The organism is Modestobacter sp. VKM Ac-2979 (assembly GCF_026967995.1).
In the GTDB taxonomy this organism is placed as follows: Bacteria; Actinomycetota; Actinomycetes; order Mycobacteriales; family Geodermatophilaceae; genus Modestobacter.
On the sequence record NZ_JAPVBO010000008.1, the window covers coordinates 1 to 56,768 of the forward strand.

Genomic DNA, 56,768 nt, shown 5'->3' on the forward strand with positions numbered 1-56,768 from the left:
ACCGCGCTGAACGACGGCACGATCCCCCGCACGGTGAAGGTCAAGGCGGGCGACGTGGAGTTCGACGCGCGCGTCCGGATCGACACCCCCGGCGAGGCGAACTACTACCGCAACGGCGGGATCATGCAGTACGTGCTGCGCTCGCTCCGCGGCACCGTCTCCGCCTGATGGACCTGGGCCTGGGCGGCCGCGGGCTCCTGCTCACCGGCGCCAGCCGGGGGCTGGGGTTCGCGACCGCCCGGGCCCTCGTCGACGACGGGGCCCGGGTGCTGATCAGCTCCCGCGCCGAGGACGGCGTCGGCTCGGCCGTCGAGTCGGTCGGGCGGCCGCGCTGCTGCGTAGGGTGGCCGCGGAACGGCGCCGCCGGACGCGCGAGTGCCCCGTCCGGTCCTTGACGAGCTGACCGCGCTACTTGGCACCGGCCAGGTCGAGCAGGTGGCACGCAACTGGCGACGTTCGATCTCTCGGCGTTCCTGGAGGACGGCGCACGGTTGTCCGGCGGAGGCTCGTGTTGGCAAAGGCCGGTAGCGTGTATCCGTGCCCGAGGACGTTGATCCGAACGAGGCGATCTGGAAGGCCGAATGCGGCGTCTCCCTGTAGATGTCCACGGCTGAGGACCGCGAACGGCGTCGCAGTGAGCAGCGCCGCCTCGTTGCGGAGTTGCTGCCGTTCCGCCACAACGATGAGCTCACGTTCTTCGACCTGAGCGCCGGCACGGGAGTGGCGGCTCGTGCGGTGCTGGACCGCTACCCCGGAGCGATGGCGGTCTTGGCGGACTACTCGCCGCAGATGATGGCGGAGGGCGACCGCGCTCTCGGCGCATACGGCGGCCGCTATACCTATGTGGAGATCGATCTCGCCAACGGTCCGTTGCCGCCCGAGATCCCCGGCGAGCTGGGCGCCGTCATCACCTCGATATGCCTCCACCACTTTCCCGACGAACGCAAGGAACGGCTGTTCGAGGAAGTTCTGGCACGACTGATCGCTGGCGGCTGGTTCCTGAACTTCGATCCCGTGACAGCCGATGACCCGGTGGTGCGAGCCGCGTGGCAGCGGGCCAACGCCCGACTGGATCCGGCAGCCGCGGCCAGGAACGCACCCCGGAGCCCCGAGGAGCAGCTGCAACTCGAGAACCATGTGCGCTACATGAATTCCTCTCAGCCAGCTGGAAGCACTGCAGCGGATCGGCTTCGAGGCGATCGACACGTGCTGGAAGCAGCTGGACGTTGTTGTCTACGGCGGTCGCCGCCCGCCGTCGTCACCCTCTCCGTGATGGACGAGCACATGGTTCCGGCGGGCGTGGCCTGGCGGGCGCACCGGCCGCTGATGTGCAGCCACGGGTTCTCGGTCGCACGGCTGGGGCCGGGGTGGCATCCGCTGATCGCCATCCCGCTCGGGTGGCGGTAGGCGTTCGGGGCCTCCGCCATCCTCGCGATGCTCGTCGCAGCAACCGTCCCAAGGGGCAACCCGGCGCAGGCCGATCCGGCAGCCTGCGCTCGGAGGCCGCGGGACCGTTCCCGACCCGCTGGCTGCCGGTCGTCGCGGCTGAGCCGGCGTGGGCAGCGCCGAATACGCGCTGCTCGGCACCGACAGCGGACCGCTCATCGGCGTTGGGCGCTCGTTGCCACCTGCTCCGGATGGGCATGGGCCGGCCTGGCGACCCACGCGCTCGCTCGGATGCATCCCGGTATGGCCGCGAAGGCCACGTCGATCACCCAGGGCGGAATGAGCCTGGGCACCACCCTCGGGCCGTTGTCCTTTGGCGCCACGGTTGCCGCGACGTCGTACACGGTCGCCTGGTCTGCCGCCGCAGCCATGGCGCTCGCGTCCGCGGTGGCCTGCCTCATCGCCCGCCGGATGATGCTGCGGGAACGGCCCGCGCTCGTGGCCGCATAGCGACAGCCGCACACCTCCGCTCAATGCTCCCGGTAGCTAACCCGAGCCAACAAGGAGGAGATCAAGCTGATCACGGCGGCGGTGAGGAGGGCGGCCTGCACGTTAACGGCATCCGCGATCAGCCCGTCGAGCAGTGCGGCGGCCGGCCGAGATCCGAGGAAGGCCAGTCCCCACAGCGCCATCACCCGCCCGCGCAGTTCGTCCGGGACGCGGCGCTGGATGCGCGTCGTGAGGGCGACGGTGGCCAGGATGAAGCCCGTGCCGGCCACCGCGAAACCGGCGCTCGCCGGGATGACGGCGGGGCTGAGGGCGACCCCAACCAGGCCCGCGGCCAGCACCCAGAAGCCGTAGACGCCGAGCAGGCGGAGTGTCACCACCTTCCGGAGCGGTCGGAGCGCGACGACAGCGATCACGGCACCGACCCCGAAGGCGCTAGCGAACAGTCCCACCGTCTCGTCGTCGCCTCCCAGGCCGGCCGCGAGCGCAGGTGTCAGCGTCATCACCGGGTCGGCGCCGAACGACACCGCGGCGCCGCCCAGCACGAGCATCGCCGCCTTGTGATCGTCCCGTAGGTACCTGAACCCGCCCAGAATGCGGACCCGGGCTCCGGACCTTGCCTCCGCACGTGGTCGGATGACCACCAGGACGGCGGCAAACGCCAGATGTGCTGGGCCCGCGATCGCGAACGCCAGCGCGGGCCCCCCCAGCAGCAGAAGGCCGGCACCGAGGGCAGGACCGACCGTGCGGCCCAGGCTCGGAGCCACGGCGTTCAGCGCCAAGGCCTGTTCGAGATCACGAGCTGGGACAAGGGCAGGCACCATGGCCTGCATCGGCGGCATGCTCACCGCCCAACCCGTGCCAGCGAGGAATACGGCCGCCAGGAGCGCGGCCTCACCGCCGAACTCTTCCGGCCCCAGAACGAAGAGCAACGTGGCCAGCACCACCACCGTAACGCCGGATAGCACCAGCCCGGCGATGAGCAGCCGACGTCGGTCGATCCGGTCGGTCAGCGCACCGGCCCAGAGGGAGAACAGCAGCATGGGCACGAACTGCGCGGTGCTGACGGCACCGACCATCAGGTTCGACTCAGTGAGCTCGTACATCAGCACGGCCGCGGCGATGTTCTGCACCCACATGCCGCAGGTAGAGACGACCTTGCCGCCGAGGAAACCTCCGAACATCGGGTCTCGCAGGAGCGCCAGCGCCCCCCTGGGTGTTCCCGGGTCCGTCATGGCCCGCCAGCCACGCCGCGCCGCCTTCCGGACAGATGCCGCTCGTCTCGGACGGTGAACGTACTGCGACGGCTCCGACGACGCGTCGGGAGCGGTCGCGACGCTCCGTGGCTGCGCCGGGAGCGGTTGCGACCGATCGGCGTAGACGGGAGCGACGAGGTCTGGCCGCCCGGTCGCGTGAATCCGGATGCGCCAACCCAGCTCCTCGGGCACGAGGCCAGGACACGGATCCACTGCTCGGGAGCACCGACGCCGAACAGCACGGACTCGGTGCTCGGCCTCACAGCGGTGTGCTCTGACACGAGGACACCTCTCCCACTTGCGCGTCCGCCAGACCGTGAGACGCGGTCCCTGAAGAGCAGGCAACCGGTCCGGTCATGGGCTGGTCACGGGCGTACGCCTATGTATACAGTCAAACTGCCGCTCGACGAAGGAGTGCTGGTGCCCCTGTTCGACGTTCTAGGGCGCCCGCGCCGCCCAGGCCCTGGCGTTGGACGCGACAGGCCTGAGCGAGTCCAGTGGTGAGACTCCGGCAGGTCAGGGTTCGGGCGATGAGGGGAGACGGGACGGGCGGCGAACCCCGCTCCCGACGCGTCGACCGCGACACACTGGCGATGTCCACTCTGGCCGTGCTGTTCGCCTCGGCACTCGGTCTCTCGAGTGTCGCTCTTCCACTGCGTGCTCTCGACGCCGGGCGTGGCGCCGGGGTGATCGGGCTCCTGGTGGCGCTGTCCGCCCTCGTCCAGATCGTCACGCGGTCGCGGTTGGGCGTCGTGATGCGCCGGGTCTCGGACAGTTGGCTGCTCGGGCTCGCGCCCGTGGCTCTGGCCGGCACCTTCGTGGTCGTACTGGCGTCCCCGTCCGTCGCTGCGCTGGCCGTGGGGTGGGTGCTCCTCGCCCTGGCCCGCGCCTGTTTCTGGACGGCGGGGCAGACCCACTCGGTACGTGGCAGGCGAAGCTCGCTGAGGGGTCTGGCCACGCTGAACTTCTTCGGCAGTCTGGGGGCCCTGGTCGGTCCGCTCCTCGCCGGCGTGCTCGCCGAGTCGGGGATCGAGACGGCGCTCGTCACCGGTATCGCACTGTCGGCGGCCGGGGTTATTCCCGCGCTGGTGCTCGAACGGTTCCCGCCGTTCGCCCGGTCGCAGGGGCACGGCAAGGGGGCGATGTGGCGGCGCCCGGGTGTCGACGCCGCGTGCTGGTCCGGTACGACCGCAGGCGCCTGGCGTGGACTGATGGACGGCTACGTCCCGGTCGTCCTCGAGGCGGCGCGGCACTCCTCTACGATGATCGGTGCGCTGGTGTCGGTGGCCAACGCGACGTCCGTCGTCGGCACGGTCATCATCGGCAAGCTGCGATCGGGCTGGACCGCACCGACCTACGTCGTCTCGGTACTCGCCGCAGGGATCGGTCTCTCTGTGCTGGGGTATGTGTCGGGATCGGTGCCAATCGCCGCACTCGCGCTGGGCCTGTCGGGCCTGGGCGCCGGGGTGATCCAGACCCTGGGCCCGAACCTGGCAGCGACTTCGGTGGGGGAGCAGGAGAAGGGCGACGCCATAGCTGCCTACGGCACGGTGCGGACGTCTGCGATGTTCCTCGCGCCGCTGGCTGTCGCAGGTGGAATCGTGGTCCTCCCCCTCTCGCTCGCGCTGCTGATCGTCGGTGCCGGACTGGCATTGCCATCGTTCGCCGTACGTTCGCTGAAGCGGATGCCCACCGCGGAACCCGTCGCGCCTTGACGCCCTCAATGCGGTATGCAAGCGTATACGGACCGGAGGGCATCCGTCGGTCGACGTCCGAAGTGCCGGTGACTGCCCTCGATCACGTGGACGTCACACGACGTCCCCTTTGTCCGCGTCTAGGGAGAACCTGTGACAGACAACCAGTATGACCTCGTCGTGCGTTCCACCGAGATCTATACGCCGGCCGGCCGGGTCGACGGCCAGATCGCGGTCCGTGACGAAAAGATCGTCGCGATCCTCGGCCCGGAGGAGCAAGCTCAGGCGCGCAAGACGATCGACGCGGGCACCAGCCCGGTGATCCCCGGCCTGATCGACACCCACTGCCACTTCCGCGACCCGGGCTACACGCACAAGGAGGACTACTACAACGGCACGCTCGCCGCGGCCGCCGGTGGCGTGACGACGGTGTTCGACATGCCAAATGTCGACCCGCCGACTACGACGGTCGACCGGCTGAAGGCGCACCTAGAGAACGCGCAGTCCAAAGCAGTCGTCGACTTCGGGCACAATGCGTCCGGCGTCGTCCCCGAGAACATTAAGGGCCTGGCCGAGGCCGGCGCCACGGCGTTCAAGGTGTGGATGATGCAGGACATCGGCCGCGACTACCCGCATCCCCCGGGCACCTCGCTGACCAACCACGGGATGCTGTACCGGGTGTTCGAGGAGGTCGCCGACACCGGGTTGCCCCTCTACATCCACCCCCACGACCACAACCTCTACGAGCTGTTCGTCGAGCGGTCGCAGAAGCAGTGGGGCATGGACTTTCGTTCCTACGCCCGCGCTCTGCGCGGCGGGGACGGCGTCATCCTGAACACCGCTATCGCGACCATCCTCGAGTTCCAGCGGTCGGTGGGCACCAAGCTGCATGTTCTGCACTTGTCCACCCGTGAGGGTGTCCGCATGATCCGGGAGGCCAAGGCACTGGGCCGGCCGATCACGGCCGAGGCTAATCCCTTCGCGATGTTCGTGACCAACGACTGGGCGAACATCGAGAAGAAGGGCCCGTACGCCCTCGGCTTCTGGGTGCCGGAGGAGGACAACCCCGCGATGTGGGGCGCCATCGTCGACGGCACGATCGACGTCATCGGCAGCGACCACGGCCCGCACACCAAGGAGGAAAAGGAGGTCGGCTGGACCGACATGTACACCGCCCCCGGTGGCAGTCCCATGATCGAGCAGTACCTCCGCCTCATGCTGACCGAGGTCAACAAGGGGCGCCTCTCGATGGAACGGGTCGTGGAGATGACCTCGTCGAACCCGGCCAAGCTGACCGGGTTCTACGGCAAAAAGGGCGCTATCCAGGTCGGCGCGGACGCCGACCTCGTCGTCCTCGACATGAACCACGAGGAGACCCTCCACGCCGAGCACAGCCACTACCTGTGCGGCTGGATGCCCAGCGAGGACTTCGAGACCAAGGGCCGTCCGGTCAAGACCATCCTACGTGGCCGCCTGATCATGGAGGACGGCAACGTTACCGCCGAGAAGGGGTCCGGCCAGCTGCTGCGTCCCCGGCTGTAGCAACCCCGTAGCGCCCAGCGTGGGCCGGTCGACCATCGGATGTGGTCGACCGGCCCACGCGACGACACACGTTTGCTGTCCCAGCACACGTCACACGACCGACGACATGGTGGTGGACATGGCAGCAAGCGACTCGGGACTCCCCGTCGTGCGTGCCGGAAGGTCCCGTGGGTAGCTGGCCGCAACCCGACCTGTTGGTAGTGGCCAAGAGCGTCGAGATTTACCCCGCCGGCGTCCGCACGTCGCTGCCCCGGGGATGATCGTCGGGGCAGGCCGGATTCTCGAGCTCGTTGATCCCGACAGCAGCGCCGCACGCCGGAAGTTGACCGGTTGTGGAGTCCTCGACCTGTTCCCGGGTTCATCGGCGCGCACAACCATCAGCCGACCCCGGCGGGAGACGTGGGCGACATGACTGCACACGTCCGCAGCCTCGGAGAGCTCCGTCACGAGCTAGTGCCGGGTCAGGCAACCTTCGCCCTCTTGATGGTTTCAGCTCGGCGGATGACCTTGCGGAGGTTGGGATCGGTGACGTGCCGGTTCCGCCAGGCGATGTAGCGGCGGATCATGCTGGCCTGCTCGCGGTGGCTGTCGTGGTCGGTGCCGTCGAGGGTGAAGTAGCGCAGGGCGGTGAACTGGGCCTCGATCCGGTCGAGCCAGGAGCCGTAGAACGGCGTGTAGGCCAACTCGGCGTTGTTCGCTGCGGCCCACTCACCGACCCGCCGGTCGGTCTTGCTGGTCAGGTGCGGACTGAAGTTGTCCAGCACGATGGCGATCCGCACCCCGGCCGGGTGCAGTGAGCGCAGGTAGCGGCAGAACGCCAGGAACTGAGTGCGGCCCTTGCGCTTAACGATGTGGCCGTAGACCTTGTCGCGGGACAGGTCGTAGCCGGCCATCAGATGCAGCACTCCGTGCGGGCGGGTGTAGGTCGCCCGCCGGCGGCGGCGCCGCGGCGCGTCCTGCTCACCCTTTTCGGCCGCGACCGGCGCCCACTGCCTGCCCAGGTGGGGTTGTAGGTTCAGCGGCCCGAACTCGTCCATGCAGAACACCACCGTCGAGTCACCGGGGCCGGGGGCGGCCGTGCCATCGGCGATGGCGTAGAGCTCCAGCACCCGGTTCTTCTTGGCCTCGTAGTCAGGGTCGGTGCTGGTTTTCCAGGTCTTCACGGCTTGAAAGCTGACGCCTTCCTCGCGGAGCAGGAGGCGTACTCCCTCGCGGGAGATGTCGTCGACCACCCCCTCGGCGACCAGGAAGTCCGCCAGCTTTGACAGGCTCCAGGTCGAGAAGGGCAGATCGTGATCGACCGGCCGGCTCAACGCGACCTTCTTGATCTACTGCCGCTGAGGCAGGCCGAACTTCGGTGGCCGCCCGCCTGGTACTTCGGTTTCAGTGAGTCGAAGCCGTCAGCGTTGAAGTCGTGCAGCACGTCCCGCACCCGGTCCGGGCTGGTGAAGGTGACCTTCGCGATCTCCGGGACGCCCATGCCCTGGGCCGAGAGCAGCACCATCTGCGCTCTTCGCCAGGTCACCACCGACCCCGAGCTGCGGCGGACGATGCGCAACAACCTGTTGCGCTCATCGTTGTCGATGGCCCGGACCTGCACGCGATGCACCATCTCGCATCTCCTGCGGGGAAGACAGGATCAGATGGTGAACCCCTTGACCTCTGCGTCCAGCTGTATACATAGTGGGCGTCGTTCCAGCTGGTTTTGGGGCGACTAGAACCCCGCCCAAGATCATCCCTGCCGATACCCCAGGCGCCGGCCGCCGGCGCGAGAAAGTGAGGTCCGCGAATGGCATCCGAACAGTTCGCCCGTGAACTCGTCGTGGCCTCCGCACCGGAACGCTGCTGGGCGGTGCTCACCGACGTGGCAGAGGTCGCCTCCTGGGTGACCATCGCCTATGACGTCAAGGAGATCGAGAGGTTGGCCGCCTACACAGCGGTCCTGCAGGACAAGCTCGGACCGTTCAAGCTCAGGGCCCTCCTGCACATCAGCGTCGAGGTCCTGGACGATGGCCGTCAGGTCCGCATGCGCGCGTCCGGCAAGGACGTCCAGATCAACTCGCAGATCACCGTGGACGCCACTCTGTCACTCCGCCGCACCGACGAGGGCGGGACTGTGGTCGCGACCGAGGGTACGTATCAGGTGGTCGGCCGCGTCGCGACGATGGGCGCCGGCACCATCCGGAAGAAGGCAGACAAGATCCTGGAGGAGTTCTTCAGTAACGCGGCGAGGGAACTCCAGGCTCGCGTGTAAGGGGCGGCAGTGGAGACAGTCCTAGCGGGCGCTGTCCGCTTCCGTGTACGCTCGTATACAGAGCCACCAGGTAAGTCGTCAGGAGAAACCCATGAATCCGTCGTACGACGTGATCGTCGTCGGTGCTGGCAATGCCGCCCTCTGCGCCGCCCTCGCGGCACGCGAGACGGGCAGCTCGGTGCTCGTTCTCGAGCGGGCACCGTACGAAGAGCGCGGCGGGAACAGCACGTACACCGCCGGGGCCATGCGGGTGGCCTACCGCGACGTCGAGGACATCAAGGAGCTCTCGCCCGACCTCACGGACGAAGAGCTGGCGACGACGGACTTCGGCACCTACACCGAGCAGCAGTTCTTTGATGACATGGCCCGGGTCACTGAGAACCGCACCGATCCCGACCTCACCGACATCATCGTCACGCGCAGCTTCAACACTCTCCGCTGGATGCGCAGTAAGGGCGTCAAGTTCCTGCCGATATACGGACGCCAGGCGTTCAAGGTGGATGGCAAGTTCAAGTTCTGGGGTGGCCTGACGCTCGAGACATGGGGCGGCGGCCAGGGTCTGGTCGATGCGCTCACCAAGGCTGCGCTGGATGCAGGCATCGAGATCCGCTACGAAACCAAGGCGACCGGTCTGCTGACCGAGGACGCCCGGGTCGTCGGAGTCCGAGTGAAGCACCACGGCGTCGCCGAGGAGATCTCGGCCGGCGCGGTGGTCCTGGCGTGCGGCGGTTTCCAGTCCAACTCGGAGTGGCGGACGCGGTACCTGGGTCCAGGATGGGACCTGGCCAAGGTTCGTGGGTCGCGCTTCAACATGGGGGACGGCATCAAGATGGCCCTGGAGATCGGCGCGATGCCCTGGGGCCACTGGTCCGGGGCTCACGCCGTCGGGTGGGAACTCAACGCCCCGCCCTTCGGGGACCTGGCGGTCGGCGACGGGTTCCAGAAGCACAGCTATCCGTTCAGCATCATGGTCAACGCCGGCGGCGAGCGTTTCGTCGACGAGGGCGCCGACTTCCGCAACTACACCTATGCCAAGTACGGGCGTGAGATCCTGGCGCAGCCGGGTCACTTCGCGTGGCAGGTATTTGACCAGAAGACTATCCACCTGCAGCGCGATGAATACCGGATCCGCGAGGTCACCAAGGTGACCGGCAAGACGCTCGAAGAGCTCGTCGCCAAGATGGACGGCGTCGACGCGGAGGCGTTCCTGCGCACGGTCGCGGAGTACAACGCGGCGGTGCAGCAAGACGTCCCGTTCAACCCGAACGTCAAGGACGGCCGTGGTACGACCGGTCTGGCGCTCCCCAAGTCGAATTGGGCAAACACGATCGACGAGGGCCCGTTCGAGGCCTACGCGGTGACCTGCGGGATCACCTTCACCTTCGGTGGCCTGCGCATCACCGAGGACGCCCAGGTGATCAACGCCGATCAGGAGGTCATCCCCGGTCTCTACGCCTGCGGTGAACTCGTCGGCGGGATCTTCTACCACAACTATCCCGGTGGTTCGGGGCTCACGAACGGCTCGGTATTCGGCCGCATCGCGGGTACGAGCGCCGGCACGGTGGCGTGCACGTCCTCCTGAATGAAGCGGGGTCGGCGGTGCACCGCCCGGGGGACCTCGACAGTCGACGATCGAAGGAGGGCGACGTGACGCCGGACGGGATTTTGATGCCCGACGACAGGGCGGGGGAGTGGTATCTCCCGTGATGGCTAACTTCGAGCTCCGCCGTCCCGCGTCAGTTGCGGAGGCCCTGGAGGACCTCGCCGTAGGGGGTGTGCCGTACTGCGGCGGCACCGAGCTGGTTCCGATCATGCAGATGGGCCTGATGGCCCCCGAGATCCTCGTCGACCTCAAACGGGTTCGGTCACTGGGCGGGATACGCGAGGACGGGGACGAGATCGTGCTCGGGGCCCGGGTGACCCACGACGAGGCCGAAGGTTCTCCACTCGTTCGCCGGCACGCGAGTGTCCTGGCCGAGGCAACGTCCCGCCTCGGCAACGCCAGGGTCCGGGCCACCGGCACCCTGGCGGGCAACATCTGCTTCGCCGAGCCGCGGTCCGACGTCCTGACGGCTCTCCTGGCGCTGGAGGCGCGGGTCGACCTCCGGTCGGCGACGGGCAGCCGGATGGTTGACGTCGCAGACTTCGTCGAAGGCGCATTCACCACGGTGCGTGAGGAGGAGGAGTTGCTCGCGGCGATCCGCATCCCGGCCCAAATCTCGCGCAGCGCCTACGTCCGCTTCCAGCCCGGGGAATACCCCACCGTGGCCGTCGCCGTCGTGCAGGGTTCCGCGAGTTGCCGCGTCGTGGTCGGCGCCGTCGGGGAGATCCCCGGTGTCTTCACCTTCCCGAGGGTCGAGGACGTGGATGCCGCACAGATCGCCGCGGAGGTGGACGTGACTGAGGACCTGGGTGGCCGTGAGGACTACAAACGCCACGTGACCGGGGTGTTCGTCCGCAGGGCAGTGGCCCGGCTAGCAGAGGGGAGCCTCGCGTGAGCGAGATACTGGTTCGGACGACGGTCAACGGACGGCCGGTCGAGGCCCGCATCCCCACCAGAATGCTGTTGGTCGATTTCCTGCGTGACCGGCTGGGTCTCACCGGCACCAAGGTCAGCTGCGGGATGCAGGTCTGCGGCGCCTGCACGGTGTTCGTAGACGAGCGTCCGGTCAGCGCCTGCGGTTTCCTCGCCTGCGATATCGACGGCGTCGACGTCGTCACGGTGGAGGGACTCGCGACCGACGACGGCCTCACGCCGGTGCAGAAGGCGTTCGTCGACTGCTCCGCGCTCCAGTGCGGCTTCTGCACGCCCGGCTTCGTGATGATGTCCACAGCGCTGCTCCGGAAGACGCCGAATCCGACAGAGGAGGAAGTGGGCCACTACCTCGAGGGCAACCTGTGCCGGTGCACCGGTTACCAGCCGATCGTCGAGGCGGTTTTGCACGCCGCCGAGGGAGCCTCCGCTGCCGAGTCAGGCGCCAGCCATGAGTGAGCGGCGCATCGTCGGTAGGTCGGTTCCGCGCACCGACGCAGTCGCGAAAGTCACCGGGGCGGCCGTCTATGCCGTCGACGTCGCGATGCCCGACATGCTGCACGCCAAGGTCGTGCGGTCCGACCAGGCCCATGCACGGATCCTGGGCGTGGACAAGCAGGCGGCCCTCGCCGTCCCCGGGGTCGTTGCGGTGGTGGCGGGAAGTGATCTCACCGGCCTCTTCCCGCGGTTCGGGCACATCGTGGCCGACCACGCGATCCTGGCGGTCGACAAGGTGCGGTACTACGGCGAGCCGGTGGCGCTCGTCATCGCCACCGACCCGATGATCGCTCGCGACGCCGTGCCGCTGGTCGAAGTCCACTACGACGAATTACCAGCGCTGATGGACGTCGCCGCGGCGCTCGCGCCGGACGCGCCGCCGCTCCACGAGGACGACTACACCGACATCCCGGACGTCGACGCGCCCCCCGGCGGGAACATGAGCCGCACCCCCGTCAAGGTCACGTCGTCGCAGAAGAACGTGGCGCACGAATCCCAGAAGAGCTGGGGCGACGTGGAGGCAGCGTTCCGAGAGGCCCACCGGATCGTCGAGACAACGGTCCATCATCCGATGCTCTACGCGTACGCGATGGAGCCGTACAACGCAGTTGCTCGCTTCGTCGAGGGAACGCTGGAGGTCGTCTCGACGGCCCAGCACCCGTTCATGGTGGCCAGCGACCTCGCGCGGGTCTTCTCCCTGCCGCTGAGCCACGTCCGAGTCACTGTGCCCTACGTCGGCGGTGGCTACGGGTCGAAGTCCTACACGAAGGTGGAGCCGCTGACGGCCGTCGGTGCCTGGGCGGTCGGCCGGCCGGTGAAGCTCGTCCTCGACGTGGAGGAGTCCATCTACACGACCCGTGCCGACAGCGCCGACATCGTCGTGCGCAGTGCATTCGCCGCCGACGGCACGATCCTCGCCCGCGACTTCGAGATCGTGCTGGACACCGGCGCCTATGCGGACAACAGCCCGCTCGTGCTGGACAAGGCTGTCAACCGCTGCTTCGGGCCATACCGGATACCGAACTTACGGGTCCGCGGCCAGGCGGTCTACACCAGTACGTCACCGGCGTCCTCCTACCGGGGGTTCGGTGCGTTCCAGGGCAACCTCGCGGGCGAGACGAACATCGATCAGGCTGCCGAGCAGCTAGGCATCGATCCCGCGGAGATCCGGCGCCGGAATCTGGTGCACCGCGGCGAGCGCCTGATCCCCGGCAACCGGGCGATGGACGCCGACCTCGTCGATGACCTCGATCTGCTGGTGGCGGAGTTGGATGCATCGCCAAGTGACGAGCGCCGGCTGCGCGGTGTGGGCTTCGGGTGCGCCGCCACCGATGCCGGTGCGGTGCCGAGCTCGACCGCACTGGTGAAGCTGCTGAGTGACGGCTCGGTCCTGGTCCTCACCGGGTCCTCTGAGTTGGGTCAGGGCAGTCGCACCGTGCTCGCCCAGATCGCGGCAGAGGAACTCGGGGTCGACCTGGATCGGGTCCGGGTCCTCCAGTCGGATACCGCGACGACGCCGTTCGAACGCACGACCGGCGCCAGCCGGACCACCACGCTGGCAGGCCTTGCCGTGCAGCGGGCCTGCCAGGATGTCGTCGAGCGCGTATGCCTGGCCGCCCGCGAGGTGTGGACCGATACCGGCGGGCCGATCGAGGTCCGCGACGGTGTCGTGCACGGAACCGACGAACGGTCGATGACCCTCGCCGAGGCCGTGCAGAGCTGGTTCGGTCCCGGTGGCGGGGAGATCCTCGGGCAGGGGGTTGTGCGCCGGACCGGCGAGCTGGCGGAGCTCCCCCCGTTCTGGGAGATCGGCATGGTGGGTGTCAGCCTCGAGATCGACCCGGAGACGGGGGTAATCCAGGTGGACCAGCTGGTTACTGTCGCTGATGTGGGCTGCGCCATCAACCCCGCGCTGGTAGAGGGGCAGGATCTCGGCGCCGCCACGCAGGGACTGGGCGGCACGATCTCCGAGCACCTTGTCTATGACGGCATCCAAATCGTCAACGCCAACATGGTGGAATACCGCGTTCCGCGGATCACCGACCGGCCCCGACGGTTCCGCTCCCTGATCGTCGAGCGTGCCGACGGCGTGGGCCCGTACGGCGCGAAGGGTGTGGGGGAGGGGGCCCGCAATCCCGTCCCCGGCGCGGTCGCTGCAGCCGTCGCTCGCGCCACCGGCATGTGGCCGGACACGCTCCCACTCAACCCGGAACGGGTCTGGCGTCTCCTCCAGAGGGCGGAAGCGCTGTCCGGGGCGGGGCCGGCGGCCGGCGCGGACGACCATGACCGGCCGACGACGTGACTGAATCGCCGTCCGGCCGCAGCCCCGCGCCACAGCAGCTCCAACCCGGGGCCGACGGGCCGAGCACCACCTTCGCCCTCTCGGGCGTAGCCGAAGAATTCGCCACGAGGAGGACACATGAGTGAGGCACTGAACAGTGCAGAGGTGATGGCCGAGTCACTGGTGGCAGCGGGTGTGACTAGCATCTTTGCCTACCCGGGGGACCCGATCATCGAGTTCATGGAGCAGTCCCGGGCGCGCGGCATCGACGTCGTCCTCGCCCGGCGCGAGGGGACCGCGGCGTTCATGGCCGAGGGGTACGCGATGGCGACCGGGGGGCTCGGCGTCTGCCTCTCCACCCTCGGCCCCGGCTCCACCGCCATGCTCAACGGTGTGGCCGCTGCCCACCTGGACCGGGTGCCCATGCTCGCGATCTCCGGCCAGATCGAGTCGGCGCGCGAGCAGTACTTCACCCACCAGGTCGTTGACCACAAACTGCTCTACAGCCCCGTTACCAAGTGGGCGGGCAAGATCGAGGCGGCCGCGGTCGCCACGACGATGCGCAAGGCGATCAGCCTGGCTACGGCCGAGCGTCCCGGGCCGGTGCACCTGACAATCGGCGGCGACACCAGCAAGCTGCCCGCCAAGGACGCCAACTTCGTCATGCCGCCTACGTCGTCCTCGGTGAGCGCCGTGCGCGTGCACCGGGCCGACGGTGGCAGCGACCCGATGGAGCTCCTTGCGGGCGCCCGCCGCCCAGTCGTGCTGGCCGGCATCGGCGCCGTCCGCAACCGGTCGACCGAGGCGCTCGTCCGGTTCGCCGAGGCCACGTCGGTGCCGGTCGTCGTCGCCCCCATGGCCAAGGGCGTCTTTCCCGAGGACCACCCACTCTTCGCCGGCGTCCTCGACATGGCCTGCAACCAGGTACTGTGGGACGTCCTCGGGGCGGCCGACCTCATCGTCACGGTCGGCTTCGACGCCGTCGAGCTGATCAAGCCCTGGACGGCGAAGGCCGCGGTCCTGCACATCGACATGATGCCCAACACCGACCAGATCTACTCCAGCCAGTGCGAGTGCATCGGCGACATCTCTGGCATCTTGAACTGGCTCACCGACGACTGGTCGGGTGAACCGCGCTGGAGCGAGGGTGAGGTTCGGAAGCACCGCGAGGCGCTGCGCGCGGCCTACTACGAGGGCCGCGTCGAGGGTGCGCTGAACCCGACCGATGTCGTCGATGCCGTCCGCGAGGCCGCGCCCCGCAACGCGTTGGCGACCTGTGACGTCGGCTCGCACAAGCTGCTGGTCGGCCAGGGATGGCAGACCTACGACCCGCGCTCGGTCCTGATGACCAACGGGCTGTCATCGATGGGGTTTGGTGTGCCGGCCGCGATCGCGGCGAAGCTCGCCGACCCGTCCCGGCCGGTCGTGGCCATGATCGGTGACGGGGGCTTCGCGATGACCGCCACCGAGGTGCGGCTCGCCGCGGCCATGGAGCTGCCGGTGGCCTTCGTCGTCTTCGTCGACGGCAGTCTGAACCGGATCGAGCTCAAGCAGATGGTCCAGGGCTACGAGAGCACAGCCACCCGAATCGAGGACATGGATCTCGTGGCGATCGCCGAGGCGATGGACTGCGACGGCATCCGGGCCGACTCGCGGGCCGAGCTCGACAAGGCGCTGAGCGGTATCGGCAACCTCACCCGGCCTCTGGTCGTCGAGGCGCGGGTCGACCCGGCCCAGTACAAGTCCCAGTTCTGATCGGAGCAAACATGGTGCTACGTCGTTTCGCCGAGTTCGCGGTCGCCGAGCGCGACCGTGGGCTCGGCCCCGAGGTGCAGCAGGCGGCCAACCGGGCGGTCGTGGACTGGTTCGCGGCCACAGTGGCCGGATCGGGGATGGACGCCGCCCGGATCATGCGGGCCGCGCTCTTGGAGGGTGGAGGCACCGCCGGACCAGCCCGGCTGGTGCCCGGCGGAGAGGGGACGAGCGCCCGTACGGCGGCGCTGATCAACGCGACGGCATCGCATATCGCCGAGATGGACGACATCTTCCGTGAGGGCATCTACCACCCCGGCTCGCCGACCGTGGGGGCCGTACTGGCGGCGGCCGAGCTGACCGGGGCCAGCGGCGCGGATCTCCTGCGCGCCGTGGCGGTGGGTTACGAGATCGGGGACCGGATCGCCGCGGCGATGCAGCCTGCGCACTACAGCTACTGGCACACCACCGGCACGGTGGGCACGATCGGGGCAGCTGCAGGCGTCGCCGAGCTCCTGCAGCTCGACACCGAGCAGTTCGCGCATGCGCTGGCCACTGCGACCACCATGGCGGCGGGCCTGCAGCAGGCGTTCCGCTCCGATGCGATGAGCAAGCCGTTGCACGCTGGGCACGCTGCCGAGCAGGGTCTGCTCGCCGCGCAGCTCGCTGCCAAGGGCTTCACCGGGGCGCTCGACGTGCTCGACGGCGAGGCCGGCTTCGGTGCCGCGATGGGGAAGAGCCCCGACTGGGACGCCGCGGTCGCCGACCTGGCCTCTCCCTGGGGCGTCACCCAGCCCACGGTGAAGAACCATTCGTGCTGCGGGCACACCTTCGCCGCCGTCGACGCCGCCCTCGAGCTGCGCAGCCAGGGGGTGCGCACCGACGACGTGCGGGAGATCCGGGTCGCCACCTACACGATGGCCACCAAGGTGGCCGGCAATCCGAACCCGAAGACGGCCTTCGAGGCAAAGTTCAGCACGGCCTACTGCGTCGCAGCTGCGCTGGAACTGGGCTCGGTGCGGCTGCGTGCCTTCGAGGAGGAGCGACTGTCCGACCCCCGGCTGCGGGATCTGGTGTCGCGCACGACGGTGGAGGCCGCTCCGGAATACGACGCCGCTTTCCCTGGTCAGCGGGCGGCGCGGGTCACCGTGGTCGACAGGACCGGCACCGAGCACGAATTCGTCCGGACGACCCGCAAGGGGGACCCGGACGACCCGCTCACCGATGCGGAGCTGCGGGAGAAGTTCGACGACCTCACCGTGCCGGTCCTCGGCGAGGCCGGATCGGCGGAGCTCTCCACGGCGCTGTGGGGCCTGCCGGACTTGGCCGACGTCCGTGACATGGCGGGGCGGGGTGCCTGATGGCCCCACGGGTCGGACTGACTGCAGCAGTTCCTCGATCCCGGGGATCGGTGCGGATACGAAGGACATCTACGACAACGGCGTCTGCGCGCCGTGGCACAGGCGAGGAGCCAACGTGGTGAAGAAGGCAAGACTGTTCTTCGGCGGCACCTGGGCCGACGGGGAATCGGTCCTCGAGATGCGGGACAAGTACTCCGGGGAGCCGGTCGCCGAGGTGCACCAGGCGAGCACCGCGCAGGTGGCCCAGGCGCTCGAGGGCGTCGCCAGCGGCCAAGAGAGGCACGTGCTCACGCCGTACGAGCGGTACGAGGTACTGCACCGGACGGCAGGGATCCTCGAGAGCCGGCATGCGGAGTTCGTCGAGACCGTCATCCTCGACGCAGGTTTCACCCTGGCTGACGCGGGCCGCGAGGTGGACCGTGCCGTGCAGACCCTGCTGATCTCGGGCGAGGAGGCCAAGCGGATCCACGGCGAGGTCGTGCCGTGGGGCGCCGCTCCGGGTGCCGCCCAGGACCGCTACGCGTTCACGGTGCGGCGCCCGCTGGGCGTCGTCTGCGCCATCACGCCGTTCAACTCGCCGCTGAACACCCTTGTGCACAAGGTCGCACCTGCCCTGGCGGCCGGCAACAGCGTGATCGTCAAGCCGGCGACGTACACCCCGCTCAGCGCCGGACTCCTGGTGGAGGCGCTGCTCGAGGCCGGACTCCCGGAGGACCTCGTCGCCGTCGTCACCGGTGGCGGTGGCACGGTGGGCCAGGCGCTGCTCGAGAGCCCGGTGCCGGCGTTCTACGCCTTCACCGGCAGCACGGAGGTCGGCGAGCACATCCAACGGACAGTGGGCCTACGCAAGACACAGCTGGAGATGGGCAGCCTCTCCAGCACCCTGGTGTGCGACGACGCCGACATCGCGAAGGCGGCTCGGCTCAGCGTGTACGCGGGGTTCCGGAAGGCCGGCCAGGTCTGCACATCTGTGCAGCGGCTCTACGTCCAGGCGGGGGTGCTGCCCGAGTTCGTCCAGGCCCTGCAGGACGTTCTCGCCACGCAGAGCGCCGGTGACCCCAGGGACGAGAAGACGCTGGTCGGGCCTGTGATCAGCGAGAAGGACGCCGACCGGATCGAGTCCTGGATCGCACGGGCGGTCGAGAGCGGTGCGTCGGTGCTCGCCGGTGGGCAGCGGCATCAGCAAGTCATCGAGCCCACGGTGCTTAGCGACGTCACGCTGGACATGGACGTCCTGTGCAAGGAGATCTTCGGGCCGGTGCTCTCCATCCGGCCGTTCAGCGACCTGGACGAGGCGATCGTCGAGATCAACGACACCCCGTACGGGCTCTCGGCGGGCATCTTCACGAGCAACATCGGGCGGGCGCTGTCGGCGACGGAGAAGCTGCGCATGGGCTCGGTCCACGTCAACGAGACGTCGAGCAACCGCGTCGACCTGATGCCGTACGGGGGAGTCAAGCGGAGCGGTATGGGGATCGAGGGCCCGAAGTACGCCATCGAAGAGATGACCGAGCACCGCCTCATCACGCTGGCTCGCCCGTGAGCAGCCGGCAGACGAAGGGCTGATCCATGCAGACCGAGAAGATCGAGTACTTCAGTGGCCAGGATAGGATTCGCGCGCTCTGGCGGACGCCGGACGTGGTCGATGGCCCGATCCAGGCGATCATCCAGGGGCCCGGGTGGCTCGGTCTGAAGGACGCCAAGGCCTACGACCGGTACCACCAGGGCTTCACCGACGCGGGCTTCGGCGTACTCTCGATCGACTATCGCGGGTTCGGGGAGTCGGAGGGCAGCGAGCGGGGCATCGTCAACCCGACCCACCAGCTGGAGGACCTGGTCAACGGGGTCACTTACCTGACGACCCGCGACGAGGTGGGGGCGATCGGCGCGTACGCGACCGGTGGGACCGGTGGCGGAAACGTTGTCCTTCTGGCCGCCACCGATCCTCGGGTGCGGGCCGTGATCAGCCAGATGCCCGTGGCCGACGGGCGCGACTGGCTGCACCGAATGCGCACCGAGTACGAGTGGGTTGAGTACCAGGCCCTGCTGCAGCAGGACCGTCGCGAGCGCGTGCTCACCGGCAAGAGCCGCCTTGTGCACCCCCGCAACGAGGTCATGGTCGAGACGCTCGAGCGCAAACAGTCGAACTTCAAGAAGGACGTCGACGTCAAAATCCGCATGGAAGTTCCCTTGAGCATGGTCGACCCGCTGCTGCACTACCGCCCCGGCCAGGCCGCGAACGGGCTGACCACGCCGCTCATGGTGGTCGCGGTCGAGGACGACGCCACCACCCCCACTGACCATGCCGTCGCCATCTACGAGGCGGCGGCAGGACCCAAGGCGCTGATCCTACAGCGCAACACCAGCCACTACGCGGCGTACGCAAAGTACGCCGACGTGGTCATTCCGCAGATGGTCGCGTGGTTCCGCGAACACCTGCACATCCCGGGCGACGTCGTGGTCCGGTCGGAGAAGCCCTCCCGGTCCTAGACCGGACAGTCGAAGGAGATTCCTGTGCGTTTCGGATTGTTGCTGCCCCACTTCGGGGAACACGCAGATGCCGCCAAGATCATTCGCGGTTCCCAGTTGGCGGAGTCCCTCGGCTTTGACTCGGTCTGGGTACGTGACCATCTGCTGTTCGAGCCGCACGGTGAGTTCGAGAGCCCGAATGCGACCTTCTACGACGCATTGACCGTACTCACTGCGGTCGGGGCCGCGACCGACCGCCTGCAGTTGGGCACCGGCGCGCTCATTCCGTTCCGGCACCCACTGCACACCGCGCTCATCACGACCACGATGACGCAGTTCTTCGGGCCCCGGGTCATTCTCGGAATGGGCGCGGGCAACTTCGACCACGAGTTCGACGCAATCGGTCTTTCCGGTGTGCCGCGACCGGAGTTGGTGCAGACCAACATGGAGATCATGAGGCGCATTTGGACCGAGAACGGAGTGTCCTGGGAAGGTGCACCGTTCTCGTTCGAGGACGCGACTATCGAGCCCAAGCCGGCTGGTGGGCCGCCGCCGCTCTGGTACTGCGGTGCCACCCCGAAGTCGGCGCGCATCGCTGCGACGACCGCCGACGGCTGGCTCCCCGGCCGTATCGCGCTGGAGACGCTCAAGGCCCGCGTGCAGACGCTGTCGGAGACCTCCTCTGCGGAGGGACGCGCACGGCCGACGGTCGGCATCATCCCGACCACGTCCATCGCGGACAGTCGTGACGAAGCGATCTCGCGGGTGAACGTCCCCGGCCTGCTCACGTGGGCGAACAACTCGCGCTTCTGGGTCAAGCCGGAATCGGGCAGCTTCGAGACGGTGGAGGATCTCCAGGGCGTCCTCATCCACGGGACGGCGAAGGACGTCATCGAGCAGTGTCGAGTCCTCCAAAACGTGGGGGTGGATCACCTGGTCTTCGACTTCCGTCTGAACTTCCCGATCTGGGAGGATCAGATCCGCCGCATCGGGGAAGAAGTACTTCCTGCGTTGCGAGAAGACTAGGGACCCGAAGGGTCAGCCGCCTCGTGCGGCGGAGAGATCGGTGCAAGCAGTGTCGGGACCGGTGTTGTCGGATGGTAAGCCCTACCGGGTCTTGGGGCGGAAGCCGTCGCCCTACGAGAAACTCACGCAGGCCATCATGTCCGGTGAGCTGGCACCCGGTCAGGCCCTGATCGAGACAGCTCTGGCCGAGTGGTGTGAGGTCAGCCGCACGCCGGTCCGTGAGGCGCTGACGCGCCTCGAACAGGACGGAATGGTTGTCCGGGGGGAACGCGGCCTCATGGTCCGGGAACGGAGTCCGGAAGAGATCCTCGATCTCTACGAGACCCGGATAGTCCTCGAGGCGATGGCTGCGCGGGTCGCGGCCACCCGCAGGTCCTACATGGACCTGATCACGATGCGCCGTATCGGAGAGCGACTGGAGGCGATGGACACCAGCGACGAACACGCGATGGCGGCCGGCAACCGGGAGTTCCACAAGGCGATCCGGCAGGCCAGCCACAACGATTCGTTGAGCGATCTTCTCCAGCGCCTCGACATGCACGTCGCTCGCTATCCCTCCACCACGCTGTCGCAGCCGGGGCGGTGGAGCGAGGGGAACGGCGAACACAGGGAGATCATCACGGCCATCGAAGCGCAGGATGCCAAGCGGGCGCACGATCTGACGGCGGCGCACTTCGCCAAGGCGCGTGAACTGCGGCTGGCGCTCTGGGCGAAGGGACAGGAATGAGCGTCATCGCGGTACTGGGAGGCACCGGCGCGCAGGGCAAGGGGCTCGCGCTCCAGTTCGCCAAGGCGGGCCACGACATCATCCTCGGCTCACGCTCGGCTGAGCGTGCAGTCGAGGTGGCGCTGACCATCAATGAGCGGATCGGCGACGGCCCGGAGGTCGCCGGGCAGGCCAACGCCGAGGCGTGCCGTGGGGCGGAGATCGTCGTTCTCGCCGTGCCCTACGAAGGGCACGGCGAACTCGTCGGCGGTCTTCGGTTCGAGCTGTCGGGCAAGATCCTGGTCTCCCCGGTGAACCCGCTGGGTTTCGACGGCAATGGGCCCTTCGGCCTTGTCGTACCCGACGGGAGCGCCGCCGAGGAGGCTGCTCGCATCGTCCCCGACGCCCGGGTCGTGGGCGCCTTCCACCACGTATCGGCTACGAGCCTGTGGAAGGACGACGGGCTCGAGCACGAGGTCGTGCTCGTCTGCGGCGACGATGCGGAGGCCAAGGCACAGGTGGGGGAGTTGGCCGCTGCCGTCACCGGCCAGCCCGGCGTCGATGCCGGGCCACTGCGCATGGCTCGTCAGCTCGAACCGCTGACAGCCGTGCTGATCAACATCAACAAGCGGTACAAGATCCGGTCGGGTCTGGCGGTGACCGGACTGGCGCGTAACAGTCATTGACCGTATTGCATCCGCCCGCGTACGGTCGCATGCAGTCGAGTTTTCGGACACGTTCCGGCCGTTGCGTACGGCCGTGGGAAGAGGTTGATGGTGGCCCAGCGACTGTATTTGCAGGAGGTGGGCAGCGCGTTGTACAAACTGACGGCGCTGCTCGACCAGCGCCGCACGCTGCCGCGTGTCTGGACGGGCCACACCGACTACGACGAGCTCAGCGAGGGCTACTACGCTTCTGACCCGTCCAAGGAGTCGCGTACCGAGTGGGTGATCAGCCCCGAGGAGGAGCCACTCCGGACCCAGAGCCTGCAGGTGCACTACAAGTGGCTCGCGCCCGGCGGCTCGAACACCGGCCACGGTCACCAGAATGAAGCGGCCTTCTACATAATCAGCGGCAACGGCTACGAGATCCATGACGACAAGCGCTATGACTGGCAGACTGGTGACTTCTGTTTTGTGCACTCCGACTCCGTGCACCGGCACTTCAATGCTGAACTCGACGAGCCAGCCCTCGCGCTGGTGATGAAGGCGAAGAGCACTTGGATGGCCATGGGCCTCTACCAGCAGGGCGGCATCGAGCCGTGGAGCTCCAAGGTCGACGGCTATGGACCGCGAGTGGACTGGAGCCAGCTCTGGACACCGGGCTCCGACGAGATGAGTAAGGTCGTCCGCTCGCCGGAGCTGGAGTACCAGCTGACCGCCGACGGGTACGTCAAGACCATCTGCTCGCCACGGACGCCGAGCGTCCGCAGTTGGGGTCTGGACCTCGACATGCTACGCATTCCGGCCGGGAGTCGTACGGCCCTGCATTGGCACATGGCCGATGAATACCTCTACGTCCTCAAGGGCTCCGGTCGCACCCGCCAGTGGGACGTCGCCATGGAGCTCGACGAGAAGTACTACGCACACGTAGCCGAGGAGCCGGTGGTGGTCGAGTTCTCGCCCGACTCCCACATCTACGTGCCGCCGAACACTCAGCACGTGTTCGAGAACACCGGGGACGAGGACGTCGTCCTCATCTCGGCGCAGAACCGCCTCTTCAAGCACATGGGCTACGACAAGACCGTGGTGCTTGAGGCAGCTCCGGAATACGAAGGCCGGCCCTGACCGTCGGCGAGGCAGGCGATGGCTCCTGTCCTCTGGACAGGAGCCATCGCCTGCCTCCGCCCGCTCCTGGGAGGAGGGGGGTCTGCAGATTAGCTGCGGATGTCGGCGAGGAAGCGGTCTAGGACCGCGCGCTGCGCCGCGGGCGTGTGGGCCTGTTCGAGAGCGGAGGCTGTGTCCACTGAAGTGCGGACCAGGTCGATCTGCCCCCTCACGAAGTCGGACAGTCGAGCGACGAACCCGGTGCCGGCCCCGGTCTTCCGCACGGTGGGGATGATGCGGGCCAGGCTGAGCGTGGTCATGGCGTGCTGCTCCTCTTTCCGGACGGGCCGCTGTGTCGGCCTCCCGTGGTACACAGCTCCGGAACGGCAGACTTCCTTCCGATCTTGAGTGTGATCATGGGCACGCGGGGCCGAGCCAGGCCGGCTGAGGCTTGTCAGTCATCCAGCCCGCCTGGCGTCGACGGCTTTGGCGTCCGCGGTGAACCCACCTTCTCCATGATCATCTCGACGTCGGCCGCGATGCCGGTCTCGGCGATCGCCGCCCGTAGCGAGTCGACCAGAGCTCTGGTGTCCTCCTCCGGCACGGTCCGGATATCCACGTAGATGGCCGCATACGCCGCGGATCGGGTGGGCCGCCACGGCAGCCCACCCCGGACGGCGCCGATCTGTGCCTTGGGGTCCATCGTGCCGCAGGCGGTCTCGTGCGACCGCCTGCTGTACGCCCACGACCCATGCTTCGAAGGTAAATCCATGGGGCGAACTCGGCGACGACCCTGCTCGCAACTATGACACCGACTATGACCACGACGCGGCCGTCGAATGGCATCGACGGCTGACAGCCATCGACCTCTGGTCGCTTGACGACGGCACCCGGGATGAGCCGGCTCGGTTGCACACGTTCATCGACCTGTCGGACGCAGAGCAGGATGACGTGGAGGCGGACCGGCGGGACCTGCGCGCCGAATGCAACGGCGCCATCGCACGGATTGAGGCCATCGTCGCGGCCATCGGCGAGCAGACGCAGGAGTTCTACGCACGGGAACTCAAAGGAGGCCTCACCAGTCCCGTTGCCGCGCGCAAACGTCAGACGAGGAATAGGGCAGCCATCTCTCGTTAGCTCAGCTGCCCAACGTCGCCGGCGCGCCACTCCGGTTCGAACACGTCTACCCGCTCAACCTCCTGTCGCGCGACCTGCTCGCCGAAGAGCCAACCGTCGAGGCGTACGGGCGCATCGTGGCCGACCGGCTCGCCCTCGCTGTCATCACCGCCGAGGAGGACATACGTCTCGGTGCGGCTGGCCTGTCTCGGTCCATGCCAGCCGCATGGGACGGGCGCGACCCATTCGACCGCTACCGTGCGGCTGACCTCGACGTCGAAGCCTTCGCGTTGAGGCTGGTCACTGGGCGGACTCAACCGGTCGTCGCAACACCCCGTGATCTCGGAGGTGTGCGATAGCACGATGTCAGCAGCAGGCGGATCGGGCTCTGCGGCCGGCGATGCGCTCGCCGGGTCGGCCGATGCCGGCCCGCCATGTGGAGCGCGAGTTCTGGCGCCTGATCGCACAAGGCAAGCGCACCGAAGACGCCGCACGGGAGGTTGGCGTGTCCTGGCCGGTCGGGTCGCGCTGGTTTCGACACGCTGGCGGGATGCCGCCGCTGAGCCTGGCCGAGCCCACCGGCCGCTACCTGTCCTTCCATGAGCGTGAGGAACTAGCACTGCTGAAGGTGCAGGGTCTCGGGGTCCGGGTGATCGCACGGGAACTTCAGCGCGATCCGGGCACGATTTCCCGCGTGCGCTCGCTGACCTGAGACCGCGGCAAGGAGCTCTCCGCGCACGCAGAGTTCGAGGTCGGTACCGGTATCGCCGCCTACTTCGCCGCCCACCTTCTCCCTGGCAGCGCGGCACGAACGAGAACACCAACGGGCTGCTGCCCCAGCACTTCCCCAAAGGCACCGACCTCTCCCGCTGGACCCAGGAGGACCTTCTCGCCGTCCAGGCCGCCGCCGTCAACAGCAGACCCCGCAAGGTCCTCAGTTGGAAGACCCCCGCCGAGGTCCTCGACGAGCACTTACGCTTCCGCACCAGGCCGGTGTTGCAACGACCGGTTGAGACGAGTCAATACACGTCCGCCGAGCTTGATGCATTCACCGTCAATAGGAGCATCTGGCGGACCCGAGTGCGGACCGGGGCGTCCTGGGACAAGCCGCTGCAGAGTCGCTCTTCGCGACCTTGAAAAACGAGATGTACCGCCGGCAACCCATCGCCAGCGGGGCGCGGGCATGCTTGGATTTCGCCGAATCCATCGAAGTCTTCTACAGTCGCGACGGCTTAACTCGCCCCTCGGCCGCGTCCCGTTCGAAACGCTCACCGACTACCGGACTGCGGCAACCGCCGCAGCGTGATCAACATGAGGACGTGTTCGAGATCCTTGACACAGCCTAGTCGGAGGCCTCTCGTTGACCGGGGCACGTGCAGCGTATACACTGGTATGCCGATGCCACGCATCGTGACTGGATGGACTGTGCTGGCGCTGATGCTCAGCCGCCAATCGCTGGGATCGACGCGGATTGCGTGTGCGCTCGCTTGTCGGCACCTAGGGACGGAGATGCAATGAGTGACCAGTCGACAACCACAGCCGACTCTTATGACGTCATTGTCGTCGGCGGCGGAAATGCCGGCTTTTCGGCGGCGCATGCGGCTGCATTGCGGGGGCGCCGGGTGCTGCTGCTGGAGAAGGCCGCCATGGGGCTGGCCGGGGGGAACAGCTACTACACAGCGGGGGCCACCCGGATCAGCCACGGCGGCTTGGAAGACATTCTCCAATTCGTCGAACCGGATTCCCGGCACGACCGTACACGCGTCCCGCCCTATTCGGCCGAGGAGTACGCCGCTGATCTAGCCAAGGTGACCGGGGGGCGCAACGACCCGGCGCTTACCCAGATCCTGGTCACCGAGGGGCAGCAGACCGTGCGCTGGCTGCAGTCCTTGGGATTGCGATATCGCCTCATGTACGAGCGGCAGGCCTACGAGCGAGCCGACGGGAGTTACCTGTTCTGGGGCGGGCTGCACGTCGGCAATGTCGACGGGGGTGAAGGGCTCATCCGCGACCATACCCGGGTAGCAGGCGAACTCGGGATCGAGGTCCGGTACCAGGTGGCCGCTACAGGCTTGGTTGTGGAGGGCGGCCGGGTCGCGGGCGTGAAGGTTCGCGTGGACGGCAAGGAGTCGACGCTGTCGGCCGAGTCGATTGTGCTGGCAGCCGGGGGCTTCGAAGCTAACGCGGAGATGCGCCGGCAGCATCTGGGGGAAGGTTGGGAGAACGCGAAGGTCCGTGGTACCCCCTGCAATACCGGTGAGATGATCCAGGCGGCGCTGGCTGTGGGCGCCGCGCGCGGAGGCGACTGGGGGAGCGCGCACAGCGTGCAGTGGGACGCGGAGTGCGTCAACAATGAGAGCAACCGGGAACTGACCAACCGGCTGACTCGGCAGAGCTATCCGCTGGGCATCCTGGTGAACAGGGACGGCGAACGCTTCGTCGATGAAGGGGCGGACTTTCGGAATTACACCTACGCAAAATACGGCAAGGTTATCTTGCAGCAGTCGGGGTCCGTCGCCTATCAGGTGTTCGACGCCAACCTGCGGCCGATGCTCCGCACGGAGGAGTACGACATGCCGGGAATCTCGGTGGTCGCAGCGGACAGGATCGAGGATCTAGCTGCGCGACTCAACGTCCCGGTGGGGGCTTTTCTCCGAACCGTCGAAGAGTTCAATGCGGCCATCGACCACGCTGTCCCCCTCGACCCCACGGTCTTGGATGGCCGACGGGCCGACGTTAGCCCTCCCAAGAGCAACTGGGCGTCTCCGATCGAAACCGGTCCCTTTTACGCATACCCGGTTACCTGCGGCATCACCTTCACCTTTGGTGGTCTCAAGGGCGACACTAACGGTCGGGTTCTCGACGACAACGGCGAGGTCATCCCCGGGTTGTTCGTCTGCGGTGAGATGCTGGGGGGGCTCTTCAGCGACAATTACCCGGGTGGTTCGGGGCTTACGGCGGGGATGGTCTTCGGGCGTCGGGCCGGCGAAGTGGTCTGATTCGCCTAAATTAGGGTCGCGTGGGCGCGACCCACGGCACGTGACCGGTCAGGCCCCCTCCCCGTGGGCCTGCCGAGCGGCTGGCCGGGATGCTTCCTCGCGGAAGCGATCGACGGGCTGCTGGCCGACGCCGAGGCGGCCGGTACCGCGATCGACGACCCCGACGGCCTACTGGCGCGGATGTCCAAGGCCGTGCTCGCGCGGGCCCTGGACGTGGAGATCACCGACCACCTCGGCTACGAGGCCGGGGACCCGGCCGGCAACGGGTCGGGCAACTCCCGCAACGGGCATGGCCGCAAGACGGTGCACACCACCGCCGGCCCGGTCGGGCTGGAGGTTCCGCGGGACCGCAACGGCAGCCTCGCCCCGGTGATCGTGCCCAAGCGGAAGCGGCGACTCCGCAACGTCGAGGACATGATCAGTCGAGGACTGATCATCAGCCTGTACGCCCGCGCATGTCGACCCGGCACATCACCGCTCACCTGGCCGAGGTCTGTGGCGCGCAGGTGAGCGCAGCGACGATCTCCCGGGTGACCGACGTGGTGGCTGATGAGATCGCCGCCTGGCAGAACCGGCCGGTCGACCCGGCGTATCCGGTCTTGTACATCGATGCGATCCAGATCAAGTTGCGTGACGCTGGGGTGGTGGCCAAGAAGGCCGCGCACCTGGTCGTCGAGGTGGATCTGGAGTGTCAACGCCGCTTGAAGACTGACCCCCGGGTGCTGTTTGAAGGTTGACCCCCCGGGGTCGGCTTCAGTAGTTGGTTGGTCGGTGTGCTCGAGTTCGCCAGGAGTCGCCGTCGAGGGTGATGACGGTGGCGTGGTGGACGAGTCGGTCGATGGTGGCGGCGGCGACGACGTCGTCGCCGAGGGTCTGGCCCCAGGCGGAGAACGGCAGGTTGCTGGTGACGATGACCGAGCCGGTCTCGTAGCGGGAGGCGATGAGCTGGAAGAACAGGCTGGCTGCGGCGGCGTTCAGGGGTAGGTAGCCGACTTCGTCGATGATCAGCAGCCGGTAGCGGTGGAGCTTGCGGAGCTCGGTGTCCAGGGTGTTGCGGTCGTGGGCGGCGGCCAGTCGGTGCAGCCAGCCGGTGGTGGAGGCGAACGCGACCGGGTAGCCGGCCTGGCAGGCCTTGTGGCCGATGGCGATGGCCAGGTGGGTCTTGCCCACCCCGGGTGGACCGAGCAGGACGGCGTTCTCCCGGCGGCCGATGAACGTGGTGGTGGCCAGGTGCGCGAGGGTGTCTCGGGTCGCGGCCGGGGGGTGGGTGAAGGTGAAGTCCTCCAAGGTCTTGGTCTGCGGGAAGTGCGCCCCGTTCACCCGTAGCCGGGTGCCATTGGTGGTGCGGGAGGCGACCTGTCGGGCCAGTACCGCGGCCAGGTAGGTCTCGTGCGACCAGGCCTCGGTGTGGGCCTGGTCGGCCAGGGCTGCGAAGGTCGCGGCGATGACCGGGGTCTTCAGTTCCCGGGCCAGCAGCCCGATCTCGGCGTCGACGTCGTGGCCGTTCACGGGCGGACGACGCTGAGTCGGGGCTGGCTGGTCAACCCGAAGACGGTGTCGTAGTCGCTGAGCGCGCGACGGGCCACCACGTCACCGGCTCGGGCAGCCGGTGCGCCGGTGGCGCGCTGGCGGGTCTGGAAGGTCTCCCGCAGGCCGGCGGCGGTGACGACGTGGGCTGGGTCGGTGATGGTCTGGGCCCGAGCCCAGGACCGCGGATGGTCAGCGACCAGCTGCCCGGCTCAGTGGGCGCGCACCCGGTCCAGGTCGCAGCTGATGTCGACCATCCGCCCGATGATGGTGGGGTCGACGCTGTAGTCGTTGCCGGCCACGCGCACGTAGTAGTCCCGGCCCAGCCGCACCTGAGTGCGCCAGGCCACCTGCGGTGGCACCGGCGGCAGCGCGCTCATGCCGACCCGGTCGGTGGCGATCAACGCCGGCTGGGGCGGCGCCGGTGGCGCGCACCAGCCGGGAGTTGGCCCGGGGCAGCCAGCCGGCGAGCTGGGTGCTGAAGTCAGCTGGGTCGGTGAAGGTCCGCCCGGGCAGGAAGGAGGTCTGCAGGTAGCCGTTCGCGCGCTCGACCACGCCCTTGGTCTCGGGGTCCCGCGCCGGTGCCTGCCAGATCCGGGTGCCCAGGGTGCCGGCGAAGGACCGGGCGCCCACGGTGAGGTTGCGGTGCTGGCCGATGCCGGCCTCGTTGTCCCAGACCAGGGTCTTCGGCACCGCGCCCAGCACCAGGATCAGCGCAGTACGTCGACGGCGACGTCATCCATGGCTTCTCCTTCGTCGGGAATCTCTCTCGGTCACGGTCGTCGGCACACGATCACCGGTAGGGGCGAAGCCGCAGGGACATCCAGAGCGTCATGCCAGCCAGCAGGGCGGCGGAGACGGGGAAGGCGAGTCCCAGCCCTAAGGTGCCCGCCAGACCGCCGAAGATCAGCGGTTGCGCCACCTGGCCGGAGCGGTTGGCCACCATGCGTAGTCCCACCGCGAGACCTCGGTCGCGGGCATCGGAATGTTCGGCCAGCAGGCTGACGGTAATCGGCGGGTTCGCGCCCAGGCCGACACCGATCAGCAGCGCACCGATCGTCAGGACCGCGATGTTCGTGCTCAGCGGAATGCTCGCGGCCCCGATGATCGCCAGCCATGTGCTCGCGATGAGGACACGCAAGGTGCCGAACCGCCGCTCAACACCTGGCAGCACGGTCCGGACCGCGAGTGACGATATGCCGATCAAGGACAGCAGGAGGCCAATCTGGGTGATCGCCACGCCGGCCCGCTCGAGGTACACCGGGTAGAAGGAGATCCGCATCGACAGCACGAAGAGGTTGATGAAGCTGGAGATGAGGACGCTGACGAGGATCGGGTTCTCGAACGCCCGGGACAGCGCCGCGCGGATCCCGGCCTCCTCGGCCGGCGTCTCGCCGTCCTTCTCACCTAGCGGGAGGACGTTCGGGGCCCCGAGGGCGGCTGCCCCCCCGAGGAGCGTGACCGCGCCGAGGATCACGCAGAGCCCGGTGAAGTCGAGGTGGTCGTAGAGGACCGCCCCGATTGACGGGCCGGCTGCCAGACCGATGCCCCAGGTGAGGGAGAAAAGGGCCATCTGGTTGCGGCGCCCCTGGCCCTCGCCGGCGCTGCTGATCATGGACTGCAGCAGCATCCACACCCACATGGCGAACAGGCCGTTGATCAGCATCCCGAGAAACAGGAGGAGAACCGACTGGAGCAGGCTGAGCATGGCGGTCGTCAGCGCCAGCCCGACCATTGCTGCGACCAGCAGTCGGCGCTGGGACAACCGGTCGAGCAACCGGCCGCTGGGAATGGCCAGCAGGAGTCCCACCAGCGCATATGCCGCGATGGCCAGGCCAATGACGAGATCGGAGGCGCCGAGCTGCTGCAGGCGGATGGGCAGGAAGGGGCGGACTCCCTGACCGGTGACCCAGTACAGCAGGGTCACTACGGACAGGACTGCCCAGCGTGAGCGGAGGGCACGCCACGCAGGGAACCGGCTGTCGTCCGGGGGAGGAGGAGGGAGGCCCGTCACCGTGCGGCGGCGTAGGTCGGCGGATGGTCTCGGGTGGAGGGCCAGAACAGGTCGGCCGGCTCGATCTGCCGGTCGATCAGCCCCTGCTCATGGCTGTAGCGCAGCGCCGTCCGCAGCTCGGGCATGTTGTCCTGGAGTCCGTAGCGCCAGGGGTCGGCACCCAGGATGTCCCGTTGCTCGTCGAGCGCCTGCTCACCCCAGGCGACCGGCAACCACCGGGGGTTGGCCGTGAGCCGGTAAGCCGCCCGTTTGGCGTCGTCGAAAGCGGTGACCAACTCGTTGGCCAGCCACGGGTGCCGCTTGAGGAGTTCCCTGCGGACGGCCACCAGATGCATGATCGGGAAGAGCCCGGTCCTGTCGGCGTAGGCCCGTTCCGCTGCTGGTGCGTCGGGGAACAGAGGCTGGATGTCGTCGCCCTGCAGGCGTTCTGGATAGATGACGGCCTGCAGCCGGCCGTCGAGCAGCATCGATCGGAGGCTCGCGCCGTCGGGCATCTGCTCGATCCGGTAGCCGCCGGAGGCCGGGGTTCCGGCGCTCTCCTGGTGCTCGGTCACCCACCGCACGCCGCGCAGGTCCACGCCGTGCTCGTCCTGCAGGATGCCGCGCATCCACAGGCCGGCGGTCGTCCCCCAGGTACGCAACCCGACGGTGCTCCCTGCGAGCTCCTCGGGCAAGCGGATGCCCGATCGCACGGAGGTGAAGACGTAGCCGTGGCGGAATCGCCGGTGCGGGAACACCGGGATCGCCGCCCACGTGTCCGGCTCGCGGACGAACACCGTGGCATAGCCCGCGAAGGAGAGCTCGCAGACGTCGAATTCCTGGTGCCGCAGCATCCGCCAATGGCGCTCGGGGGAGGGCATGGCGAAGGTGCGCAGCCGGACCCCGCGTGGCTGCACGGTGCCGTTCAGCAGTCCTTCGGTGATCGCGTAGCGGCCAACGGCGAGGGAGAGGTCGAGGTCGCTCACGTCGGGTCGACCGGCTGAAGGGGGCGGAGCGCGTGGCTTCCCTGTTCGAAGGCGAGGTCCTCGCGCCTGGTGTCATGGCTGTGCACGGGGTTGCGCCCTTCGTCGAGAGGCCGGGGATCAGCCAAAGAGGATGCCGTCCGGCAGGAGGACGTTCAGGAACTCCTGAACGCCGTAGAGGATGCCGCTGAGCACCAGGGCGTAGACGACCAAAACCAGCCACGTCGCGCGGGCCTCGAAGAACAGGTACAGCACCGTGAAGACCAGGATCGAGGGAATGGCGCCCACGAGGAAGAACGCGAGGAAGAACCCCCCGGCCCAGCCCAGAACCCGTAGCCAGTCGGTTCGGGACGCTGTCTCGAAGACGTACTCGAGGGCTTCGTCCGCCTCGTCGTCCTCGTCGGTCAACTCCACTCCGGACACCGTATGAGCGGCGGACCCAGCCGCGGCCGAAGGCGGCCGGAGCGCAAGGGCCATCTTGAGCAAGGTCAGCACCATGCCGACCCCCGACACGATCATGGGGAAGATCTTCGCGTCGAAGGACCAGTTCGTGGCTCCGACGAAGGCAGCCGCGAAGACGCACAGGAGAACCGCCGAGAGGATGAAGTCGGCGCTGACCGCCCGGCTCAGCACGCCGCCCTTCTGCACTGTCTGGCCTCCGTCGACGTTCGCCGGCCGCTGCTTTGCGGTCATCGCTGTCCGTCCTTCTCGTTCGTCTGCTCAGGCCGAGCCCCCTGCTCCGGAGCCGGGGGGGTAGGAGAGGTCGTGATGCCGGTCTGGGAAGTTCCCGTCGCAGCGCGCCGACGAGCCCGCGCGTTCTTGATCAACGGGCGGACAACGGCGGCGACGCTGATGAGAAACAGCACGATCACGATGGGGTCGGCCAGCCATGCCCAGCCCGTCAGGGAGTACGAGAGGAACAGGTACCTCTCGGCGATGGCCCCGAGGATCGCGGCCAGGAGGAATGGCACTCGCGGCCAGTCCCAGCGGATGGCGATCACACCGAGGGCGGACGCCGCCAGCATGACGAAGACGTCGAAGTAGGAGTTGCTGGACGTGTAGGCCCCGATGCCGAGCAGCACCAGCAGGAAGGGCACCAGCAGGGTGCCGCGGATGTAGGTGAGCTTGGCGAGCGGCTTGAGCGCCAGGAAGGCGACCCCGACGGCGATCGCGTTCGCGAGGACCATCACCCAGACCATCGACATTGTCACCGGGAGCTGGGTGGTGAGCATCTCCGGTCCGGGCGTGAGACCGGCGACGAGGAAAGCGCCCAGCAAGACCGCCGTGCCCACGCTGCCCGGGATGCCGAAGGAGATCGTCGGGATGAGTGACCCGCTGTCCTTGGCGTTGTTGTTCGCGCCCGCGGCGATGACCCCCTCGACGTTGCCCTTGCCGAAGGTCTCCGGAGACTTCGAGGCGCTCTGGGCCTGCCCGTAGGCGATGAACTGGGAGATCGACCCCCCCATACCGGGGACCACGCCGAGGCCCACGCCGATCGCGCTGGACCGCACCCAGACAGTCCAGTGACGGAAGGTGTCCTTCACCCCTTCCATCACTCCGGTCACACGGGCGTCGCCGTTCGTCGGCACCTGCGCCACGCTCTTCTTGCTGAGCATGAGCTGCAGCACCTCGGCGCCGCCGAAGAGGCCGACGACGAGGGGTACGAGGCCGATGCCGTCCCAGAGGTCCAACTGACCGAACGTGTATCGGGGAATGCCGGTGGCGGAGTCGATGCCGATCATGCCGACCACGAACCCGAGTAGCGCCATGATGAAGCCGCGGAGGACGTTCTTGCCGGCCAGCGCGATGATGAAGGTGAGGCCGACGAGGGTCAACGCGAAGAAGGCCGGCGGGCCGAGCGACAGGATGACCGGCCGGATGATCGGGATCGACGCGGCGAGCACGAGCGCCCCGAGCAGGGCGCCCATGAAAGAGCTGCTGAGCACCGCACCGAGCGCGCGCCCGGCCTCCCCCTTGCGGCTCATCGGGTACCCGTCGAGGATCGCCGCGGCGGACGTCGACTCCCCGGGGATGCCGAAGAGCACGCTCGTGATGTCACCGGTCGTCGATGTCACCACCCACATTCCCAGGAGGAACGCGAAGACCTGGGCCGGCTCCATGTCGAAGGTGAACGGAATCATCAGGGCGAGAGTGACCGCGCCGCCGAGTCCGGGCAGGATGCCGACGGCGAAGCCGATGACGATGCCGAGCAGCATGAGGGCGATCGTCGAGGGCTCGAGGAGAAGCTCGAGACCGGACCACAGGGCGTCGATCACTGTTCGGTTCCCACTGCTCGACCGTTCGAGCCAGCAACGGCGGTGGCACCCGCGGGTGTGTCGATGCCATGCACCCGCCGGACCCAGGCCGCCAGGGCCTCGACGGCCACATCCGGCGCCTGCCAGAACATGCCGTGCGAGAGCCCGGCCAGCAGGTTCAGAGTCGCTCCCGGGATGTTCGCATGCAGGAACATGGACTGATCGACGTGCGAACCGGTCGGGCCACGGCGCAGGTCTCGGTCACCGACGAGCACGAGTGCGGGCCGGGTGATGCCACCGAGGCGGGCGCTGGCGTCGTGATTCTGCCGGGCGGACACGTGGCGGAGGTAGTCCTGCACCGTCGGCCGGTGCTCCCAGAAGGCGTCGACGAGCCAGTGGACCCGATCGGGGTGGGCGGCCGCGAACTCCGGCGTGAAGAAGGTGGCCTCGATGTGCGTCTCCATGTAGCCGCGGTAGCCCTGCTCGATCATGGCGGTCATTGCTCCGATCGGGAGCCCCACGGGTTGATCCGGATTGCCCATTCCGCCCGACCCGGAAGCGGCGAGCACGAGCGAGCGTACGAGGTCCGGCGCGTCCAGGGCCATCCACTGGGCGACCCGACCGCCCATGGAGTGACCGACGACGTGTGCCGGGCCTAGGTCGAGCGAGCGGAGCAGTGCGCAGGCGTCCGCGGCGAAGGAACGGGTGGTGAAGACCTCGTCAACCCTCGGGGTGTCCCCGGTGCCGCGATGGTCGAAAGTGATCACCGTGTGATGCCGGGCGAGCTCGTCGAGGAACTCCGGCAGGTGCCAGGTCGCGCCCGGATATCCGGTCCCGGCCACCAGGAGGAGCGGCGGTCCCTCTCCCTGGACGGAATGGGCTATCGAGCTACCGGTAGCGACGGTATTCATTGCTGCGTGCATCTCTTCCATGACGAGAGCGGGAGCCGATGGCCGGCCTGGCCTTGTCCTGCGGCACGCGTGGTCGAGGGCGAGTGTGTTGTGCCCTGCGGCAGTCGGCGTGCGATCACCGGTGGCTGTTCCCGTGGGGCGAGGCCCCGCGGGAACAGCCACCGGTGATCGTCAGAGCCCGTAGGCATCCTTCAGGAACTCCACGTAGATGTCCGGCGGCGAGGCGGACTGCTTGGCGAGCTCCTCGGTCTCCTCCCCGGTCAGGTAGCTGACCGGACGCTCCTGCTGCTCGGCGGCTGCCTCGAGCTCCGGGTTCTCAAAGACGCAACGCATGGCTCCCCGCAGGTCGGCCGTGGCGTCCTCGTCCATGCCGGGCGGGCCGATGAGCGGACGACCGATCTCCGACAGTGCCAGGTGCGCCTCGAACAACTCCTGCTTGTCGTCGCTGAGGTCGTAGTCACCGACCGCCGCCACGTCCGGCAACGCCTCGATGGGCTCCGGCTCGATCGCCAGCAGGCCGACGGCGTCGCCGGACTCGATCTGCTTGATGCGGCTGTCGATGTTGCCCGGGAACAGCTGGATGTCGCCGGTGAGCAGACCGAGCTCGGCCTCGCTGGCCGAGTCGTATCCGGCGATGACCTCGCCCTCGAGGTCGAACAGCTCGTTGATGAGGGCCCCGTTGATGTAGGCCTCCGATCCGAGACCGGTGGAGCCGATCTTCGGGGAATCGCCCGCAGCGATGACGTCGTCCCAGTTCTCATACGGCCCGTCGGCAGCGCCCGTGACGACGTAGGGCTCTCGGGCCACGCGGCCGATGTAGGTCAGGTCACCCACCGGGAAGCTGGCGCCCTGCACCTCGGCCAGTACGGAACTGATGTTTCCGGTCGCGTTCATGATCATGAGATTGGTGCCGTCCTTCTCACCCGCGATCATGCTGTTGACCGCACTGAGGCCGCCGGCGCCGGGCTGGTTCTCGACGACGACCTCCGCACCGAGTTCCTCGCCGAGGAGTGGCGCGATCATGCGGGCGTAGGCGTCGTAGCCGCCGCCGGGGTCGGTGCCGACGACGAGGCGGACGTTCTCGCCGCTCAGGACGCTTTCGCCACTGCCGCACTCGAAGTCGGCAGAACTGGCGCCGCCGTTGTCACCCTCTGCCTGGTTGGCGGACCCTGCGTCGTCACCACCGCAGGCGGTGAGCAGGAGCGAGAGCGCCGCCGTGGCCGTGACGGCCTTGGCGTGAACGAGCGATTGCTTCTGCATGAAGCCTCCGTGACTCTAGCCGCGAGCGCGGTGTACAGGTGAATACCGCGGACCATATGAGCACGATCACAGTCGGTCAAGGGGGCGCAGAAGCTCGTAACAAGTCAGCAACACAGGCCGGGTGGGCGAGGGTGCCGACTTTTGATGCGTTCTCGGCCCGCCTTGCGCCGGAGCGGCTCCATCCGAGCGGCGGGGACCACCGCCGTCCATTCTCTCAATTCCGGCTACCCGCTCGGGGATGGTGTGGGCGCGCTCTGGACACAGGCGTATGCAGAGCTCTAGGGTGCAGCGCACCGCTCCCTTCCCGCCTGCCCGACCGCGTGTCCCGAGGCCGGAAGTGGGTCGGGCGGAGACGGGAAACGACGAGGGGTTGCGGTGACTGAGACCTGGGCGGCAGTCGTTCCTTTGCACGGCAGCGCGGCAGGGTTCGGCGCAGGTTCTCCGTCCGGACTAACGATGCTGACACCCGGGCCCGTTGCTCGCAGCCGGACGCCCGTCCGAGTGGTTGGGCTGGGCACTGGGGGGCGAGTTATCGCATGCGCACTGGGCGGCCATCTTCTCAGGCACCGTCCGCCTGCTAAGCCACCGTCCGTGCGCCGCCCGGCACCGGCGCGGGTATTCGCCGGCACCCTCCCCTCCGGTCCCGGTCTGCTGCCGGCGCGTGAGATCGCCGACGGGTGAGACCTCGTCATCGCGCGTGCGCCGGTGGTGGTCTTCCCCGAGATCCCCCCGACGGTCATGACCCAGGCAAGGAGCAAAGCCGCACGTCGTCGACCGAATAGGCGGTCGTTACGGCGTGTCGACCGGAAGGACACACGATGAGCGACATTGCAGTACTGGGCGGTACGGGGCCGCAAGGGAAGGGGTTGGCGCTCCGGTTGGCTGAGGCCGGCCGGACGGTGACGATCGGGTCTCGGTCGGCGGAGCGGGCACAGGAGACGGCCGATGCGATCAACGATCGACTGAGGGTGCCGGCTGTCGAGGGCGCGACGAACACCGACGCCTGCGGGGCGGCTGACATGGTCCTGCTGGCTGTGCCCTACGACGGCCATGCCGAGCTGGTCGAGTCCCTGCGGGCCGAGCTGGCCGGCAAAGTCGTCATCAGCTGCGTCAACCCGCTGGGCTTCGACGCGCACGGTCCCTACGAGCTGGACATCCCCGACCGAAGCGCGGCGGAAGAGGCCGCGCGGCTGGCGCCCGAGGCCCGACTCATCGGGGCTTTCCATCACGTCTCGGCGGTGAACCTCTGGAAGGAGGTCTCGCTTGAGCACGAGGACGTGTTGGTGTGCGGCGACGACGCCGAGGCGAAGAACCAGGTCATGGACCTGGTCCAAGCCGTTTGCGGACACGCCGGGGTCGACGCCGGACCGCTGCGGATGGCCCGCCAGCTGGAGCCGCTGACTGCCGTGCTCATCAACATCAACAAGCGGTACAAGGTGCGGTCGGGGCTTGCGGTCACCGGGTTACCGGCAAACCATTGATTGCTACACGCACCGTCCACGCTCGGATACAAGCTCTCACCCGCGCCCTGCTACTTCTCGGAGGTGACCTCGGCGACGGGCTCGTCGGCGAGGAAGGGCGCGATCATGCGGGCCGTAGGCGTCGCAGCGCCCAACGGACGCAGGCCGCCGAGGACAGGAACCCCAGGATGGCGCTACGGGCGTGGACCCGTGCTGGGAGCGACAGCGCATCCGTTGGCTAAAGCAGGCGAATCCTTTCCGGACCTGGAGGTATGAACGGTGACCCCGACTACTCGAGCAGCGGGAGGTCCGTCGTGAGCGCGCGCGTTGCCGTCCTCGGGCTGGGTGAGGCTGGATCGGAGATCGCGCGTGACCTTGCCGTTGCAGGCGCCGACGTGCGGGGCTATGACCCCAGAGCTATCACGGTCGAGGGGGTGCAGGAGCGCAGCAGCGAGGCAGAGGCTGTGGCTGATGCCGATGTCGTGCTAAGCCTGAATAGCTCCCGTGACGCCATGACGGCACTCGAGAACGCGTTGCCCTCGCTCTCTGGCAGCACACTGTGGGCGGATCTCAACACCGCTAGTCCCGGCCTCAAGAAGGCACTCGCCGACCGGGCGGCCGTACGCAACGTCGCGGTGGTCGACGTGGCACTGATGTCGACCGTGCCGGGTAAGGGTCTTCGCACACCGATGCTGGTGTCGGGAGAAGCCGCCGGTCGCTACGTCGAACTCCTCTCGGGTCTTGGTGCTGAGGTGACGGTGCAGCCAGGCCCGGTGGGTGCGGCCATCTCGCGCAAGTTGCTACGCAGCGTCTTCTATAAGGGTCTGGCCGCCGCCGTCGTGGAGGCACTGCGCGGCGCGGAAGCTGCGGGCTGTGCCGACTGGCTCCGGGACAACATCACGGCCGAGTTGGCGGGCTTCGACACACACACGATCGACCGCCTGGTCGACGGCACGCACGCACACGCCAGGCGTAGGGCCGATGAGATGACCGCCGCCACCGGGCAGCTGGAGGAGTTGGGGGTGCCGTCGCGCGTCGCCGCGGCCGCGCGCGACCTTCTCGTCGAGCTACGCGACCGCCGCGGGTAGCGCTGGCCGGCTCAGGAGGGCTCCACTCGGAGTATCGACCGTCGGGGGAGGTGTTGGTTCAGCCACTTCGGCCGGCCCGGACATCGGCAGGCTCAGGGGCGGGTGTCTTTAGGTGACAATCCTTCGTCGGTTTGCTTCCAGTCAGTCGTCCAGCGGTGGTGCCTGCTTCCGACGCGTCTATGTCACGTGGCTCCCAACGGCGCCGAATCTCGACGCACGGACGTCTGCCCTAGTTCAACTTTCACTAGTGTCAACGACGGCCCAAAGCTGACCCTCTGGTGACGGGCGGGTTCCAGGGCTGAGGGTGAGCTCTACCTCTGCGCGATCAAGGACGTCCACTCCGGCCGGATCGTCGACTACTCCATCGACTCACGAATGAAGGCATCGCTGGCCGTGGCCGCCCTGCACGGCGCGATCGCCCGCCACAGCCCGGTCGGCACGGTGGCGCACTCGGACCGCGGTGCCAGGGCGGACTCAACTGGTCGTCGCAACACCTCACGATCACGGAGGTGTGCGATGGCATGACGCCAGCAGCTGTCGGATCGGGCGCTAGGGCCGGCGATGAGGTCTCCGGGTCGGCCGATGCTGGCACGGCACGTGGAACGGGCGTTCTGGCGCTTGATTGCGCAGGGCAAGCGGGCCGAGGCCGCTGCGCTTGAGGTAGGCGTGTCCTGGCCGGTCGGGTCGTGGTGGTTTCGCCACGCTGGGGGCATGCCGCCGCTGAGCCTGGCCGAGCCCGCCGGCCGGTACTTGTCGTTCGCCGAGCGTGAGGAGCTTGCTCTGCTGCGGCCCAGGGGCTTGGGTGTTCGGGCGATCGCTCGTGAGCTCGAGCGCGATGCCGGCACGATCTCGCGGGAGCTGCGGCGCAACGCCGCGACTCGCGGAGGCAAGATCGAGTACCGGGCGAGCGTGGCGCAGTGAAAGGTGCAAACCGCGGCTCGGCGGCCTAAGCCAGTCAAGCTGGCGACTAAGTCGCGGTTGACCGAGCACCTGCAGACACGGTTGTGTCCCGCACCGGGTCTGGTGGAGGGCTCTCATCAACGGAAGGATGAGAATCATGGCGGCACCGAGGCCGTTATGTTGCTTGCCCAGCGGCCGTTGACATCGGCACATCGGACGTCTGAGAAGCCGTGACGCTGCGGAACTGGCTTGGATAACGACGGGGGTCGCCCGGGCCGCCCCGAGCGTCATAGGCGCGCTCGATGCGCTGCTCCATGCGAGCGACGGTGCCGCTCGCGGACGCCATGGCCAGCACCTCGTCGGGACGCTGACCGCGGAGCTCGCCGATCAAGTCGACGGTGAGGTCCTCGAAGATGTCTGCCGCGGCTTGGTACATGCGAGAGAGCTGCAGCAGCTCCCACGCCTCGATCAGCGGGCTGCGGAACGGCTGGCGGCCGACGACGCGCAGGACGCGGCTGATTTGCGGGTGGGACCACCCCGCAGGGCCGGCGTTGTCGACATCGGACCAGATGACCATGCTGCGGATCTCTGCCATGGTGAGGCCCAGCTGGACGCCGATCGTGTCGTAGGAGCCGATGGTCAGGTAGGCGTCGGCCAGGCGCTGGCCGATCGCGCCGCTGAACCGGTCGACGACATCGCGGATCGAGTTGCGGTGCCGGGGGAGCAGCTGCAGGTGCGCGATGGTGAAGAAGTCCAGTTGGCCGCCCGTGGTCTTGGTGCAGATGTCCACCAGGTGTTCGGGCCACCACCGGAAGCGAGCCGGCCGGTACATCCGCTTGTGCCACATCAGGTCGTCGAGCCAGCGAGCCGCGCGCTCAAGCCGCTCCTGGCCGGCTGGCGTGCCCGCCGGCGTCGGCTGAGGGGAGTCCGGCTGCAACCCGGGGAATCGGGTCTCGATTTCGCGACCCATCTCCTCGCACAGGCGTCGGGTCTGAGCAAGGACGTCAGGAGGCAGCCCGCCGTCAACCCCGCGGGCATCACGGCCGAGCCGGCGATCTGTTGGCATCGTTCCTCCCAGACTCATCGTCGGTGATCAGTCTGGGGCAAGGACCTCGCTGCGGCAGCCAGATGACGCTCCGCGCGCGTCTTCCCACTTGCTCCCCACCCTGCTCCCCACCCCGGTGGGGAGCAAAAAAGCCTCGGTGAGCTGGACTTTCACTTCCTTCCCCATGCTCCCCACCGTAGTTGGCGTAGGTCGTGCGTGGGATGCGCGCGCGGACAGCTTCGATCTTCACGAGCAACCCCAGGCGACTTCCTGTAGTTCCGATGTCACAGCTGCAGGCCGCCCGGTCCCTTCCCTGCGCGTGAAGGGTTCGGGGGGCGCCATGTCGACACGCCCGGCTGTCGCAGGATCCTGATGCAGCATCGCAACGGTGGTAGGACTACGTCATGGCTGCCGCTGCTTCTCGCCGTAAGCCGGGGAACCCAGGCCTCGGAGATCGCAAGGCGATCACCTCGCGCGTGCCTCCACCCCACTGGGCCGTCTACGCGCGCCAAGCGGAAGACGCCGGGATACCTCTGGGCGACTACGTCGCACGGTGTCTTGCGCGCGCTCACGAGCTACCCGAACCGGAGTGGATCGAGGAGCGGCAACGTAAGTCACGCAGCGATCAGGCGGAACTGCCGATCAGCGCGTGAAAAGGCCCTAGAACAGCGAGAAGCCCCCCATAGCTGGCCGGCGGAGGGGGGCGACTCGATCTCAAAGCAATCCTCAAGCAGGAGGACTGGCGCCATCATACCCAGAAATCTGGGCTTCACGAGGCTGCGCCCGCAGCGCTGTGACCCGTGTCGTACGAGCTGGCACCCGTGAGTGAGTCACTCGCGGGCAATGTCGCTCGCGGTCCACGCACCTCCCTTCGCCGCGTCGTCGAGGCACTGGAGGCCCCGCACCTGCGCCCGCTGCGCGGCTACCACGGGCAGGACGTGTTCCAGGCCCCGTGCCCTGTGCACGACGACGCGAGCCCGTCGCTGGCGGTGCGGTGGGTCTCTGGCGGCGGCCGCGGGCAGGTGCTGCTGCGCTGCCACGGCTGCAACGCCGACTTCGACGACCTGGCGGCGGCGCTGGGTCTGTCCCCCTCGGACTTCTTCGACGAGGCCCCCCAGCAGTCCCACGCCGATCGGATCGGTGTTCGCGCTGGCCGCTCCCCGCAGCAGCGCCGCGCCGGCCAGCGCCGAGGCCGGCTGGGGCCCTTGCCCAAGCCGATCGCCAAGCCGGTGCACACCGAGACGCAGACCGATGAGCCGCAACACACCTGGGTCACCGTCGAGACCTACCCGTACACCGACGCCCAGGGGCACCTGGTCCAAGAGGTCATCCGGGAGCAGTGCACGACCTGCCCAACGCCGCACAAGGCGTTCCGGCAGGTCTTCGTCGTGGGCGACCGTCGGGTCAAGCGCAAGCCCGAGGGCTTCACTGCCGTGCTGTACCGGCTGCCGCAGGTCCTGGCCGGCGTCGCGGCCGGAACCCCGGTCTGGCTGCTGGAGGGCGAGAAGGACGTCGCCGCAGCCGAGGGCCTGGGTCTGCTGGCGACCACCAACGCCCAGGGCGGTCGGAGCTTCTCCGCCGAGCTCGCCGAGGCCCTGCGCGGAGCCGACGTGCGGGTGGTGCTCGACCGCGATGACACCGGCTGGGACCGCGGTGTCGCCGCCCATCGTGAGCTGACCGCGGTCGGCGCGTCAGTGGAGCTGCTGCTGCCGGCCCCGACCGCGGCCAAGAGCGACTTCAGCGACCACGTCGACGCCGGGCGGGCCTCCACGATGCCGTCGGTGTACAGGACCACGCGGTCGCCGACGTGCAGCTGGACCTCGCACACGTCCGGCTTCCGCACCTGGAGTCCCAGCGGCGGGTGCGGCTTGCAGGGACCGGGGTGCAGCAGGACGCCGTCGCGCACGATGAGCGGGTCGGGGTGCCCGGCGTTGACCCAGCGCAGCTGACCGGTGTCCAGGTGCAGGCGGGCGATCGCGGCGGTGGCGAAGCGGCTGTCGGTGAACTGGCCGGCGATCACCTCGTTCATCGCGGCGGCGACGTCCGGGAGGTCACGCATGTCCCGGCGGGCATGGCGGTAGGCGCCGACGGCGGCCGAGGCCAGCAGGGCCGCGGGCAACCCGTGACCGACGGCGTCGAGCACCAGCAGGTCGACGGTGGGCCCGTTGACCGCGTAGTCGAAGGTGTCCCCGCCGATGTCGTAGGCGGGCTCCAGGGCTCCGGCGACCACCACCCGATCGGAGGCGAAGGTGAGTGGTGGCAGGAGGTCCCACTGGATCTCGGCGGCCAGGCTCATGGTCTTGCGCCGGCGCAGCTGGGCAAAGATGTCGGTGTAGGCGTCGTTGACCACGATCAGCTCGGCGATCAGCCCGACGTAGGCCAACAGCTGCTCCTGCAGCTCGGGGGTCACCTGGTCGACGACGAACTCAACGACGCCCAGGCGCTCGACCCCGTCGAGCAACGGGACCCACAGGCGGTGCGCCCGGGTGCGCGCCGGCGACGTCAGGACCTCCACGCGGCGGAACGCCCGCCCACCCAGTGAGCCGTCCACGCGGAGCTCCTGACGCACCGGGACACCCTCGCCGCGCAGCGGCTGCAGCAGCAGCTGCTCGTAGTCCGCGAGGTAGACCACCGTCTCCCGGGAACCCAGCCCTCGTCCGTGCGATGCGACGGCGGCGGACAGCTGGTCGGGTGCCAGCAGGTGGATCTCGCGTAGCAGGGACCGGAGGGGGTCCGCGGCCACCGGTCCGTCAGAGGAGGTCACCGGGGAGCACTGCCCAGCAGGAGACGTGCCGACCCCTGCCACACCTGACGAGCATTCAGGCGCGGAGCGTTCGGGGAACGTGTCCGCACGTCGGGCATGCGAGCGGACGGATGACCGGATGTGCGGTGTCGTTGTCCCTCGTCGGGGATCAGCGATGGGAGGCTCCCGAGCGGTCGCCCGGATGGTGACCGGTCGCGACGGGAGCTCGATGGCAATGACGTCCTTGTTCGGAACGGGAGACCTGGCCCAGTGGGACCCCCTCATCGGCGCCGACCTGCGGATCTCCGTCGGCGGCGAGCAGCGTCGGTACATCGACCTCGACGCCGCGGCCACCACGTCGGCCTCGGCGGGCGTCGTCCGAGCCGTGCAGGAGTTCCTGCCGTGGTACTCCAGCGTCCACCGGGGAGCCGGCGCGAAGTCGCAGTACACCAGCGCCCGGTACGCGCAGGCCCGCGAGACCCTCACCCGGTTCGTGGGGGCTGATCGGGCGACGCACGTGGCCCTGTTCCCCCGGAACACCACCGAGGGCCTCAACCAGATCGCCTTCCGGCTGGGGCTGACCCGGGACGACGTCGTCGTCACCACCGCGGTCGAGCACCATGCCAACCTGCTGCCCTGGCAGCGGCATGCGCAGGTGCGGGTCGTCGACGTCGACCGGTCCGGGACCTACGACGTCGCCGCCGTGGTCGCCGCCCTCGACGCGCGGCCCACGCCGCGCGTGCTCGCGGTGTCCGGGGCGTCCAACGTCACCGGCTGGATGCCCGACCTCGCCGCGATCGCCGCGGCGGCCCGGGACCGTGGGGTGCTGGTGGTGGTCGACGGGGCGCAGCTGGTGCCGCACCGACCGGTGGACATGGCCGCGCTGGGCATCGACGTGCTCGCGTGGTCCGGCCACAAGATGTTCGCGCCCTTCGGTGCCAGCGGCCTGGTCGTCGACCGACGGCTGCTCGCCGACGGCGAGCCCTTCCTCGTCGGGGGTGGCGCGGTGAAGGCCGTCTCGCACGGGGAGGTCATCTGGGCCGACACCCCCGACCGGGACGACGCGGGCACGCCCAACGTCGTCGGCGTCGTGGCCCTCGCCGCCGCCGCAGCGGAACTGCTCGCCGCGGCAGGGCGGAACCGGGTCCACGAGGACCTGTTGGTCCGGGCGCTGGACGACGAGCTCGCCACCGTCCCCGGACTGCGCCGCCTGGGGCCCACGGCCGGCGACCGTCTCCCCGTGGCCGCCTTCGTCATCGACGGGATGCCCCACGGGGAGGTCGCGGACCGGTTGTCCCGGGAGCACGGCATCGGGGTCCGCAGCGGGTGCTTCTGCGCCCACCCCTACCTCAGCCGTCTGTTCGGACTCACCCCGAGCGAGGTGCAGCAGTTCCACGACGACGCGCGGGTGAACCGGGCCGACCGGCTGCCGGGCGCGGTGCGCGTGAGCTGCAGCTCGGCCACTCCACTGGCAGACGTCGCCGCGCTGGGCGAGGCCCTGCGCGCCATCACCGCCTCGTCCAGGGGCGAGGTCCGGACCCGCACCGCTGTGACGGTTGGGCAGGGGCGCTGAGAGATCCTGGCGATCCCGGTGGCGGAGAGCCACCGGGACCGCCGTGGAGCGGTCGCGTCAGCCGATGTCGGACTCCTTCGCCTGCCGGATGAGCTCGTAGGCGTCGTAGTAGGTCAGGAAGCCGGCGGCCTGCAGCTCGACGACGTTGTCGGTCACCTGCGTGACGTAGTCGCGGTGGCTGCTGTACAGCTCGTCCAGCCGGGCCTGCTCGAAGGGCACCTCGTACCCGGCGATGTAGCAGAACGAGGCGCCGGTGGCCGTGCCGAACCACGTGCTGGTGGGCACGTCGAGGAACGGTGAGCGCAGCCCGCCCAGGACGTTGCCGAACTCGTCGAGCACCGGCTCGCCGCGCTCGACGACGATCGGGTTGGACCGGGGCGGCGCCACGTCGTCACGGACCCAGCGGTCGAGGTTGTTCAAGGCGGCGTTGAAGAAGATCGAGCTCGGGAACCGGCTCCGCGGCCCCTCGTTGCAGGCCTGCGGGGGCACGTCGCGGCCGGCGGCGACGATGTCCGCCGAGGACGCCGAGTAGTACAGCTCGAAGGGCGTGGCGTGCCCGGCTCCGGCCATCTCGTAGTGGCGGAACTGGTCGGGGGCGACGTCACTGTCGGGGCGCCGCGAGCCGATGCCGCGCAGGTAGTCCGACTGGGACATGACCTGGATGACCGGCACACCGATGCCGTAGAGGTCGCGGCGCGGGTCGTCCACCGGCGGCGCCGGCTCGCACTGGTTCATCGGGTAGGCCCCGGCGAAGCCTCCGCCGGCGACACCGACGAGGTAGGCGTCGTAGGTCGGCGCACCCTGCTCGGCCACCACGAGCGGGTGGACGGCCTTCATGTAGTTGATGAGGTAGCCGCCGGTCTGGGAGTAGCCGAAGCCGTAGGCGCGCTCGACCGCCGTCCCGCCGGTGCCGTAGGTCAGCGGGTTGGAGGTCTCGTCGCTGCGCAACCAGTTGCCGACCTGGGTGTAGATGTCCCAGACGAGCCCGTTCTCGGTGGCCTGGGTGGTGTCGGCCGGGAGGGGCGTCGGTTCGGTGGCCGGGTCGGCGTCGGCGTCGACGACGGAGCAGTTGGCCGGGTCGTCCACCGGGAGTGGGTTGGCGAAGGAGAGGGAGCCGTACCGCTCCGCGTCGAAGGTCTTCAGCGCGTCGACGGCGATCGGCTTGGCGGTGATGCCGACCCAGGCGTCGCCGTTGTCGATGATCTCCTCGCGGGCCAGGGCCCAGCCGATGTTGAGGTCGAACAGGTTCGAGGGGTTGAGCATCTCGACCACGACGTTGCCGCTGAAGTCGTCGGCGTCGGCGGGACGGCGCACCAGCACGCGGGTGGTGTACGGGGCGTCCGCGGTGCGGACCACGGCGGGGGCGTCCTCCGGCCAGCTGTAGACGTTAGAGGTGCCGCTGGCGAGGAACTCCTCCTCGGTGTAGCCGATGGCGCCGAGGTCCTCGGGCACCTCCTGGTAGGCGGCGCCACCGAAGGGGTGCGACTCGTCGCTGGAGGGCAGCGGGCCGGAGACCTGCGGCACGGGCCCCTCGGTGCGTTCCACGCCGCCGTCGGCCGGGGTGCTCACCGGCTCGGGGGTCGGGGCAGCGACCGCGGGGGCGGCGGCGCCCCAGGAGGCGGTGACGAGGCCGGCGACGAGCAGGCCCCGTCCGACGGCCCGGGCGCGCGGTGGGGAGGAGGCGATGCGGTGCATGGCAGCTCGATCCTGTGTCGGTCCGGGGCGTCGTTGCCCCGGGTCTCTCCAAGGGCCCACGGCGGTGTGGGCCCGCCGGCCCGGAGGCGGTGGCGTCCGGGTCGATGCGTTGCGGCTGGGCTCCTTCCCGAACGGCGTGCGGTCCCTCCGGCCGAGTGCCGGGACGGCCCGGGAGCCGGCGTCCACGTCCCGGGCTCGGCATCGGGCGCCCGGGAGCGCCCGTCACCGGGGTGTCGCTCAACGTGCTCCTCATCCCGCCGCCCGGCAAGTCGTCGCGCGGGTGCGAGGCATGGGCCACCCTCGCTCCTCCGCGCCACGGGATGACCGGCACGCCGAGTGCCTAAGGTCTGCTCATGTCCCTGGCCGAGCCACCCAGAGCGAGTCGCGCCGCTGCCGAGGCTGTGCCGGTGCCCAGCCACGGGTACGTCCTGGGACCGGATGAAGGCGTCCCCGGCAGGAGCGCAGACGTCAAGTGCTCGAACGAGTCCACGGGTGGCAGCCTGGCCGTCTACCGGACGGTGCTCGACGGCCAGGGACCTCCGCCGCACCGGCACAGCCACGAGGACGAGACGATCCTCGTGCTGGCGGGCACCGTGGAGGCCGACTGTGGTGACAGCACGTTCTCCGGCGGGCCGGGCAGCACGCTGTTCCTCCCGCGCGGGCTGACCCACACCTTCCGTTCCGTCGGAGGCCCAGTGACCTTCCTCTTCATCGTGACCCCGGGACACCTCGACGAGTTCTTCCGCGCACAGGAGTCGGTGACGAGCCGGGACGAGATGATCGACCTGGCCGGCCGCTTCTTCTGACCCTGAAGGCGCACCGACCAGAGCGGCGTCCACGTGGACCGTCAGCGGTGATTCCGCAGACGCCCGATGGTCCCGGGCATGCTGCTCGGTCACTGATCACGCCTACAGCCGAGTAGCTGTCCGGGACCTGTTGGTCGCGGCGAGTGGACAGCGCGGGCTGACAGCTGACGTCCCTCGAAGCTCAGCGGTGTGTTGGCGTGGCAGATGCGTCCATCGCGTAGGACCGGTCCATCAGATCGGTCATGGACTGCCGGAAGTCGCGGCGCCGCTCGTCACTCCAACCTGCGGCCAGTTGATCGAAGACCTCGTCCTGCCAGGCATGAGCGTGGTCCAGCATCGATCGGCCCGCGGCGGTGAGTGAGGCTCGGCGTTGTCGGCCATCGACCACGGATGCCTTCATGATCAGGTGGCCGGCCGCGGTGGCGCTCTTGATCAGGCGCGAGGCTCCGCTCTGGTCGATCCCGATCTCGTGTGCGACCGCGTTGACGGTCGCAGAGATCCCGCGTTCGGTGAGGCAGTGGACTGCCTCGCAGACGAGGACGAGTCGCCCTTGTTCGGAAGCTCCCGGATCACCAGCTGCCGATCGGCGTGACCAGTGCCGGACGAAGCTGAACAAGACCTGGCCCGACCCTTGGCTGCTCACTCGGATGCCGCCATCTCGCGGCAGATGTAGGCCAGTTCGAGTGCCGACGTGAGGTCAGGGAGCCGCAGCGACGCGGTCACCTTGCCATCAGAAGCGCGGAAGACGGTCGCTACTCGCGTCGGGGTCTCGCTCTCAGGCCAGGTGGCGTCCTCCTCGACCACCATGAGTCGCTCGCTGATCGGGTGCCATGACCGAGGGATCAGCTTGATCCCGGAGCGCTCCACCCACTCCGCGAACTGCTCAGGCGTGATCGGGCCAGCGCCTTTCGGCCCCAGGACGACGATCGGACGACCCACCGCCCTGGCCGACCGCTGCAGATCCCCGTCATTGACACTCGCGTGCCACTCGTTGATGGCTGCTTCGAGGCTCGACTCCATGCCATCAACTGTATGCGTAACGCATATACCCGTGTCGGCCCGGGGTGTCAGCAACTCCTTGCTCCGCAACAGCTAGCGTGCCGAGCGTGCCGGTCTCTGCCCCTGGTCAGCCGGTGCTGTCAGCCTCTGGTGTCTGGTGGCGGTACGAGCGCCGATCGTGGCTGCTGCGGGACGTGACGTTCGACCTGTCCCCGGGCTCGTTGCTGCGGGTCGAGGGAGGGAACGGGAGCGGCAAGTCCTCGCTGCTGCGCTTGCTGGCCGGGTGCACCACGCCGCAGCGGGGGACCATCCGGTCCACCGCTCGGGCTGTGTACCTGCCCCAGCTCGCTCGATCGCTGCCGGCGGTTTCCGCAGGGCAGTTGTTCTCCTCGTTGTCGGGACGCCCTGGCCCGGCTGGTGCGTTCTGGGATCAACATCGGGACTCCAGGGCTGACAGGCTCAGCGGTGGCACCGCCCGTCGGCTGCTGCTGGATGCTGCGCTGAGCCTGCCCAGTGGGCTGCTGGTCCTCGATGAACCCTCCGCTGGCCTGGACGCCGCGGGCTCGCAGCGGCTGGCCGCCGTGTTGCAGGGGCGGATGGAGGACGGCAGCGCAGTCGTACTCGCTGATCACCAACCGCCGGCGCTGCCGGCCGATCAGGTGATCAACCTGGGGGAGACAGCAGTCCCAGCTTCTCCGGACGTCCGGGTCACGCTGGCCGGCACGGGGACGTTCCGTGGCGAGCCCGCCCGCGACGGGACTGTGCAGCTGTCGGTCTCTCTCGCCGAACGCGATGCGGTGCTGCTGGAGGCACTGCGGTCCGGCTGGTCGGTCCTCGCGGTGGAGCCCCCCGCGTGAGTCCGCCACCGCTCATACCCGTGACCCGGGCGGCCCGGCTGAGCCTGGCCACAGCAGGAACCAGCCGGTCGGTCCTGGGAGCTGCCTTCGTCTGGCTGCTCACCTTGGCCGCTGTCTACGCCGCCGACGCCGGGCCGCCCCTGCCGGCCATGGCCGCTACCGCGGCCGTGCTCTACCCGGTCACAGCGTGGGCGACCGCAGCTCAGCTGGCCGTGACCAGCCCGGACCTGCGAGCGATGCTCACGGCCGCCAGCGGCCGCTGGCGCACCTTGCTGGCCGAAGCCGCGCCCGGACTGGTGTGGGTGGTGGTCACCGCGCTGCTGGGCGTCGCGGTCAATCTCATCTTCGACCCGCACCCTGCCCCGGTGTACGAACGGTTGCTCGGACTGGTCCTGCACCTGGTGTGCGGGCTCGCCGGGGTCTCCTTGGCCTTCGCCGCACACGCGCTCGGCCTGACCCGCGGCGCCCAGACACTGACCATCATCGCCATGGCCCTGGCCAGCGCGCTGACACCGATGCTGCCGCCCATCCGACCCGTGCTGCAGGCCTGGAGCGGAAGTCAGCTCCCATCTTCGACCTGGCAAGGCGCCTGGTCACTGGTGGGGCCACTGGTCCTCAGCTCGGCGCTCACCGCAGCCACCCTGGCACTCCGCCGGCGCGGTGTGTGAACGCCCGTGGCCCGTTCCTGCCAGCGTGGTCAGAACCCGATCGCGTTGTGGGGTGGGGGGTCGGTGCGGAACAGCCGGGACAGCAGGTGTGTGCCGTCGGGGGTGTGCGGCCGGATGCGGCCGGCAGAGGTCAGCAGGGCCGCGGAGTTGCCGCCGAGGTAGAGCGCGCCCAGGGCCGCGACGTCGATGGTGAGGTCGGGGTCGCGCTGGACGCGCCGGCAGCTGGGTGTCGGTCCACGGGTGTCCAGCAGCCAGGTGCCCACGTTGCCCGGGCACATCGGGTCGCTGGGGATGGTGAAGGTGAGTTCTGCATCGAGGTCGTAGGCCCGCGCGGTGAGCGCGGCGGGGACGTCGAGCAGGCGGAGCCACAGGTTGTCGGACTGCCTGGTCACGCGAAGCGCCCGGGGGTTGCGCAGCATCCAGCGCAGTGGCTCGTCGGTGGGTCGGCCGGCGGCCACGACCCGCTTGGTCAGGTCGAAGTCGAGCAGCAGTGCCCACATCGACCGGTAGGCGTCGTCCGTCGTCGCCTCGAGCTGTTCGACGACGAGGGTCCCGGTCTCCTCGATGTGGGGTGACCAGGGCAGTCGGTAGTTCGCGATGCCGTCGATGCGGCCGTCCCCGTCGTGGTGGAGCAGGTAGCGCAGTGGCCCGGCGTCCCCGTCGGCGTCGTCGGTGAGGTGCTGCCAGCGGCCCGCCGTCGAGGACACCTCTCCGTTCCTGGTGGCGGCGATCTGCCGGTAGACCACCGGCCACGCCGCTCGCGCCTGCTCCGCGTCGGCGAGGGCGAGACGGCCCGCGGGCTCGGGGTGGGGGAGCAGGCTCGCGTCAGGGCGCTCGATCTCCCACCGGGTGCGGAGAGTCGCTGGGGCGAAGCCGAACCGGCCGTAGATGCCGCCCTCGCTGGCGCTGAGACCCGCGAGCGGCTCGCCCCGGGCCAGGGCGGCATCGAACATCGCCTGCATCATCGCGCGGAGGACGCCGCGGCGTCGGTGCGTCGCCCGCACTCCGGTGGAGGTGACCCCGCCCATGGGGACGGCGTGGAGGCCGGGCACGGTGATCGCCAGGGACAACATGGCCGATGCCCCGACCACCTGGCCTTCCTCGAACGCAGCCTGGGTGTGGACGTCGTCCGCCAGGACCTCGCGCGTCGCTCGCTCCAGCTCGTTCGCCGACGCGGGCCGCCCAGGACGTGGCCACGCGCCGGCGCCACCGTGCCAGGCGGCCGGCGCCGGCTCCCACTGCGGGAGACCGTTGATGAAGGGCAGGACCCTCAGGTAGTCGGCGGCTTCGGACTGGACGATGGGCCGTACCGAGAACGCCGCCACGGGAGCATTCAGCTGCCTCGTCCGGACTCCGGCAAGTCGTTTTCCCCGCACCTGCTCAGCGGCGCTCGGCGACCCGGTCCAGGTACTCGATCATCACCGGGGTCATGCCCCCGCCCGAGTGACCGGCATCGCCGATGACCACCAGCTCGCCGTCCGGCCAGGCCTTCGACAACTGCCAGGCGACGTCCAGCGGCCCGCTGACGTCGTGTCGGCCGTGCACCATGATCCCCGGGATGCCGGCCAGTCGGTGCGCGTCGCGGAGCAGTTGGCCGTCGTCGAGGAAGCAGCCGCGGGCCCAGTAGTGGGTGACCACCCGGGCGATGGCCAGCTGGAACGCCGGGTCCGCCACCGACAGTGACGGCTCGGCGTCCGGGGCGAGGGAGACGTGGGTGTCCTCCCAGTCGCACCAGTCCTGGGCGGCCTTCGCCCGCACCGCTGGATCGGGGGAGTGCAGCAGCCGGCTGTAGGCCGCGGCGAGGTCGCCGTCCCGGTCGGCGGCCGGGACGGCGTCTCGGAACCGCTCCCACTCGCGTGGGAAGACCCGGCCCATGTCGCGGGTGATCCAGTGGGTCAGCCACCGGTCGGGGCTGGTGATCGCGGCCAACGCCAGCTCGCTGACCCGCTCCGGGTGCGCCTGCGCGTACGCGAGGCCGAGCGTCACGCCCCACGAGCCGCCCCAGACCAGCCAGCGGTCGATGCCCAGGTGTTCCCGTAGTCGTTCGATGTCGCGCAGCAGGTGCGAGGTGGTGTTCGTCGACAGGTCGACCTCGGGCTCGCCGGCCCACGGGGTGCTGCGCCCGGCGTTGCGTTGGTCGAACAGCACCACCCGGTAGCGCGCCGGGTCGAACTGCCGGCGCATGCCCGGACGGCAGCCCGATCCCGGGCCGCCGTGCAGCACCACGGCCGGCTTCCCGTCCGGGTTGCCGCACTGCTCCCAGTACAGCGAGTGGCCGTCGCCGACGTCGAGCATCCCCGTCTCGTAGGGCTCGATCGGCGGGTACCGGTGATCGACCACGTGGGCATGGTGCCTCAGTTCCCGGTCGCCCACCGCACCCTCAGGCTCGCAGCGGTGGCGCGGGCCGCGCTGGAGCCCTGAGCCTGCGGCGCCGCCGTCACCGCTTGACCTTGACACTGTGTGAGTGGGTCCAGTGGCGACGTGTTGAGCATCGGGGAGCTGGCGCATCGCACCGGGGCCTCCCGGCGCATGCTGCGTCACTGGGAGGAGATCGGCCTCTTGGTGCCGGCCGAGGTGGATGAGCGGACCGGGTACCGGAAGTACAGCGTGAGCCAGACGGGTCGGGTCCGCGCCATCACGGCACTCCGTGCTGTCGGATTCGGGCTGGAGGCCATCGCGGATCTCCTCAGCTCGGACCTGTCCGAGGCTCGCCTCGAGGCGGTGCTCCGTGCGCGGGAGGTCGACCTGATGGTGGAGATCTCCGAGGCGACGACGCGTCTGCAGGAGGTGCGGAGGCGCCTCGACTCCCTCGACGAAGGACGGCGAACGGTGATGAACTCCCTCGAACTGGGTCCGCTGCCAGGTCTGCGACTGGCGGCGCTGCAGACGTGCGTCGGCGACGAATCAGAGATCGGCATGGCAGTGGACGAGCTGACCCGTGCACTGCGCGCTCAGCTGTCCGAGCTCGGGCGTGACGACGCCGAGGTCGTGCTCGCCTACGACGGGATGGCGGACGAGGAGACGATCTCCGTGACGGCCGGGGTCTCCGCGGGTGATCTGGAGGTGGGGCACGAGCTCGCGCTCGTCGTCGTCCCCTCATCGGAGCGCGGAGTGACGGTCCGGTACGAGAGCGCACCTCGCAGCGTCGGCGACGCCTGGATCACGCTCGATGCCCGGCTCGAGCAGCACCGGTTGCGCACGGAAGGGGTCTACCGGCAGACGCTGACCGCAGAGGGTGGGGTGGTCCTCCAGGCACCTGTGGTCGCCCTGTCCTGAAGCGAGTCCGTGCACCACGATCAGGTCGCCGGGGCGCCCGGAGTTCAGCGGCGCGGGGCAGGTGGTCGTGACATGCGACAGGGAGGACCGATGATCGGTGATCGTTGGGGCGTGAGCGACGAGGACATCGCTCGGCACTACCCATGCGACGGCCTCGTGCCGGCTCCGGTCTGGCAGGCCTGGCGCGGAGTCACGGTGCACGCCGCCCCCAGGGACGTGTGGCGGTGGGTCGCTCAGATCCGACTCGCGCCGTACTCCTACGACTGGATCGACAACCTCGGGCGACGCTCGCCGCAGGAACTGCGAGACCTGGCCGAACCGACCCCCGGCCAGCAGTTCACGACCGCTGGCGGGCGGGCGGCCGGGCGCATCCTGAGCGTCGAGTCCGGGGTGCAGCTCACCGGCCAGATCATGGGTGCGGTCATGTCCTATGTCGTCCTGCCCCCGGGCGGGCCCACCGATGGGCCGACTCGTCTCCTGCTGAAGGTCGTCGGCGCACACAGCCGCTGGATCGCCCTGCCGCTGTCTGTCGGGGACCTCGTCATGGCACGTCGGCAACTGCTGAACCTCAAGCAGCTCGCTGAACGATCGACCACGCGATCCGACACCTGACACGGGACTGTCCGTCTGCCTCCGGTTGCGACGGTGTGCGATCAGGCAGCGCCACTCGCCGCGGGCAGCCGCTTGTGTGTCGCTGGGGGCCCCGCTAGCTTCGACGCGGGCCGTGACTGGCGCATCGCAGGTGGGATCGACCACCGGGGAGCGGCCCCGTCGACTCGACGTCTGCCGCGCGCCTGGGCTCCCGTCGATCGAGGAGAGCCCGTGACCAGCACCGTCACCCGCGAGACCGCCGCCTTCGCCAGCGCCCTGGACGTCATCGCCCAGGTCGAGCCGCGGGTCGCCGCAGCCATCGGCCAGGAGCTCGCCGACCAGCGCGCGAGCCTCAAGCTCATCGCCAGCGAGAACTACGCCTCGCCCGCCGTCCTGCTGGCGATGGGCAACTGGTTCAGCGACAAGTACGCCGAGGGCACCCCGGGACGGCGCTTCTACGCTGCCTGCCAGAACGTCGACACCGTCGAGCGGCTGGCCGCCGAGCACGCCCGCGAGCTGTTCGGCGCCGACCACGCCTACGTCCAGCCGCACTCGGGCATCGACGCGAACCTGGTCGCCTTCTGGTCGATCCTGGCCCACCGGGTGGAGTCCCCGGCCCTGACCGAGGCCGGGGTGAAGAACGTCGACGCGCTGAGCGACGCCGACTGGGCGCAGCTGCGCCGGGCGCTGGGTGACCAGCGGATGCTCGGCATGTCGCTGGACGCCGGCGGCCATCTCACCCACGGCTTCCGGCCGAACATCTCCGGGAAGATGTTCGAGCAGTCCAGCTACGGCACCGACCCGGCGACCGGGCTGATCGACTACGCCGCCCTGCGCGCGCGGGCCCGCGAGTTCCGGCCGCTGATCCTGCTGGCCGGCTACTCCGCCTACCCGCGCCGGGTCGACTTCGCCGCGATGCGGGAGATCGCCGACGAGGTGGGCGCGACGCTGCTCGTGGACATGGCGCACTTCGCCGGGCTGGTCGCCGGGAAGGTGCTCACCGGCGACTTCGACCCGGTGCCGCACGCCGACGTCGTCACCACCACCACGCACAAGTCACTGCGTGGCCCGCGCGGCGGCATGGTGCTGTGCACCGAGGAGTACGCCCCGTCGGTCGACCGGGGCTGCCCGATGGTGCTGGGCGGCCCGCTGCCGCAGGTGATGGCCGCCAAGGCCGTGGCGCTGGCCGAGGCCCGGCGGCCGGAGTTCGCCACTTACGCCGAGCGGGTGGTGGCCAACGCCCGGGCGCTGGCCGACCAGTTGCTGCGCCGCGGCGCCCGGCTGGTCACCGGCGGCACCGACAACCACCTCGTGCTCGTGGACGTCGGTGGGTTCGGGCTGACCGGGCGGCAGGCCGAGGCTGCGCTGCTGGACGCCGGCCTGGTGACCAACCGCAACTCCGTGCCGGCCGACCCGAACGGCCCCTGGTACACCAGCGGCATCCGGCTGGGCACCCCGGCGCTGACCACTCGTGGCCTGGGCGAGGCCGATCTGGCCGAGGTCGGGGACCTGATCGTCGACGTCCTGGCCAGCACGCAGTCCGACGGCGACTCCAAGGTCCGGTACCGGCTGGAGCCGGCGGTCGCCGAGCGGGTGCGGGCCCGCGCGGCGGAGCTGGTCGACGCCCACCCGCTGTACCCCGAGGTGCAGCTGGACCTGGCCGCCCAGGGCTGAACCGCGGCGGACTGGCCGAGTCCAGTCTTCTCGTCCCGACGGCTGACGCCGTCGGCGTGCCTCATCGACTGTGGAAGGACGGACCGTCGTGGTCTCCAGCTCTGCGCTGCTCGGCATCGCTCTGGTCGAGCTGGGCCTGGTCCTCACCCCGGGGCCGAACATGATCTACCTTGTGTCGCGGTCGATCACCCAGGGGCGACGGGCTGGGTTCATCTCGCTGCTGGGGGTGGCGGCCGGCTTCTTCGTCTACCTCGCGGCGGCCGCAGCCGGTCTCGCCGCCGTCTTCGTCGCCGTGCCGGCTGCCTACACGGCGCTGAAGCTGGCAGGGGCGGCCTATCTGCTCTACCTGGCCTGGCAGGCCGTCCGGCCCGGCGGCACGAACGCCTTCGCGCCGCGCGAGCTCCCGATCGACCGGCCCCGCCGGTTGTTCGCGATGGGGCTGTTCACGAACCTGCTGAATCCCAAGATCGCGGTGCTGTACGTGTCCCTGCTGCCACAGTTCATCGACCCCGACGGGGCACCCGTGGCACTGCAGAGCCTCGTCCTGGGCCTCACGCAGATCGCGATCGCGCTCACCGTCAACGGGCTGATCGTCGTCTTCGCCGGGGGGCTCGCCCAGTTCCTGTCCGTTCGGCCGACCTGGATGCGGGTCCAGCGCTACCTCATGGGCGGGGTGCTCGGCGCCCTGGCGGTGAAGCTGGCCACCGACAGGTCGCGTACAGCGGCTGTCTGACGCGCCACGTGGCGATCACCGCCGCGGGGACTCGGCCGCGACGTTCTTGCCGCGGCGTGCTCTCCGGAGCACGGCGGTGAGCGGTGGCTACGAACGCGCGGCGGCGCGGAGCAGCGGGTCGAGGGCGTCGACGAGCGCGGTGAGATCGGTCGGGGTGTCGCCCGGGGCTGCTTCCAACTCGCCGATCTCGACGCCGAGCACCGGTCGGGTGGCCAGGACCTCGGCGGCGGCGTGCAGGTCGGCGAGGGAGAGCCCGCCCGGTACCTGGTAGTCGGTGGGCACGATGCCGGGTTCGAGGACGTCGCAGTCGAGGTGGACGTAGACGGGCCGGTCGGCGAGGGCCTCGTGCAGTCGGGTCGCCAGGTCCGGGCCGGGCGCGATGTGGGTGATGGGCGTGCGCTGGAGCAGTCGCTGCTCGGGTGGGTCGATGTCGCGGGCACCGACCAGGACGATGTCGGCCGGCGACAGCCCGGCACCGAGTCCGGAGTCCCACAACCCTGCTGGGCCGGACAGGGCCAGCCCGCCGAGGTAGCCGGTGCCGGAGGTGGCCGGGGTGTTGAGGTCGGCGTGGGCGTCGAACCAGAC

At 69.0% G+C, this 56,768-nt stretch carries 53 protein-coding genes, 5 pseudogenes and 1 riboswitch (1 of these 59 running past the window's edge); of the genes and pseudogenes, 35 read left to right on the forward strand and 23 right to left on the reverse strand.

Annotated elements, in window-relative coordinates; translation table 11 throughout:
- The first annotated feature begins 167 nt into the window (after positions 1 to 167).
- The 3 genes from O2W15_RS20995 (at position 168) to O2W15_RS21005 (ending at position 1,896) form a co-directional block, all read left to right on the forward strand.
- The gene (locus O2W15_RS20995) at positions 168 to 395 is read left to right on the forward strand and encodes an SDR family NAD(P)-dependent oxidoreductase (protein ID WP_269180831.1); all 228 of its coding nucleotides are present in this window, start codon (positions 168 to 170) and stop codon (positions 393 to 395) included.
- A 205-nt stretch (positions 396 to 600) separates the two neighbouring features.
- Positions 601 to 1,407 carry a class I SAM-dependent methyltransferase gene (locus O2W15_RS21000; RefSeq protein ID WP_269180832.1) on the forward strand — a complete coding sequence of 269 codons (807 nt, stop codon included), beginning with the start codon at positions 601 to 603 and terminating at the stop codon, positions 1,405 to 1,407.
- A gap of 282 nt (positions 1,408 to 1,689) precedes the next feature.
- Positions 1,690 to 1,896 (forward strand): hypothetical protein, encoded by a 207-nt coding sequence (locus tag O2W15_RS21005; protein WP_269180833.1) that lies wholly within the window; start codon positions 1,690 to 1,692, stop codon positions 1,894 to 1,896.
- Positions 1,897 to 1,916: 20 nt separating this feature from the next.
- Here O2W15_RS21005 and O2W15_RS21010 read toward each other — a convergent pair whose 3' ends face one another.
- Complete coding sequence (locus O2W15_RS21010) at positions 1,917 to 3,128, reverse strand: MFS transporter (protein WP_269181057.1); 1,212 nt, start codon at positions 3,126 to 3,128, stop codon at positions 1,917 to 1,919.
- A 614-nt stretch (positions 3,129 to 3,742) separates the two neighbouring features.
- Between O2W15_RS21010 and O2W15_RS21015 the strand changes: the two genes are divergently transcribed.
- Together O2W15_RS21015 and O2W15_RS21020 are read left to right on the forward strand one after the other, a co-directional pair.
- Complete coding sequence (locus tag O2W15_RS21015; RefSeq protein WP_269180834.1) at positions 3,743 to 4,864, forward strand: MFS transporter; 1,122 nt, start codon at positions 3,743 to 3,745, stop codon at positions 4,862 to 4,864.
- Between the two features lie 132 nt (positions 4,865 to 4,996).
- Entirely contained in the window at positions 4,997 to 6,385 is a 1,389-nt protein-coding gene (locus tag O2W15_RS21020; protein ID WP_269180835.1) for a dihydroorotase, read from the forward strand.
- Positions 6,386 to 6,846: 461 nt separating this feature from the next.
- On the opposite strand, the gene O2W15_RS21025 is transcribed toward O2W15_RS21020, so the two are convergent.
- Entirely contained in the window at positions 6,847 to 7,698 is an 852-nt protein-coding gene (locus O2W15_RS21025; protein ID WP_269180836.1) for a transposase, read from the reverse strand.
- Entirely contained in the window at positions 7,695 to 7,997 is a 303-nt protein-coding gene (locus O2W15_RS21030) for a helix-turn-helix domain-containing protein (RefSeq protein ID WP_269180837.1), read from the reverse strand. The genes O2W15_RS21025 and O2W15_RS21030 overlap by 4 nt, the downstream gene beginning before the upstream one ends.
- 177 nt (positions 7,998 to 8,174) lie before the next feature.
- Between O2W15_RS21030 and O2W15_RS21035 the strand changes: the two genes are divergently transcribed.
- The 13 genes from O2W15_RS21035 to O2W15_RS21095 all read left to right on the forward strand — a co-directional run bounded on the left by O2W15_RS21035 (position 8,175) and on the right by O2W15_RS21095 (position 23,052).
- On the forward strand, positions 8,175 to 8,639 hold the full coding sequence (locus O2W15_RS21035; protein WP_269180838.1) for a CoxG family protein: 465 nt from the start codon (positions 8,175 to 8,177) through the stop codon (positions 8,637 to 8,639).
- A 91-nt stretch (positions 8,640 to 8,730) separates the two neighbouring features.
- Positions 8,731 to 10,221, forward strand: coding sequence for an FAD-dependent tricarballylate dehydrogenase TcuA (gene tcuA / locus O2W15_RS21040; RefSeq protein ID WP_269180839.1), 1,491 nt, complete (start codon positions 8,731 to 8,733; stop codon positions 10,219 to 10,221).
- A gap of 124 nt (positions 10,222 to 10,345) precedes the next feature.
- Positions 10,346 to 11,137: an FAD binding domain-containing protein gene (locus O2W15_RS21045; RefSeq protein WP_269180840.1), complete on the forward strand. Its 792-nt coding sequence runs from the start codon at positions 10,346 to 10,348 to the stop codon at positions 11,135 to 11,137.
- Positions 11,134 to 11,631 carry a (2Fe-2S)-binding protein gene (locus tag O2W15_RS21050; protein ID WP_269180841.1) on the forward strand — a complete coding sequence of 166 codons (498 nt, stop codon included), beginning with the start codon at positions 11,134 to 11,136 and terminating at the stop codon, positions 11,629 to 11,631. The genes O2W15_RS21045 and O2W15_RS21050 overlap by 4 nt, the downstream gene beginning before the upstream one ends.
- Positions 11,624 to 13,972: a xanthine dehydrogenase family protein molybdopterin-binding subunit gene (locus O2W15_RS21055; RefSeq protein ID WP_269180842.1), complete on the forward strand. Its 2,349-nt coding sequence runs from the start codon at positions 11,624 to 11,626 to the stop codon at positions 13,970 to 13,972. The genes O2W15_RS21050 and O2W15_RS21055 overlap by 8 nt, the downstream gene beginning before the upstream one ends.
- Positions 13,973 to 14,089: 117 nt before the next feature.
- A complete protein-coding gene (locus O2W15_RS21060; RefSeq protein WP_269180843.1) occupies positions 14,090 to 15,706 on the forward strand; it encodes a thiamine pyrophosphate-binding protein in 1,617 nt (538 codons plus the stop codon).
- An 11-nt stretch (positions 15,707 to 15,717) separates the two neighbouring features.
- Positions 15,718 to 17,064: an MmgE/PrpD family protein gene (locus O2W15_RS21065; RefSeq protein ID WP_269180844.1), complete on the forward strand. Its 1,347-nt coding sequence runs from the start codon at positions 15,718 to 15,720 to the stop codon at positions 17,062 to 17,064.
- Positions 17,065 to 17,182: 118 nt separating this feature from the next.
- Entirely contained in the window at positions 17,183 to 18,607 is a 1,425-nt protein-coding gene (locus tag O2W15_RS21070; protein WP_269180845.1) for an aldehyde dehydrogenase family protein, read from the forward strand.
- Between the two features lie 26 nt (positions 18,608 to 18,633).
- The gene (locus O2W15_RS21075; RefSeq protein ID WP_269180846.1) at positions 18,634 to 19,554 is read left to right on the forward strand and encodes an alpha/beta hydrolase; all 921 of its coding nucleotides are present in this window, start codon (positions 18,634 to 18,636) and stop codon (positions 19,552 to 19,554) included.
- Between the two features lie 24 nt (positions 19,555 to 19,578).
- On the forward strand, positions 19,579 to 20,559 hold the full coding sequence (locus O2W15_RS21080; protein WP_269180847.1) for an LLM class flavin-dependent oxidoreductase: 981 nt from the start codon (positions 19,579 to 19,581) through the stop codon (positions 20,557 to 20,559).
- 40 nt (positions 20,560 to 20,599) lie between these two features.
- Positions 20,600 to 21,286 (forward strand): GntR family transcriptional regulator, encoded by a 687-nt coding sequence (locus O2W15_RS21085; RefSeq protein WP_269180848.1) that lies wholly within the window; start codon positions 20,600 to 20,602, stop codon positions 21,284 to 21,286.
- Complete coding sequence (npdG, locus tag O2W15_RS21090; protein ID WP_269180849.1) at positions 21,283 to 21,951, forward strand: NADPH-dependent F420 reductase; 669 nt, start codon at positions 21,283 to 21,285, stop codon at positions 21,949 to 21,951. The genes O2W15_RS21085 and npdG (O2W15_RS21090) overlap by 4 nt, the downstream gene beginning before the upstream one ends.
- A 90-nt stretch (positions 21,952 to 22,041) precedes the next feature.
- Complete coding sequence (locus tag O2W15_RS21095) at positions 22,042 to 23,052, forward strand: cupin domain-containing protein (protein WP_269180850.1); 1,011 nt, start codon at positions 22,042 to 22,044, stop codon at positions 23,050 to 23,052.
- A gap of 89 nt (positions 23,053 to 23,141) precedes the next feature.
- Here O2W15_RS21095 and O2W15_RS21100 read toward each other — a convergent pair whose 3' ends face one another.
- Together O2W15_RS21100 and O2W15_RS21105 are read right to left on the reverse strand one after the other, a co-directional pair.
- Positions 23,142 to 23,351, reverse strand: coding sequence for a hypothetical protein (locus tag O2W15_RS21100; RefSeq protein ID WP_269180851.1), 210 nt, complete (start codon positions 23,349 to 23,351; stop codon positions 23,142 to 23,144).
- A gap of 134 nt (positions 23,352 to 23,485) precedes the next feature.
- Positions 23,486 to 23,734, reverse strand: coding sequence for a hypothetical protein (locus O2W15_RS21105; RefSeq protein ID WP_269180852.1), 249 nt, complete (start codon positions 23,732 to 23,734; stop codon positions 23,486 to 23,488).
- A gap of 206 nt (positions 23,735 to 23,940) precedes the next feature.
- Between O2W15_RS21105 and O2W15_RS21110 the strand changes: the two genes are divergently transcribed.
- Entirely contained in the window at positions 23,941 to 24,168 is a 228-nt protein-coding gene (locus O2W15_RS21110) for a hypothetical protein (RefSeq protein WP_269180853.1), read from the forward strand.
- Here the strand turns inward: O2W15_RS21110 and O2W15_RS21115 are convergent.
- Positions 24,165 to 24,509, reverse strand: coding sequence for a hypothetical protein (locus O2W15_RS21115; RefSeq protein ID WP_269180854.1), 345 nt, complete (start codon positions 24,507 to 24,509; stop codon positions 24,165 to 24,167). The two genes, O2W15_RS21110 and O2W15_RS21115, sit on opposite strands and share 4 nt — an antisense overlap.
- Between O2W15_RS21115 and O2W15_RS24105 the strand changes: the two are divergent.
- The 4 genes and pseudogenes from O2W15_RS24105 to O2W15_RS21130 all read left to right on the forward strand — a co-directional run.
- Positions 24,503 to 24,841: pseudogene (locus O2W15_RS24105) on the forward strand (helix-turn-helix domain-containing protein); the annotation flags it as partial. The gene O2W15_RS21115 and the pseudogene O2W15_RS24105 overlap by 7 nt on opposite strands.
- 18 nt (positions 24,842 to 24,859) lie before the next feature.
- Positions 24,860 to 25,160, forward strand: a pseudogene (locus O2W15_RS24110) (IS30 family transposase); the annotation flags it as partial.
- 501 nt (positions 25,161 to 25,661) lie between these two features.
- The gene (gene tcuA / locus O2W15_RS21125) at positions 25,662 to 27,146 is read left to right on the forward strand and encodes an FAD-dependent tricarballylate dehydrogenase TcuA (RefSeq protein WP_269180855.1); all 1,485 of its coding nucleotides are present in this window, start codon (positions 25,662 to 25,664) and stop codon (positions 27,144 to 27,146) included.
- A gap of 69 nt (positions 27,147 to 27,215) precedes the next feature.
- Positions 27,216 to 27,835: pseudogene (locus tag O2W15_RS21130) on the forward strand (transposase); the annotation flags it as partial.
- A 64-nt stretch (positions 27,836 to 27,899) separates the two neighbouring features.
- Here the strand turns inward: O2W15_RS21130 and istB are convergent.
- The 8 genes from istB to O2W15_RS21170 form a co-directional block, all read right to left on the reverse strand.
- Complete coding sequence (gene istB / locus O2W15_RS21135; RefSeq protein WP_269180856.1) at positions 27,900 to 28,655, reverse strand: IS21-like element helper ATPase IstB; 756 nt, start codon at positions 28,653 to 28,655, stop codon at positions 27,900 to 27,902.
- 230 nt (positions 28,656 to 28,885) lie between these two features.
- Complete coding sequence (locus tag O2W15_RS21140) at positions 28,886 to 29,053, reverse strand: Mu transposase domain-containing protein (protein ID WP_269180857.1); 168 nt, start codon at positions 29,051 to 29,053, stop codon at positions 28,886 to 28,888.
- A 413-nt stretch (positions 29,054 to 29,466) separates the two neighbouring features.
- Positions 29,467 to 30,687 carry an MFS transporter gene (locus O2W15_RS21145; RefSeq protein WP_269180858.1) on the reverse strand — a complete coding sequence of 407 codons (1,221 nt, stop codon included), beginning with the start codon at positions 30,685 to 30,687 and terminating at the stop codon, positions 29,467 to 29,469.
- Positions 30,684 to 31,652 (reverse strand): hypothetical protein, encoded by a 969-nt coding sequence (locus O2W15_RS21150; protein ID WP_269180859.1) that lies wholly within the window; start codon positions 31,650 to 31,652, stop codon positions 30,684 to 30,686. The genes O2W15_RS21145 and O2W15_RS21150 overlap by 4 nt, the downstream gene beginning before the upstream one ends.
- Positions 31,653 to 31,769: 117 nt before the next feature.
- Complete coding sequence (locus O2W15_RS21155; protein WP_269180860.1) at positions 31,770 to 32,342, reverse strand: tripartite tricarboxylate transporter TctB family protein; 573 nt, start codon at positions 32,340 to 32,342, stop codon at positions 31,770 to 31,772.
- Positions 32,339 to 33,925: a tripartite tricarboxylate transporter permease gene (locus O2W15_RS21160; protein ID WP_269180861.1), complete on the reverse strand. Its 1,587-nt coding sequence runs from the start codon at positions 33,923 to 33,925 to the stop codon at positions 32,339 to 32,341. The genes O2W15_RS21155 and O2W15_RS21160 overlap by 4 nt, the downstream gene beginning before the upstream one ends.
- Positions 33,922 to 34,836 carry an alpha/beta fold hydrolase gene (locus tag O2W15_RS21165; protein WP_269180862.1) on the reverse strand — a complete coding sequence of 305 codons (915 nt, stop codon included), beginning with the start codon at positions 34,834 to 34,836 and terminating at the stop codon, positions 33,922 to 33,924. The genes O2W15_RS21160 and O2W15_RS21165 overlap by 4 nt, the downstream gene beginning before the upstream one ends.
- 150 nt (positions 34,837 to 34,986) lie before the next feature.
- Entirely contained in the window at positions 34,987 to 36,075 is a 1,089-nt protein-coding gene (locus tag O2W15_RS21170) for a tripartite tricarboxylate transporter substrate-binding protein (RefSeq protein WP_269180863.1), read from the reverse strand.
- An 818-nt stretch (positions 36,076 to 36,893) separates the two neighbouring features.
- On the opposite strand from O2W15_RS21170, the gene npdG (O2W15_RS21175) reads away from it, so the two are divergent.
- From npdG (O2W15_RS21175) to O2W15_RS21190, 4 genes and pseudogenes are all read left to right on the forward strand, one after another.
- Positions 36,894 to 37,556 (forward strand): NADPH-dependent F420 reductase, encoded by a 663-nt coding sequence (gene npdG, locus O2W15_RS21175; RefSeq protein ID WP_269180864.1) that lies wholly within the window; start codon positions 36,894 to 36,896, stop codon positions 37,554 to 37,556.
- Between the two features lie 251 nt (positions 37,557 to 37,807).
- Entirely contained in the window at positions 37,808 to 38,623 is an 816-nt protein-coding gene (locus O2W15_RS21180; protein ID WP_331253887.1) for a DUF1932 domain-containing protein, read from the forward strand.
- Positions 38,624 to 38,923: 300 nt separating this feature from the next.
- Positions 38,924 to 39,091: pseudogene (locus O2W15_RS21185) on the forward strand (DDE-type integrase/transposase/recombinase); the annotation flags it as partial.
- A gap of 66 nt (positions 39,092 to 39,157) precedes the next feature.
- Positions 39,158 to 39,628 (forward strand): annotated as a pseudogene (locus tag O2W15_RS21190) (helix-turn-helix domain-containing protein); the annotation flags it as partial.
- 70 nt (positions 39,629 to 39,698) lie between these two features.
- Here the strand turns inward: O2W15_RS21190 and O2W15_RS21195 are convergent.
- From O2W15_RS21195 to O2W15_RS21205, 3 genes are all read right to left on the reverse strand, one after another.
- Entirely contained in the window at positions 39,699 to 40,493 is a 795-nt protein-coding gene (locus tag O2W15_RS21195) for a hypothetical protein (protein WP_269180866.1), read from the reverse strand.
- Positions 40,494 to 41,398: 905 nt separating this feature from the next.
- Entirely contained in the window at positions 41,399 to 41,833 is a 435-nt protein-coding gene (locus O2W15_RS21200; protein ID WP_269180867.1) for a hypothetical protein, read from the reverse strand.
- A 20-nt stretch (positions 41,834 to 41,853) separates the two neighbouring features.
- The gene (locus tag O2W15_RS21205) at positions 41,854 to 43,311 is read right to left on the reverse strand and encodes a PP2C family protein-serine/threonine phosphatase (protein WP_269180868.1); all 1,458 of its coding nucleotides are present in this window, start codon (positions 43,309 to 43,311) and stop codon (positions 41,854 to 41,856) included.
- 235 nt (positions 43,312 to 43,546) lie between these two features.
- Here O2W15_RS21205 and O2W15_RS21210 point away from each other — a divergent pair, with 235 nt between their 5' ends.
- A complete protein-coding gene (locus tag O2W15_RS21210) occupies positions 43,547 to 44,884 on the forward strand; it encodes an aminotransferase class V-fold PLP-dependent enzyme (protein WP_269180869.1) in 1,338 nt (445 codons plus the stop codon).
- A 57-nt stretch (positions 44,885 to 44,941) separates the two neighbouring features.
- Here the strand turns inward: O2W15_RS21210 and O2W15_RS21215 are convergent, their stop codons facing one another.
- On the reverse strand, positions 44,942 to 46,579 hold the full coding sequence (locus tag O2W15_RS21215) for an alpha/beta hydrolase domain-containing protein (protein WP_269180870.1): 1,638 nt from the start codon (positions 46,577 to 46,579) through the stop codon (positions 44,942 to 44,944).
- Positions 46,580 to 46,986: 407 nt separating this feature from the next.
- Between O2W15_RS21215 and O2W15_RS21220 the strand changes: the two genes are divergently transcribed.
- The gene (locus tag O2W15_RS21220) at positions 46,987 to 47,385 is read left to right on the forward strand and encodes a cupin domain-containing protein (protein WP_269180871.1); all 399 of its coding nucleotides are present in this window, start codon (positions 46,987 to 46,989) and stop codon (positions 47,383 to 47,385) included.
- Between the two features lie 181 nt (positions 47,386 to 47,566).
- Here the strand turns inward: O2W15_RS21220 and O2W15_RS21225 are convergent, their stop codons facing one another.
- Both O2W15_RS21225 and O2W15_RS21230 read right to left on the reverse strand, forming a co-directional pair.
- A complete protein-coding gene (locus O2W15_RS21225) occupies positions 47,567 to 48,001 on the reverse strand; it encodes a MarR family winged helix-turn-helix transcriptional regulator (RefSeq protein ID WP_269180872.1) in 435 nt (144 codons plus the stop codon).
- A gap of 23 nt (positions 48,002 to 48,024) precedes the next feature.
- Complete coding sequence (locus tag O2W15_RS21230; protein ID WP_269180873.1) at positions 48,025 to 48,405, reverse strand: hypothetical protein; 381 nt, start codon at positions 48,403 to 48,405, stop codon at positions 48,025 to 48,027.
- Positions 48,406 to 48,491: 86 nt separating this feature from the next.
- On the opposite strand from O2W15_RS21230, the gene O2W15_RS21235 reads away from it, so the two are divergent.
- Both O2W15_RS21235 and O2W15_RS21240 read left to right on the forward strand, forming a co-directional pair.
- On the forward strand, positions 48,492 to 49,241 hold the full coding sequence (locus O2W15_RS21235) for an ABC transporter ATP-binding protein (protein WP_269180874.1): 750 nt from the start codon (positions 48,492 to 48,494) through the stop codon (positions 49,239 to 49,241).
- A gap of 212 nt (positions 49,242 to 49,453) precedes the next feature.
- Entirely contained in the window at positions 49,454 to 49,909 is a 456-nt protein-coding gene (locus O2W15_RS21240; RefSeq protein ID WP_269180875.1) for a hypothetical protein, read from the forward strand.
- Positions 49,910 to 49,938: 29 nt separating this feature from the next.
- On the opposite strand, the gene O2W15_RS21245 is transcribed toward O2W15_RS21240, so the two are convergent.
- Together O2W15_RS21245 and pip are read right to left on the reverse strand one after the other, a co-directional pair.
- Entirely contained in the window at positions 49,939 to 51,234 is a 1,296-nt protein-coding gene (locus O2W15_RS21245) for a GNAT family N-acetyltransferase (RefSeq protein WP_269180876.1), read from the reverse strand.
- A 55-nt stretch (positions 51,235 to 51,289) separates the two neighbouring features.
- Positions 51,290 to 52,249, reverse strand: a complete 960-nt coding sequence (gene pip, locus O2W15_RS21250) for a prolyl aminopeptidase (protein WP_269180877.1) — start codon at positions 52,247 to 52,249, stop codon at positions 51,290 to 51,292.
- Positions 52,250 to 52,393: 144 nt separating this feature from the next.
- Here pip and O2W15_RS21255 point away from each other — a divergent pair, with 144 nt between their 5' ends.
- From O2W15_RS21255 to O2W15_RS21270, 4 genes are all read left to right on the forward strand, one after another.
- Positions 52,394 to 53,185, forward strand: coding sequence for a MerR family transcriptional regulator (locus O2W15_RS21255; protein ID WP_269180878.1), 792 nt, complete (start codon positions 52,394 to 52,396; stop codon positions 53,183 to 53,185).
- A gap of 111 nt (positions 53,186 to 53,296) precedes the next feature.
- On the forward strand, positions 53,297 to 53,797 hold the full coding sequence (locus O2W15_RS21260) for a hypothetical protein (protein ID WP_269180879.1): 501 nt from the start codon (positions 53,297 to 53,299) through the stop codon (positions 53,795 to 53,797).
- Between the two features lie 102 nt (positions 53,798 to 53,899).
- Positions 53,900 to 53,992: riboswitch (ZMP/ZTP riboswitch) on the forward strand.
- Positions 53,993 to 54,007: 15 nt separating this feature from the next.
- On the forward strand, positions 54,008 to 55,450 hold the full coding sequence (locus O2W15_RS21265; RefSeq protein ID WP_269180880.1) for a glycine hydroxymethyltransferase: 1,443 nt from the start codon (positions 54,008 to 54,010) through the stop codon (positions 55,448 to 55,450).
- 88 nt (positions 55,451 to 55,538) lie between these two features.
- On the forward strand, positions 55,539 to 56,183 hold the full coding sequence (locus O2W15_RS21270; protein ID WP_269180881.1) for a LysE family translocator: 645 nt from the start codon (positions 55,539 to 55,541) through the stop codon (positions 56,181 to 56,183).
- 87 nt (positions 56,184 to 56,270) lie between these two features.
- On the opposite strand, the gene O2W15_RS21275 is transcribed toward O2W15_RS21270, so the two are convergent.
- Positions 56,271 to 56,768, reverse strand: the 3' portion of a protein-coding gene (locus tag O2W15_RS21275; protein ID WP_269180882.1) for an arginase family protein. 324 nt of this gene lie beyond the right edge of the window; only the last 498 of its 822 coding nucleotides appear in the window; its start codon lies off the right edge, out of view; the stop codon is at positions 56,271 to 56,273.

What these genes read in the sequence shown, in the direction of transcription:
- tcuA (WP_269180855.1), top strand. Translation starts at nt 25,662, where the DNA reads ATGAGTGACCAGTCGACAACCACAGCCGACTCTTATGACGTCATTGTC.
- O2W15_RS21155 (WP_269180860.1), bottom strand. Translation starts at nt 32,342, where the DNA reads ATGACCGCAAAGCAGCGGCCGGCGAACGTCGACGGAGGCCAGACAGTG.
- O2W15_RS21165 (WP_269180862.1), bottom strand. Translation starts at nt 34,836, where the DNA reads ATGGAAGAGATGCACGCAGCAATGAATACCGTCGCTACCGGTAGCTCG.
- O2W15_RS21230 (WP_269180873.1), bottom strand. Translation starts at nt 48,405, where the DNA reads ATGGAGTCGAGCCTCGAAGCAGCCATCAACGAGTGGCACGCGAGTGTC.
- tcuA (WP_269180839.1), top strand. Translation starts at nt 8,731, where the DNA reads ATGAATCCGTCGTACGACGTGATCGTCGTCGGTGCTGGCAATGCCGCC.
- O2W15_RS21035 (WP_269180838.1), top strand. Translation starts at nt 8,175, where the DNA reads ATGGCATCCGAACAGTTCGCCCGTGAACTCGTCGTGGCCTCCGCACCG.
- O2W15_RS21100 (WP_269180851.1), bottom strand. Translation starts at nt 23,351, where the DNA reads ATGACCACGCTCAGCCTGGCCCGCATCATCCCCACCGTGCGGAAGACC.
- O2W15_RS21170 (WP_269180863.1), bottom strand. Translation starts at nt 36,075, where the DNA reads ATGCAGAAGCAATCGCTCGTTCACGCCAAGGCCGTCACGGCCACGGCG.
- O2W15_RS20995 (WP_269180831.1), top strand. Translation starts at nt 168, where the DNA reads ATGGACCTGGGCCTGGGCGGCCGCGGGCTCCTGCTCACCGGCGCCAGC.
- O2W15_RS21055 (WP_269180842.1), top strand. Translation starts at nt 11,624, where the DNA reads ATGAGTGAGCGGCGCATCGTCGGTAGGTCGGTTCCGCGCACCGACGCA.
- O2W15_RS21180 (WP_331253887.1), top strand. Translation starts at nt 37,808, where the DNA reads ATGAACGGTGACCCCGACTACTCGAGCAGCGGGAGGTCCGTCGTGAGC.
- O2W15_RS21030 (WP_269180837.1), bottom strand. Translation starts at nt 7,997, where the DNA reads ATGGTGCATCGCGTGCAGGTCCGGGCCATCGACAACGATGAGCGCAAC.
- O2W15_RS21065 (WP_269180844.1), top strand. Translation starts at nt 15,718, where the DNA reads ATGGTGCTACGTCGTTTCGCCGAGTTCGCGGTCGCCGAGCGCGACCGT.
- npdG (WP_269180849.1), top strand. Translation starts at nt 21,283, where the DNA reads ATGAGCGTCATCGCGGTACTGGGAGGCACCGGCGCGCAGGGCAAGGGG.
- O2W15_RS21140 (WP_269180857.1), bottom strand. Translation starts at nt 29,053, where the DNA reads ATGAGCGCGCTGCCGCCGGTGCCACCGCAGGTGGCCTGGCGCACTCAG.
- O2W15_RS21060 (WP_269180843.1), top strand. Translation starts at nt 14,090, where the DNA reads ATGAGTGAGGCACTGAACAGTGCAGAGGTGATGGCCGAGTCACTGGTG.
- O2W15_RS21010 (WP_269181057.1), bottom strand. Translation starts at nt 3,128, where the DNA reads ATGACGGACCCGGGAACACCCAGGGGGGCGCTGGCGCTCCTGCGAGAC.
- O2W15_RS21215 (WP_269180870.1), bottom strand. Translation starts at nt 46,579, where the DNA reads ATGCACCGCATCGCCTCCTCCCCACCGCGCGCCCGGGCCGTCGGACGG.
- O2W15_RS21000 (WP_269180832.1), top strand. Translation starts at nt 601, where the DNA reads ATGTCCACGGCTGAGGACCGCGAACGGCGTCGCAGTGAGCAGCGCCGC.
- O2W15_RS21210 (WP_269180869.1), top strand. Translation starts at nt 43,547, where the DNA reads ATGACGTCCTTGTTCGGAACGGGAGACCTGGCCCAGTGGGACCCCCTC.
- O2W15_RS21015 (WP_269180834.1), top strand. Translation starts at nt 3,743, where the DNA reads ATGTCCACTCTGGCCGTGCTGTTCGCCTCGGCACTCGGTCTCTCGAGT.
- O2W15_RS21195 (WP_269180866.1), bottom strand. Translation starts at nt 40,493, where the DNA reads ATGGGTCGCGAAATCGAGACCCGATTCCCCGGGTTGCAGCCGGACTCC.
- O2W15_RS21005 (WP_269180833.1), top strand. Translation starts at nt 1,690, where the DNA reads ATGGCCGCGAAGGCCACGTCGATCACCCAGGGCGGAATGAGCCTGGGC.
- O2W15_RS21045 (WP_269180840.1), top strand. Translation starts at nt 10,346, where the DNA reads ATGGCTAACTTCGAGCTCCGCCGTCCCGCGTCAGTTGCGGAGGCCCTG.
- O2W15_RS21075 (WP_269180846.1), top strand. Translation starts at nt 18,634, where the DNA reads ATGCAGACCGAGAAGATCGAGTACTTCAGTGGCCAGGATAGGATTCGC.
- npdG (WP_269180864.1), top strand. Translation starts at nt 36,894, where the DNA reads ATGAGCGACATTGCAGTACTGGGCGGTACGGGGCCGCAAGGGAAGGGG.
- O2W15_RS21105 (WP_269180852.1), bottom strand. Translation starts at nt 23,734, where the DNA reads ATGGACCCCAAGGCACAGATCGGCGCCGTCCGGGGTGGGCTGCCGTGG.